The sequence below is a fragment of the Pseudomonas sp. LBUM1663 genome (assembly GCF_059695905.1).
Window position 1 is genome coordinate 2,400,145 of the sequence record NZ_CP166792.1, and the last position, 57,671, is coordinate 2,457,815.

The window sequence follows — 57,671 nt, forward strand, 5'->3', positions numbered from 1 at the left end:
AGTGACGGGCGAGTGGCGTTCAAGCCTGATGTGTATGGTTACGATGCGCCGGTGTTGCGGGCGCTGAATCGGCCGTCGCCGGTGCCAGTGCTGGATTTGCATTCGGCGGTGGGATCGGTGGTGGCGGCGGGGCCGGCGCGGCAGTAGGGGAGTGGGATTGATTTAATAAGTCCATCCCCTTTCCGGTATTCAAGCCCTCTAAAGCCCCAGCCCCTCTTGCACCACCGCCAACAAGTTGTGCTCAGTCAACGCAACCGCATCCAGTTGCTCTCCGGCCCGCTCAATCGCCTGCAACCACCAATGCGTCTCGCCATGCTCGTCCACCGTGCGCAGCAGCGCGAGTTCTTTGCCTTTCGAGTGAATCTCGACACGCCCCGCGCCATCTTCGGTGAAGCGCGCAACCGGGTCGAAGGTGATGCAGTGCTCATTACCTTCGATCAATAGCTGGTCAATCGCGTAATCAAAAGTCGCACCCTCTGAATCGCACTCGAAGACATGCGTAGGATTGCGCCGCAGGGCCAACCCTACCTCGGTCACTGGCAGCAGCCATGCCTCGATTTGCTCATACAACTCGTAGACTTGGCCGGGCCAACTGTCGATCATCTGATCCGTGCTGGTAGGCCGGGTCTGTTTCAGCTTCGCCGCGAGTTCGTCTGCCTTACTCATTTCGATTCCCTGTCGTGATGTAAGAGTAATCGTAGCTCCTTCAATGCCATCCGGGCTTTGCGCTGCGTCATGTCAGCGACACAAGCGTGACAAATCATTTCTACGCGATATTCAATTGCCGAAGACCGTCAACTCTCCCCGCAAAAACTCCACCAGATCCCGCTGCAACCCGGTCAACGCGCCCTCCCGGCTGATCAACGCCAGCTCGGTCGGCGGCAACTCCGGCAGATCGGTGCACACGCTGTGCTCCGGCAACACCGCCGAAGCCGGCAGTACGGAAATCCCCAACCCCGAAGCCACCGCCGCCTGGATTCCGGTCAAGCTATGGCTGCCAAACGCAACACGCCAGGGGCGCTGTGCCACGTCCAGCAAGCGGATCGCCCGCTGCCGATAAATGCACCCTTGAGGAAATAACGCCAATGGCAACACGCCGTTGGCCGAGTCCACCCCCGCGCCTTTGACCCACACCAGCACTTCCGGCCACGCCGCCCAGCATGGTCCGCTGTCCGGTTCGCGTTTGACCAGGGCGATGTCGATCTCACCCGATGCCAGTTTCTGCTTCAGATCCGTGCTCATGCCGCTGATCGTTTCCAACCGGGCTTGCGGGCGGGCGCGATTGAAGCCGGCGAGGATCAGCGCCATACGCCGCGCATCAAAGTCCTCCGGAACGCCGATGCGCAGGATCTCCAGATCCAGGTCGCTGGCCAAGGCTTCAACCGCTTCAGAAGACAGAGCCAGCAAGCGTCGGGCGTAGTGAATCAGCAGTTCGCCATGCTCGGTGACGGTGACGTTCTGCCCGGTGCGGTCACGCAGGAGCAAGGGGTGGCCGACCAATTCTTCCAGTTTGCGAACCTGTTGGCTCACAGTGGATTGGGTTCGATGGACACGTTCGGCGGCGCGGGTGAAGCTGCCTTCATCGACCACGCAGACGAAGGTCTTGAGCAATTCAAGATCGAGCATGGCGATCTCCTTGATATTTGATTTTCAACTGACTAGTCGATATTAATTTAATTTCACACTATCACCAACGGCTCGTAATCTGAAGATCACCCTTCAGAGGATACAAACATGACACTCAAAAACACCCCACGCCCCGAATGGCTGACCTTCGATTGTTACGGCACGTTGATCCAGTGGGATGAAGGCCTCAAGGCCGTGGTCGCCGACATCCTGCACGACAAGGGCGACCACAGCGTTGAAGCCGATCGCCTCATCGAGGTCTACGACCGGCATGAACATCGGCTGGAGCAGATCCCGCCGCATCGCTCTTTTCGCCAACTGAGCACGCTCGGGTTGCAGCTCGCCCTGGAGGAGTTGGGGTTGGCGAGCCTGCCCGAAGACAGTCAGCGGTTGGCCGGGGCGATTCCGCTAATGCCGCCGTTCTCTGAGGTGATCGAGACCCTCGCGAAACTCAAGGCGATGGGCTTCAAGCTGTGCATCGTCTCCAACACCGACGACGACATCATCGCCGGCAACGTCGCGCAACTCGGCGGGCATATCGATCGGGTCATCACTGCGCAACAGGCCGGGGCCTACAAGCCGAATCCGCGACTGTTTGACTACGCTCACGAGCAGCTTGGTGTCAGCCGGGATCAAGTGGTCCACATCTGCGCCAGCCCGACACTGGATCACGCCGCTGCCAGAGACATGCACTTTCGCTGTGTGTGGATTGACCGCGGCACGGGTCGGCAATTGCTGCCGGACTACCGACCCGATGCGATATTGAGCACGCTGGATCAGGTCGTGCCCTTGTTCACATCCCTCGGCTGGTAACACAACACGGAGACCTCGTCATGGCACACACCCTTGCAGGCGGTTCGCGTTCCGCGCGTTATGCCGATCTCAACCTGGATTCACAAGCCGTCATCACCGCCCGCACCGAGTTGGCCGCGTGTTTTCAACTGGCCGCGCTGCATGACCTGGAGGAGGGCATTTGTAACCATTTTTCGGCGATGGTGCCGGGCCGGGATGATCTGTTTTTTGTGAACCCCTACGGGTACGCATTCGCCGAGGTGACGGCGCAGAATCTGCTGGTGTGCGACTTCCACGGCAATGTTGTGGACGGGGAAGGGCAGCCTGAGGCGACCGCGTTTTACATCCATGCCCGACTGCACAAACAGCTGCCGAGGGTGAAAGTGGCGTTCCACACTCACATGCCTCACGCCACGGCGTTGTGCTTGCTGCAAGGTCCGCCGCTGCTGTGGCTGGGCCAGACGGCGCTGAAATTTTACGGCCGCACGGCGGTGGACGAGGATTACAACGGCCTGGCCCTCGATGAATCCGAAGGCGACCGGATCGCCAGTGTCATGGGCAATGCCGACATCCTGTTCCTCAAGAACCACGGGGTGATTATCGCCGGGCCGACCATCGCCGAGGCCTGGGATGATTTGTACTACCTGGAGCGTGCCGCGCAAGTGCAACTGATGGCCATGGCGACCCAGCGCGAACTCAAACCGGTGCCCCACGACATTGCCCAGCAGGCCTACGAGCAAATGCGCCTGGGCGATGCCGAAAGTGCGCGGGCGCATTTGCACAGTGCAATGCGGCGGCTGGCCAAAGGACAATTGCCCCTCACCCCCGCGTAGACTAAGCTCACAAAAATTAAGGGCTTTGGGCCTTTGCCCATGCCTTGCCCTTAAAGGAAGAGCTTTTGCCTATCCTCAGTCAAGACCCGCAACAAACTCCGGGTGGCGCTTTGAAACGGTTATCTCTGCTCAAGGCAGCGGTGCTGTTTATCGCGGCGGTGTGCCTCTGTCTCTGTGGTCTGCTTTATCTGCAACTGGAGCAATCGCGGCGCCACGCGCTGGATGTGGCGCAAGTCGCGTCTTCGAACCTGGCTCGCGCCATGGCACAGCAGGCCGAAGACACCTTCATGAAGGCCGACCTGGTGTTGACCAGTCTGGTGGACTGGATTCAGATCGATGGCTACGGCGCGGCACAAAAGCCACGTTTGCAGAAAATCTTCGCCCGGCGGGTGCAGGCGCTCGACCAATTGCACGGGATTTTTCTGTTCGACAAGCTAGGGCAGTGGGTCGTGACTTCGTTCGATGATTTGACCCGCGGTCCGGGCGTGTCGGATAGAGAGTACTTCACGTTCCACCAGCAGAACGCATCGACCCTCGCGCACATCGGGCCAGCACTTCGCAGTCGGGAGAATGGCGAGTGGGTCATTCCGGTGTCCAAACGGGTGAACGACAAGAACGGCAACTTCCAGGGCGTGGTGTTGGCCGGAATCAAAATGGCCTATTTCGATCAGTTCTTCAAAAGCTTCAGCATCGATGACAATGGCTCGATGTTTTTGGCGCTGACCGACGGCACGCTGCTGGCGCGAAGGCCGTTTGTGGAATCGCAGATCGGCACATCCCTGGCCAAGGGCGAAATCTTTCAGAAACTTTTGCCCAACGCGCCCGCCGGCAACGCGATGATCAGTTCGGTGGTCGATGGCGTTGTGCGTTTGTATGGCTATCGTCAGCTCGATGCCTATCCGGTAGTGGTCTCGGCGGCATCGTCCAGGGATTCGATTCTCAAGGATTGGTACGGCACCGCGTTTCAGTCCTGCGTCATCGTTGCCCTGGTGGTGTTGGGTGTGGGCCTGTTCGGTTGGGTGTTCGTTCGCCAGGTGCGCGTTGGCGTGCAGGTCGAGGCCGATTTGCGCAAGGCCAAGGAAGCACTAAAGCTGATCGCGACTCACGACAGCCTGACGAGCTTGGCCAATCGCCGACTCTTCGAGCAGGCGCTGGACATCGAGTTTGGGCGCGGTGCCCGGCAGTCGAGTTCGCTAAGCCTGATCATGCTCGATATCGATTACTTCAAACGCTACAACGATGCTTACGGCCACGTGGCAGGAGACCACTGTCTGGCGGAAGTGGCACGGGCAATCAAGAGTTGCTGTCACCGCAAAGCCGATCTGGCGGTGCGTTATGGCGGTGAAGAGTTTGCGGTGCTGCTGCCTGACACCGACCTTCACGGTGCGTTGGTGATTGCCGAACAGATCCGCCGCAGCGTCATGGACAAGAACATCACTCACAGCGGTTCACCCACCGGTTTCGTGACGGTCAGCCTTGGCTGTTACGCGTTTGTGCCGACCGGGCGCGACAGCATCGAAGTGTTCATCGAGCGAGCGGATGCGGCGTTGTATCAGGCCAAGCATTCCGGTCGAAACCGTGCAGCCGTGTTGTCGCTGGAGGGCGGCGTGGAGGCGTTGATGCGCTCAGATCGTTGAGACGTTTTGTGCCGTTGTTTCATCCGTGCAACAGTCGCTTGTCCGTCTGTCTACCTGTCAGATCCGTCTGTTTTGATCGTCTAGAGTTCCGGTAGCCCTGCCGAACCCGACAGGGCTCCCCACAGCACGGACGATCGCCAGAATGTTGATACCTCAAGCATTGACAGCCGTTGCTCTAACCCTCGCAGTTTCCATTGTTTTGCCGCAGGCCAGCCAGGCTCAATCGAAAGTCACGCCGCAAGAAGCCAACGCCTTTGTGACTGTGCCGCAGTACCCCTCCGAAGATTTCAAAGACGTGGTGCAGTCGAACGTCGACACGTTGTATTCCATTGCCTGGCTCGATTTGACCAAGGAGCCGCTGGTGATTACCGCGCCGGACACCGCCGGACGTTTATACGTGCTGTCGATGCTCGACATGTGGAGCGATGTGTTCGCCTCGCCGGGTGGGTATGCGACGGGCACACAGGCCGGTGAGTTTCTGGTGACACCACCGGGATGGACCGGAACGGTGCCGGCGGGCTTGAGTCAATTGCCGGCGCCTACGTCCTTCGTCTGGATCATTGGCAGGACCGAGGTCAGCGGGGCCGTGGACTACGCGGCGGTGAACAGGATTCAGGCGGGCTACACGGTGATGCCGTTGTCGCAGATCGGTAAAAAAGCCGAGCCGGTCGCGATCCATGCTCCTGTGGTCACGGCGGGTCGATGAGCGCCGATACCATCGGCGTTCAGGGCAGTTACGGTAAGTGACTCAATAGAAAGCTGCCGACGATTTCACCTCATTGGCTGCGTCTACGTGTCCAGCTGCCCGTCCCGCCTCCCGCACCGCCGGTCCCACCACCAGCAGCTCCCGTGCCGCCGCCTGCACCCGAGCCGCTGGCACCGGCATTTCCACCATTGCCCTCTCTAGACGATCCGTATCCGCCGTTGCCGCGGTCAGGGGTATATCGATCAGAGGGTTGGTCCGGATAGTTATCGGGTGCCATGATTGAGCAGCCGCGATACCAGGATCCGGTCTCCGTCGCGTCGGTGTTATCGCCGGAGGCTGCGTAAGTGGCGCCTGTTGCTGCCAGCAAACCGGTCAACAACAGAGTGGTGATTTTGATGTTCATCAGTCCACGTCTCCAAAGATGAGTCGTTACCGCTGATGGTGTGACGTGCCGAGTGGTGGGTGTTGACGGGATGACGAATGGTCGATGGTGCGTTGCTTTTCGGGTTCGGAGCAGGCTCACTCCCACAGTGACTAAAAGTGTTAACGAGGGCTGTATTCAGCCAGTTTCTTCTCAAGATGCTCCCGCACCAACGGCCATTCCTCATCAATGATGCTGAACCGTACCGAGTTGCGTTTTCGGCCATCCGGCATGATCCGTTCGTGGCGCACGATGCCTTCCTGTTGCGCGCCGAGTCGCAAGATCGCATTGCGCGATTTCTGGTTGTTTTCATCAGTAGTGAATTGCACCCGCACGCAGTCCAGCACATCGAAGGCGTAACGCAACATCAGGTATTTTGCCTCGGTGTTGACGAACGTTTTCTGCCAGCGCGCAGAGATCCAGCTGCTGCCGATCTCGAGCTTGCGGTTGAGGCGGTCGATTTTCCAGAAGCGTGTCGAACCAATGACCTCGCCCGTGTCCTTGAGCACGATAACGAAGGGCAGGACCGTTCCCGCCTCGCGCCCGTCGAGGGCTTTCTTCAAGTAGCTGTCGACGGTGGTCGGGGAGGGCACGACGGTGACCGTCAGGTTCCATAATTCGCCATCCCGTGCGGCGTTGACCAGCGCATCGGCATCGCCGGGTTGCAGGGCGCGCAGGGTGATTCGTTGACCGTCCAGGGTGTCCATGAGCGAGAGGTTCTCGGGATAAGGTCCGCGGGTGATGCGCGCCATTACAGGGTAGCGGCTGTCGATTGGCAATAGTCGTGGCGCGATGTTGGACCCTGGCTGCTATGGTCAATGGACGCAGGCAATCGATTGACAGGATCCCATGCATGGAATTCACCGCCACGACCGCCGCCGCCCCCGCGCGCCATACGCCGATCACACGGAACCTGGTCTGGTCCGTCGGGCTGGTATTTGTATTGGGGGTGCTGATTGCCCTGGTTGCCTTGTTCAACATTGCCGGCCGGCTCGATGCCCAGGACCTGGCCAAGACCACGTTCTACACCCAGCGTGCGCTGGAAAACCGCATCTCAGCCTCGAAAAACTACGTCGCCAGTTATGCAACCTGGACCACCGCCTACGATCATTTGAATGGCGAAGTCGATGCACAGTGGGCTTACGTTGAGCAGAACATGGGTAAAACCCTGTTCACCATGGATCATTACGACGGCGTTTTTGTGGTCGACCATCAGCGAACCAAATACGCCGTGGTACGCGGCCTTCAGGTCCAGGACGACGCGGCGGCCCGGCTGTCGATAGCGATGGCGGCACTGATCAAGGAAGTGCAGGGCCAGGAAAGCCTGCTTGTCCCCATCAGCCGGTTCACGCTCTTCGAGGGAAAGCCCGCGCTGTTGACGGCGGCGGCGATCGTGCCCAATGACGAAAGGCCGGCGGTCGATCCCCAAAGCACGTCGGTGCTGGTGTTCGTCGATCAATTGAGTCCTGAAAAGCTCAGCGCCTTGAGTGCCGACTATGGTTTGCATGACTTGAGCCTCGCACCTGACAACACCCTTGCTCCCGGTCAGCCCGCGGTGGCACTCACGGGCACCGGTTATAGCCTGGTGTCGCGGCTCGAGCAGCCAGGCCATCAGTTGCTTTGGTCACTGCTACCGCCACTGGGCGGCGCACTGTTGATTCTCGGGTTGTTGACGACTTACTTCTTTCGTTATGTGTTGCGCACGTCCGGGCACGTGGATGCCAGTTACATCAACCTCGATTTGTCGAACCAGGCGCTGGAGGCCAGTGAAGAGCGTTTTCGGGCAGTGGCCGAGGCCGCTTCCGACTGGATCTGGGAAATCGATGACCAGCATCGGATCACGTACCTGTCGGGGCGTTTCGGCGCCGTCACCGGTTTTTCCGATCAGCAATGGCTGGGGCAGGACATCGAGCAGTTGCTGTATTGCGATACCACGCCGTTGTCACTGTGGCTGAACAAACTCAACGAAGAGCACAGCGTCAGTCATCTGCGCTGTTCCTATCGCGATCAGTCGGGGCAGCAACGTGTCAGTCGGGTGTCGGCGCGACCGATCCACAGCAAAGGCGCAGTGCTGGGTTACCGCGGCACGGCCAGCGACATCACCGATGAAGTCGCTGCCCATGCGCAGATCCAGCATCTGTCGTTGCACGATGCGCTGACCGGCCTGCCCAATCGCAACAAACTCGCGCGTTACCTCGAAGACGCTTTGGTGCTGAAGGAGCATTCGGCGCCGCTGACGTTGTTGATGATCGACTTGGACAACTTCAAGCCGATCAATGACTCTCTTGGTCACCCGGCCGGCGATGCGGTGTTGCTGGAGGTGGCCACCCGCTTGCGTGAATGCACGCGCGACATTGACCTGGTCGCACGACTGGGCGGCGACGAGTTTGTGCTGGTGCTCAATGGCATGGACATCCACACGGAAATCGACCGGATCTGCGAACGTATCCTCGAAAGCTTGCACCAGCCGATCCACTATGACCATCACACGCTGCACATCGGTGCGAGCATCGGCATCGCCTTGAGCAGGCGCCAGGGGCACATGCCGGAGGAGTTGATTCGATGTGCCGACATCGCGCTGTATCAGGCCAAATCCGACGGTAAGAAAACCTGGTGCTACTTTGCGCCGCACATGAACGATCAGATCCAGCATCGCCGCAAACTCGAAAACGACCTGCGCCAGGCGATCAAAAACAACGAGTTCGTGATGCACTATCAGCCGCGCTATCACGTCGATGGCAAGCAGATCGTCTCGGTTGAAGCGTTGCTGCGCTGGCAGCATCCGGTGCAGGGGTTGCTGAGCCCCGACTCGTTTATTCCGCTGGCCGAGCAAACGGATCTGATCGTGCCCTTGGGGCGTTGGGTTTTACGTGAAGCGTGCGAGACGGCGCTGACCTGGCCGGGTGAGCTGATGGTGTCGGTCAACCTGTCGCCCGTGCAGTTTGTTCGCAGTGACGTAGTGGAGGATGTCAGGGAGGCGTTGATCCAGAGCCGTTTGCCGGCCAGTCGACTGGAGCTGGAGATCACCGAAAACGTGATGCTCAACGATGTCGACGGTGCGCTCGCGACCATGAACGCGCTGAAGGAATTGGGTGTGCGTCTGAACATGGACGACTTCGGCACCGGTTATTCGTCGCTGGGTTACCTGCGCACGTATCCGTTCGACGGGATCAAGATCGACAAGCGCTTTATCTCGTCCATGAGCGGCGCCGGTAACGACCGTGCGGTGGTGCAGGCGATCATCAACCTGGGCAAGGCCATGGGTCTGACAGTGACCGCAGAGGGCGTCGAGACCCTGGAGCAACTGGACTTCCTGATCTCGGACCAGTGCCATGAAGTGCAGGGTTTCTACCTCAGCCGGCCGATGGAAAACCAGGCGCTGCTGCCATTGCTCAAGGCATCGCGTGATGAGCATCCGTTGTAAGGGGGGAACCTTTAGTCGCCTGTGTCGGTTGTCGTCGCAACTGCCATGGCGCCCTCCGGTCACAACTGGATATCGTTCATCCGTTGCGAGCCCCGGCCTATGAAAAACCTGAAAATCGCCACTTTCAATGTCAACGGCATGCGTGCCCGGCTGCCGAATCTGCTGGCCTGGCTTGAGCGAGAAAAACCGGACATTGCCTGTTTGCAGGAGCTCAAGTCGGTCGATAGCGCATTCCCGGCCACCGAGCTTGAGGCCATTGGCTATGGCTCCATCTGGCAAGGCCAGTCGTCGTGGAACGGGGTGGCGATTCTGGCCCGTGATGCGCAACCTTTGGAGAGCCGGCGCGGCCTGCCGGGAGATGACGCCGACACGCACAGTCGCTACCTGGAAGCTGCGGTGCACGGGGTTCTGGTGGGCTGCCTGTATTTGCCCAATGGTAATCCGCAACCCGGGCCGAAGTTCGACTACAAACTGGCGTGGTTCGAACGGCTGATCGCCTATGCCAAGGACCTGCAAAGCAGCGAGCATCCGGTGGTGCTGGCCGGCGAATACAACGTGGTGCCCACCGACCTGGACATCTACAACCCGCGCTCGTGGCTCAAAGACGCCTTGCTGCAACCGGAGAGTCGCGAGTGTTACCAGCGCTTGCTGGATCAGGGCTGGACCGATTCCCTGCGTCGTCTGTACCCCGAGGATCGGCTCTACACCTTCTGGGATTATTTCCGGCAGCACTGGCAGAAGAACTCGGGGTTGCGCATCGATCACCTGCTACTCAACCCGGCGCTGAGCCCCTATCTGCACGAGGCCGGGGTCGACGCCTGGGTGCGCAACGAACCGCACGCCAGCGATCACGCGCCGACGTGGATTCGCTTGAGTTCGCGCAAACGGCGTTGATGTTCAGCGGGTGGGCGATTGGCTAAATCAATTGTCAGTCGAACCGCTTTATCCCTTATACATGGCGCCCATCGGCGGAGAGATCCGCGGCCCCCTGCAGAAGGACCGAGCAATGAGCGAGCCACGCCTGACTAACCGTGCGTTATACCTGCAACGCCTGGGGTTCGACGCGCCCCCGGCGCCGACCCTGGACACCTTGCGCCAACTTCAGCTGCGCCACACCGGGGCCTTCCCGTTTGAAAACCTCACCACGCTGGCCGGCGAGCCGGTACGTATCGACCTGCCATCCATCGAGCAGAAAATTCTGCAAGAAGGGCGCGGCGGTTATTGCTACGAGCTCAACTACGCGTTTCTAGCCTTGCTGCAGGAATTGGGTTTTGACGCATGCGGCATTACCGGCAGAGTGGTCATGGGCCAGCCCGAAGGCGCCTGGACTGCCCGCACGCACCGCTTCAGCCTGGTCACGCTGGACGGCGTGCGCTACATCACCGACGTCGGCTTCGGCGGCATGGTGCCCACCGCTCCGCTGATGCTCGACACCGATGTCGCACAGCACACTCCTCACGAGCCGTATCGCATCGAGCGCCATGCAGACGGCTACACCCTGCGTGCCAACGTCAGCGGTGAGTGGCGGCCGATGTATATCTTCGACTTGCAACGCCAGGAAGACATCGATTACGCCGTCGGCAACTGGTACGTCTCGACCTACCCCGAGTCATCGTTTGCCAAGCAACTGATGGTCGCGCGCACCGGGGATGGCTGGAGGCGCACGTTGAACAACGGCAGTTTTGCGATTCATCGGGTGGGCGCCGAGAGCGAACGGCAGCAGGTGACGGAGGTGGAGGAGTTGATTGTGTTGCTGACGCGTGAGTTCGGGATTCGGGTGCCGGAGCATGCGGGGTTGAGGCAGGTGCTTAAGCAGTTGATTCAGACGGCATAGCCGTCGCAGCGAAAGGGCAGAGTCAATATGTCTGCCTTTTTCCTTTGAGCTGATATCAGCATTTCATGCACTCAGGGAGCCGGCATGGGGATTGAACCGGAACACATTCAAGGCTCCATCACACGATGGATTTCGCTCAACACCTCTGACAGTTTTTTCTCCAGGCTCTTCAGTTCAGAAGCTGTTACTCCTTGTTTGAAATGTCCGGCATTCGCTACCGCCGTGTACTGATCAGACTCGGCAGGTTTTTCCCTGTTGTTGAGCAACGCCTGGCGCAGGGTGTTGTTGATCACCGTCTGGTAGCCATAGCCCTCGCGCTCAGCCGTGGCACGTGCCGCTTCGATGACGACATCATCGAGCATGATGGTTATTCGGGTTTTGCCTTTGCTGGAGGCAACCGCTCCACGCTTGGCATTGCTGAAATCGTATTCATCTTTCATCGGTCAATTCTCCATATAGCGGCGACGCTCGTTTTTGCTGGCGAGGCGCGCGGAAATGATTCGAACGAAATTCGGATCGCGGTAGGTATACGCAACGACCAGCAAGCGAGACTTGGCATCCATTCCCATGATGATCCAGCGCTGTTCATCGTGATGGTTGTCCTGAATCGTCAGTGCTCGTTCGTCATAAAACACCGGTTCTGTTTCAGCGAGGCTGATGCCGCGATGCTTTAATTTGTTGGCCGCGTTTTTTGCCTTGTGATACTGAATTTCGAATGACTTCATTATGCATACTTTATATGTATAAGCGAGAGGCGTCCGTGCCGGCGGTCGCTTGGAATGCAAAAGACTAGCGGGCAGGGGAGCAGGCAGATGAAGGGGAGGGGAAAGGCGCGCAGCTAAGGGGCGACATGGACATATGTCCATTATCTGACTGATTAGTTGTATACAACTCTATAGACATTTGTCCTAAGTCTTGCATACAGTGTGCGCATAACAAAAACCAGGGAACCCCCCAACCATGAAAACGCCCCATGTTTCACACCAACGGCCTGAGGACGAAAACCTCGGGGTCGGCGCGAATATGGCTTACGGCCTGCAACATGTTCTGACCATGTACGGCGGCATCGTCGCGGTGCCTTTGATCATCGGCCAGGCGGCCGGACTCTCGCCGGCGGACATCGGTTTGTTGATTGCTGCTTCATTGTTTGCGGGGGGCTTGGCGACATTACTGCAGACCCTCGGTTTACCGTTCTTCGGGTGTCAGTTGCCGCTGGTGCAGGGCGTGTCTTTCTCCGGCGTTGCGACGATGGTGGCGATTGTCAGCAGCGGCGGGGAGGGCGGATTTCAGTCGATTCTCGGGGCGGTGATTGCCGCATCGTTGATCGGTTTGCTGATCACGCCGGTGTTCTCGCGAATCACCAAGTTCTTCCCGCCGTTGGTAACTGGCATCGTGATCACCACCATTGGCCTGACGCTGATGCCAGTGGCCGCGCGCTGGGCCATGGGCGGCAACAGCCACGCCCCGGACTTCGGCAGCATGGCCAACATCGGTCTGGCCGCGGTGACACTGGTGCTGGTGCTGCTGCTGAGCAAGATCGGCAGCGCGACCATCTCCCGGTTGTCGATCCTGTTGGCGATGGTCATCGGCACGATCATCGCGGTGTTCCTCGGCATGGCGGACTTCTCGTCAGTCACGCAAGGCCCGATGTTCGGCTTCCCGACGCCGTTCCACTTCGGCATGCCGACGTTCCACTTTGCCGCGATCCTGTCGATGTGCATCGTGGTCATGGTGACCCTGGTGGAAACCTCGGCGGACATCCTCGCCGTCGGTGAAATCATCGACACCAAGGTCGACTCCAAACGCTTGGGCAACGGCCTGCGCGCCGACATGCTGTCGAGCATGATCGCGCCGATCTTCGGCTCCTTCACCCAAAGCGCCTTCGCCCAGAACGTCGGGCTGGTGGCCGTGACCGGCATCAAGAGTCGTTTCGTGGTCGCCACCGGCGGCTTGTTCCTGGTGATACTCGGTTTGCTGCCGTTCATGGGCCGGGTCATCGCCGCGGTACCTACCTCCGTATTGGGTGGCGCCGGCATCGTGCTGTTTGGCACCGTGGCAGCCAGCGGCATCCGCACGCTGTCCAAGGTTGATTACCGCAACAACGTCAACCTGATCATCGTCGCTACCTCCATCGGTTTCGGCATGATCCCGATCGCTGCACCGAACTTCTACGACCACTTCCCCAGCTGGTTTGCGACCATCTTCCACTCGGGCATCAGCTCCTCGGCGATCATGGCCATCGTGCTCAACCTGGCCTTCAACCACCTCACCGCCGGTAACTCGGATCAACAATCGGTGTTTGCGGCCGGTACCGAGCGGGTTCTGCGTTACCAGGATCTGGCGGCCTTGCGTGAAGGGGATTACTTCAGCGAAGGCAAGCTGCGTGACTGCGACGGGAACGAGATTCCGGTGGTGGAAGCGGCGCATGAGTCGAGCGAGCATCGAGCGGCTCACACCAAAAGCAGTGAGCATGTTTAACGGCATCACCTGCTAAAAAAGGCCGATCTGTTGAGTAGACAGATCGGCCTTTTGCTTTTCCAACACCCACAAAAAAGCCCCTGAACCTTTCGATTCAGGGGCTTTTCGATATTACTGTCTGGCTCCACGACCTGGACTCGAACCAGGGACCCAGTGATTAACAGTCACTTGCTCTACCAACTGAGCTATCGCGGAATGGCGTGTATGTTACTGATTCAAAAAGAGAAGTCAAGCATCTGTTAGCAACTTGATGGATTCATGGAGACGGACGGTGGTTTATCGACCCCGGGCGGTTACCAGAATCGCCTCAGAGGTCTACCATGGCCGCCCGGAAGTGGTTACACGCGCTGCCGGCCATTCGCCGAAAAGGTACGTGCCATGAATCACCCAGTCCTCACCTCTCCAAACAACGGGGTGTTCGCATGAGCATCGCTCAGATCAGCTTGCCCAAAGGTGTCGGCCCGCACGCCGAGAAGCTGTTTGACGCAATCACTCAGGCCAGCACCGCTGATGATTTGAACCGTGCGGGCGGCAAGGCTGAAGGCTTCGTCCTCGGTCTGGAAAGCGCCAAAGCGATCAAGAGTCAGGTCGCCGAATCGCTCTACGTCGCCTATGACGATGCCGCCAGTCAGCGTGCCACCGAACTGGCTTAACCGCCGAAGGTGACCGTGGCGAGCATCAGCTTGGCGTACAGCATCGTGGCGGCCAGTTGCACCAGCCACAAGGCCAGGCCACCGAGAAATACGCCAGCGGCCACTTGCAGCACCAGGTTGTTACCGCGTTTGGCCGGGGTGCGAGGGACGAAATGGTCCAGCTCGTCACGGTCGGCGCGTAGGTCATCGTTTTTCATGTGGGCTCTCTTCAGAATTCAGGGTGTACACAAAACCTGTAGGAGCGAGCGGTGCGGCGATCCTACAGGTGCATCGTTGTGTGGAGTTTAGAGGGCGCCGATAGCGCTTTGACACTTATCTGCGACGAATAAAAAACGGGAAGCCCCAAGGCTTCCCGTTTTTCGTATCACGCAACGGCTCAGATTACCGCAACGATGGCCTTGGTCACTGCATCAATGTTGCTCTGGTTCAACGCCGCCACACAGATGCGGCCGGTGTCCAGGGCGTAGATGCCGAACTCGCTGCGCAGACGGGTAACTTGCTCAACCGTCAGGCCGGAGTAGGAGAACATGCCGCGCTGACGACCGACGAAGCTGAAATCACGCTGGGGCGCGTTTTTCGCCAGCAGGTCGACCATCTGGGTGCGCATGCCACGAATCCGCAGGCGCATTTCCGCCAGTTCTTCTTCCCACTGGGCGCGCAGTTCCGGGCTGTTCAGCACAGCAGCGACGATGCTTGCACCGTGGGTGGGCGGGTTGGAGTAATTGGTGCGGATCACGCGTTTGACTTGCGACAGCACGCGCGCGCTTTCTTCTTTCGATTCGCTGACGATCGACAGGGCGCCTACGCGCTCACCGTAGAGCGAGAAGGATTTGGAGAACGAGCTGGAGACGAAGAAGGTCAGGCCCGATTCAGCAAACAGGCGCACGGCAGCAGCGTCTTCGTCGATGCCATCGCCAAAACCCTGGTAGGCCATGTCGAGGAACGGCACGTGACCTTTGGCTTTGACCACGTCCAGGACGTTGTTCCAGTCTGCCGGGCTCAGGTCGACGCCGGTCGGGTTGTGGCAGCAGGCGTGCAGTACAACGATGGAGCCGGACGGCAGGGCGTTCAGGTCTTCAAGCAGGCCGGCACGGTTAACGTCATGGGTCGCGGCATCGTAGTAGCGGTAGTTCTGCACCGGGAAACCGGCGGTTTCGAACAGAGCGCGGTGGTTTTCCCAGCTCGGGTCGCTGATCGCCACGACGGCGTTCGGCAGCAGTTGCTTGAGAAAGTCGGCGCCGATTTTCAGGGCGCCTGTGCCGCCAACGGCCTGGGTGGTGAGGACGCGGCCAGCGGCGATCAGTGGCGAGTCATTGCCGAACAGCAGTTTCTGCACAGCCTGGTCGTAAGCGGCAATGCCGTCGATTGGCAAGTAGCCACGGGACGCGTGTTGAGCGACGCGAATCGTCTCGGCTTCGACAACGGCGCGCAGGAGTGGAATTCGCCCCTCCTCGTTGCAGTAAACACCGACCCCCAGGTTGACCTTGGTGGTACGTGGATCGGCGTTGAATGCTTCGTTGAGGCCCAGGATTGGATCGCGTGGTGCCATTTCGACAGCGGAGAACAGGCTCATTTTTGCGGCGGCTCTGAATGGAGTGTGGAGGGACGTGTCGCGCTCCAGCCGAATGCACTAGAGCGGTGCACAAACGGGGAGCTAGTATAGAGGCCATCTGCGATTGAAGGCGACAGACGATTCGGCTTTTAGGTTAAGTTTTTTCGATTATTTTTCGACCGTTAGTCGAATGCCGGCATCAAAGACTTCAAGGGATGTAGGACGTTTGCCTTGAAAGCGCAGGCAATCGACACCACATTGAGCACAATCCTGTTTTTTTCCTCGGGCGACGTGAGTCGTTTGCGGCCTATCTCGTTGCTGCCGGTTTGACCGCGCTGGCGCGATACCAGAGGTATACATGTCTGAATTCCAGCTAGTCACCCGCTTCGAGCCCGCCGGCGATCAGCCGGAAGCCATCCGCCTGATGGTCGAGGGCATCGAAGCCGGGCTGGCGCACCAGACGTTGCTCGGTGTGACCGGCTCGGGCAAGACCTTCAGCATCGCCAACGTGATCGCCCAGGTGCAGCGTCCGACCCTGGTGCTGGCACCGAACAAGACCCTGGCCGCGCAGTTGTATGGTGAGTTCAAGGCGTTCTTCCCGAACAACGCCGTCGAGTACTTCGTTTCGTACTACGACTACTACCAGCCCGAAGCCTATGTGCCGTCATCGGATACGTTCATCGAGAAAGACGCCTCGATCAACGACCACATCGAGCAGATGCGGCTGTCCGCGACCAAGGCGCTGCTGGAGCGCAAGGACGCGATCATCGTTACCACGGTGTCGTGCATCTACGGTTTGGGCAGTCCGGAAACCTATTTGAAGATGGTTCTGCACGTGGATCGCGGCGACAAGCTCGATCAGCGCGCGTTGCTGCGCCGCCTGGCGGACTTGCAATACACCCGCAACGACATGGATTTTGCCCGGGCGACCTTCCGGGTGCGCGGCGATGTGATCGATATCCATCCGGCGGAATCCGACTTCGAAGCGATCCGCATCGAGCTGTTCGATGACGAAGTCGAGAGCCTGTCGGCCTTCGATCCGCTGACCGGCGAAGTGATCCGCAAGCTGCCGCGGTTCACCTTCTATCCGAAAAGCCACTACGTGACCCCGCGAGAAACCCTGCTGGGCGCCGTCGAAGGGATCAAGGTCGAATTGCAGGAGCGCCTGGATTACCTGCGAACCAACAACAAACTGGTGGAAGCCCAGCGCCTGGAGCAGCGCACCCGTTTCGACCTGGAGATGATCCTCGAACTGGGTTACTGCAACGGCATCGAAAACTACTCGCGCTACCTGTCGGGCCGTGAATCCGGCCAGGCGCCGCCGACCTTGTTCGACTACCTGCCGGCCGACGCCTTGCTGGTGATCGACGAATCCCACGTCAGCGTGCCGCAGGTCGGTGCCATGTATAAGGGCGACCGTTCCCGTAAAGAGACGCTGGTGGAATACGGCTTCCGCTTGCCGTCAGCGCTGGATAACCGGCCGATGCGCTTCGACGAGTTCGAAAACATCAGTCCGCAGACGATCTTTGTCTCGGCCACGCCGGGCAATTACGAGGCGGAACATGCCGGTCGCGTGGTCGAGCAACTGGTCCGTCCAACCGGCCTGGTGGACCCGCAGATCGAAATCCGCCCGGCACTGACCCAGGTCGACGATTTGCTCTCGGAAATTGGTAAGCGTGTGGCGCTGGAAGAGCGGGTGCTGGTCACCACACTGACCAAGCGCATGTCCGAAGACTTGACCGATTATCTGGCCGACCACGGCGTGCGGGTGCGTTACTTGCACTCGGACATCGACACCGTGGAGCGGGTAGAAATCATCCGCGATCTGCGCCTGGGCACCTTCGATGTGCTGGTGGGGATCAACCTGCTGCGCGAAGGTCTGGACATGCCGGAAGTGTCGCTGGTGGCGATTCTCGATGCGGACAAGGAAGGTTTCCTGCGTTCCGAGCGTTCGCTGATCCAGACCATTGGCCGGGCGGCACGTAACCTCAATGGCCGGGCGATTCTGTATGCGGATCGCATCACCGGCTCCATGGAGCGGGCGATCGGCGAGACCGAGCGTCGTCGCGACAAGCAGATCGCCTTCAACCTGGCCAATGGCATCACGCCGAAGGGTGTGTTCAAGGACGTGGCCGACATCATGGAAGGCGCCACCGTGCCGGGTTCGCGCAGCAAGAAGCGCAAAGGCATGGCCAAGGCCGCCGAGGAAAGCGCCAAGTACGAAGCCGAACTGCGCTCGCCGGGCGAGATCGCCAAGCGCATTAAAGCCCTGGAAGAGAAGATGTACGCACTGGCGCGGGATCTGGAGTTTGAAGCGGCGGCGCAGATGCGCGATGAGATTGGCAAGTTGCGGGATCGGTTGATTACGGTTTGATGGCGAAACGCTGTACCTGTGGCGAGGGGGCTTGCCCCCGTTGGGCTGCGCAGCGGCCCTAAAACCTGACGCCGTGATGTGTCAGGTTTATATCGCTAGCGTTTTTTACGACTGCTTCGCAGCCGAGCGGGGGCAAGCCCCCTCGCCACAGGTTCGTGTATGTCGAAATCAATGCGCCTCGCCAGCCTTGAGCCCAGCCGGCAATGCCTTGGTCAACAACACCGCAATCATGCTGATCCCCAGCGCAATCCCGACAAAGTGAAACGCATCGTTGTACGCCATGATCGACGCCTGCTGATGCGCAATCTCGCTCAGCTTGCCCAGCGCCGCCGTCTCACTGCCAAACCGGTCCGTCATCAACGCCATTCGCTCCGCCACCTGCGGATTGCTCGGCACGATGGATTCACGCAAATAATCAAAGTAGGTCTTGGTCCGCGCATCCAGCAAGGTCGCGAGGAGGGCGATGCCGATCGCGCCGCCGAGGTTGCGCAGGATGTTGAACAGGCTCGACGCCGACCCCGCGTCCTGCGGCAGGATGTACGCGGTGGCGATCAGTGAGATGGTCACCATGATCAGCGGCTGGCCCAGTGCCCGGATGATCTGGATCTGATTGAACTGCGGCCCGGCAAAGTCCGGATTCAACACTCCCGACGAAAAACTCGCCAACCCGAACAGTCCGAAGCCCAGCGTGCACAGCCATTTCGGCGACACGTATTTCATCAGCTTCGGCACCAGCGGAATCAGAAACAACTGCGGCACGCCCATCCACATGATCACTTCACCGATCTGCAGGGCGTTGTAGTTCTGGATCTGCGCCAGATACAGCGGCAACAGGAAGATCGAGCCGTACAAACCGACGCCCATCCCGAGGCTGGAAATACTGGATAAACCGAAGTTGCGATTACCCAGGATGCTGAGGTTGATCAGCGGATTGGGCTTGGAAAACTGCACGATCACAAAGGTGATCAGGCTGACCAGCGCGATGCTGCCCAGGGTCACGATCAGGTTCGACTCGAGCCAGTCCTTGCGGTGACCTTCTTCCAGAAACACCTGCAAACAACCGAGGCCGACGCCGAGCGTGAGGATGCCCATGTAGTCGGTACTTTTGAGCAGTTCCCAGTGCGCTTCTTTCTTCTCCAGGCCGTACATCAGGCCGGCGATCATGATCAGGCCGGGCGGTATGTTGATGTAGAAGATGTATTCCCAGCCCCAGTTTTCCGTCAGCCAGCCGCCCAGCGTCGGGCCGATGGAGGGCGCGAACGTCGCGGTCATGGCAAACATGGCCATGCCTTTGGCGCGGTGGTGTTCCGGGAGTTTGATCAGCGTGAGGGTGAACGCCAACGGAATCAGTGCGCCGCCGGTGAAGCCCTGCAGCGCGCGAAAGATGATCATGCTCTCCAGGCTCCAGGCCATGGAGCAGAGCAGGGAGGCGGCGAGAAATCCAAGCGAGACCCAGACCGCCAGGCGTCGCGCCGACAGCAGCTGCACCAGCCACGCGGTCAGCGGGATCATGATGATTTCCGCGACCAGGTAGGAGGTGGAAATCCACGAGCCTTCTTCCAGGGTCGCCGACAATGCGCCCTGAATGTCCTTGAGCGACGAGTTGGTGATCTGGATATCCAGCACGGCCATGAAGGCGCCGAGCATCACACTCATCACCGCAATCCAGTCCCGCCGGGTCGGTTCGCCGACCGGGCGGATCAGTTGATCACCGGCCATCGTCAGGGGCGTCTTTGATGTTCACTTTGGCGGTGACCGACATCCCCGGGCGAATTTTGCCGTGCAGGGGGTTGTCCGCGGCGAACGTCAGTTTGACTGGAATCCGTTGTACGACTTTGGTGAAGTTGCCCGTGGCATTGTCCGGCGGCAACAGGCTGAACTGCGCGCCCGAGGCAGCGAACAGGCTGTCGACCCGAGCATCGATCGGTGTGTCGCTGTAGGCGTCGAAGGTCAGCGTGGCGTTCTGGCCGGGCTGCATGTGGCCGATCTGGGTTTCCTTGAAGTTGGCCTGAATCCAGATGTCCTGGTCCGGGACGATCGACAGCAGATAAGCGCCGGCCTGCACGTATTGGCCTTGGCGAGCCGCGCGTTGGCCGATCAGGCCGCTGATCGGCGCGTGGATTTCGCTGCGGGTCAGGTTCAGTTCGGCCTGGGCGAGGTCGGTTTTGGCATTGGCGATCATCGCGTCGAGGCGCTTGATCTCGGCGCTCAGGGAGTTGACTTGCTGGCGCTGACTTTGTGCGTCGGCCTGGGCCTTGGTCACTTGCGAGCGGGCAATGTGGTTGTCGGCGGAGAGGGTGGTCACCCGTTCCTCCGAGACGTAGCCGGGTTTACGCAGGGTTTGCGCGCGGGACAAGTCGATCTGCGAACGCCCAAGGCTGGCCTGGCTGGAGGCGACTTGCGCCTCGCTGGCGGCGATCAGGCTGGCTTGCTGGGTCAGTTTGCTTTGCGCCTGCAAACGTTCGGCTTGTCGGGTAGCGAGGGTGGCATTGGCGCGGTCGACGGCGAGGTGGAAGTCATCGCCTTCGAGCTTGATCAGCAACTGGCCTTTCTCGACGTGCTGATTGTCCTGCACCAGCACCTGTTCGATGCGCGCGCCCAATTGGCTCGAGACACGGGTGATCTCGCCCTGGACATAGGCGTTGTCGGTGCTTTCATAAAACCGCCCCTTGAAGAACCATTGGGCGAAGAAGCCCCCGGCAATCAGCAGGACGATCAGCAGGAAAATAAACAGGCGTCGCTTGAGTTGGGCAGGCATGGGGCAGACTGTAGTCGAGAAATTGTAAGGAAAGTTATCAGCAGGTGAATCTGGCATACAGTCGATAGTGGGTAAATGCCATCGGCTGATAATCGATCATTCATCGCGGCTCAGGCCCGTTGTAGACGCAACCTTGGCTTAAATGCCCTGCTCACTGGAGCCGGGCGGGTATCGCCTGTTACCATTCGCCCTTTGTTTTATCTTCATTTCGAGACTTGCCATGACCACCGTCCGCACGCGCATCGCGCCATCGCCTACCGGGGACCCCCACGTAGGTACCGCTTACATCGCTTTGTTCAACTACTGCTTTGCCAAGCAGCATGGCGGCGAGTTCATCCTGCGGATCGAAGACACCGACCAGTTGCGCTCGACCCGGGAGTCCGAACAGCAGATTTTCGACGCCTTGCGCTGGTTGGGTATCAACTGGAGCGAAGGTCCGGACGTTGGCGGCCCGCACGGTCCGTATCGTCAAAGCGAACGCGGCGACATCTATCAGAAGTACTGCCAACAGCTGGTCGAGATGGGCCACGCCTTCCCGTGCTTCTGCACCGCCGAAGAGCTGGACCAGATGCGCGCCGAGCAAATGGCGCGTGGCGAAACCCCGCGTTACGACGGCCGTGCGCTGTTGCTTTCGAAAGAAGAAGTCGCCCGCCGCCTGGCCGCTGGCGAGCCTCATGTGATCCGCATGAAAGTGCCGAGCGAAGGCGTTTGCGTGGTGCCGGACATGCTGCGTGGCGACGTCGAGATCCCGTGGGATCGCATGGACATGCAAGTGTTGATGAAGACCGACGGCCTGCCGACGTACTTCCTGGCCAACGTGGTCGACGACCACTTGATGGGCATCACCCACGTTCTGCGCGGTGAAGAGTGGCTGCCATCGGCGCCGAAGCTGATCCTGCTTTATGAATACTTCGGTTGGGAACAACCGGAGCTGTGCTACATGCCGCTGCTGCGTAACCCGGACAAGAGCAAGCTGTCCAAGCGCAAGAACCCGACCTCGGTGACGTTCTACGAGCGCATGGGCTTCATGCCGGAAGCGATGCTCAACTACCTCGGCCGCATGGGCTGGTCGATGCCGGACGAGCGCGAGAAGTTCTCGCTGCAGGAAATGGTCGACAACTTCGACCTGAGTCGCGTGTCCCTCGGCGGGCCGATTTTCGACATCGAGAAACTGTCGTGGCTCAACGGCCAATGGCTGCGTGATTTGCCGGTGGAAGAGTTCGCTTCGCGCCTGCAAACCTGGGCCCTCAACCCTGAATACATGATGAAGATTGCGCCGCATGTGCAGGGTCGCGTCGAGACCTTCAGCCAGGTTGCACCGCTGGCCGGTTTCTTCTTTGCCGGTGGCGTGAACCCGGATGCCAAGCTGTTCGAATCGAAGAAGCTCTCGGGCGATCAGGTGCGTCAGTTGATGCAGCTGATCCTGTGGAAGCTGGAAAGCCTGCGTCAGTGGGAGAAAGACAGCATCACTGCGACGATTCAGGCGGTGGTCGAATCCCTGGAACTGAAGCTGCGTGACGCCATGCCGCTGATGTTCGCCGCGATCACTGGCCAAGCCAGTTCCGTGTCGGTGCTCGATGCGATGGAAATCCTCGGCCCGGACCTGACGCGTTTCCGTCTGCGCCAGGCGATTGACTTGCTGGGCGGCGTGTCGAAGAAGGAAAACAAGGAGTGGGAAAAACTCCTGGGCAACATCGCCTGAGGACGTTTGACCCTATAGGCACCGCCGGAGGTTGCGATCATTTGATCGTGATCTTCGGTGCCACCCCCGTTTTTCCGGGGGGAGGGCGGTAAGTGATTGTTATGTCGGCAAAAAACTTTGAAATATTTTAAAAATAAGTTTGACAGCTTTCCGAAGCGCCATTAAGATTCGCCCCGTCCTCAGCGATGAGGGGCTATAGCTCAGCTGGGAGAGCGCTTGCATGGCATGCAAGAGGTCGACGGTTCGATCCCGTCTAGCTCCACCAATTTACACTTCAAGGCCTGGCCACACCGGCCTTGAAGCGATCAACACTCAGCGTTGATCTGTTGTATAGAAGGGTTTGCGTCCCCTTCGTCTAGTGGCCTAGGACACCGCCCTTTCACGGCGGTAACAGGGGTTCGAGTCCCCTAGGGGACGCCAGTTTTACAGAAGCGATGTTGCAAGATGTCGCTCCGCCGCGAGGCGAAAAATCCGGGGCTATAGCTCAGCTGGGAGAGCGCCTGCATGGCATGCAGGAGGTCAGCGGTTCGATCCCGCTTAGCTCCACCAATTTTACAGTTCAAGGTCTGGCCACACCGGCCTTGAATCGATCAGCTCTCAGCACTGATCAGTTGTATAGAAGGTTTTGCGTCCCCTTCGTCTAGTGGCCTAGGACACCGCCCTTTCACGGCGGTAACAGGGGTTCGAGTCCCCTAGGGGACGCCACGATTACCCGCTCTGCGGGATTTTATAAGGGTCATTCAATTATTGAATGGCCCTTTTGTTTGTCTGGCGTTTGGCCAAATCCCCCCATTTCTTTCAAACTGTTCTTCAGACCAGCGGTCACATCCACGACTTGCGGAAAATTATTATGAGAATAATATTCTAGTCGTAATATTCGGAGGCAACGATGAACGATAAAAAAGCTCAAACCCGCGAACGCATTCTCAAGGCCGCCAGCGCAGCGCTGATTCAGCGCGGCCCGGCCGAACCGAGCGTGGGCGAAGTGATGGGCGCAGCCGGCCTGACGGTTGGCGGCTTCTATGCGCACTTCGAAAGCAAGGACGCCATGATGCTTGAAGCGTTCAAGCAACTGCTCGGTCACCGCCGTGGCTTGATCGCCGACATGGACGCCGAATTGACCGGCGAAGAACGTCGCGCGTTGGTGGCTGCGTTTTACCTGTCACGCAAACACCGTGATTCCTCGGATTCAGCGTGCCCGATCCCGGCGTCTGTCGGTGAGTTGGGGCGCCTGCCGGACGCGTTTCGCGTGGCGCTCAATGAGCATGTGGAAATGATGGTCGCGCAGTTGGCGGCCAGCCCGGAAGACACCGACAAAGCCCTGGCCGACATGGCCTTGATGGTCGGTGGTCTGGCTCTGGCACGGGCGCTGGGGCCAGGAGAGTTGTCCGATCGATTGCTGCGCGCCGCCAAGTCGGCGGTGCTATGACCTGAAGGCATTGGCCTGAGGAGTGAGAGCGATGAGCACGTTGAAGTGGGTTCGTGGCGTTAATGGCACCTTGGGCTGGTTCGCACCGAAACTGGTCGCGAGCAAAATGCGACTGGCGTTCATGACGCCGCGAGAGCTGCCACCGCGTGACTGGGAATTGCCGCTCCTGGCCAAATCCGAACGAATCACCTTGCGCTTCGGCCTCTCGGCGCTGCGTTGGGGGCAAGGTCCGGCCGTGTTGTTGATGCACGGTTGGGAAGGGCGGCCGACGCAGTTTGCGGGCCTCATCACGGCGCTGGTCGATGCCGGCTACACGGTTGTTGCTCTAGATGGTCCGGCGCATGGTCGCTCACCGGGCAGCGAAGCGAATGTCGTGCTGTTTGCCAGGGCCATGCTCGAAGCGGCTGCCGAGTTGCCGCCACTGCAAGCGGTCATCGGTCACTCCATGGGCGGCGCCAGTGCGATGCTCGCCGTACAGCTGGGCTTGCGCACCGAAACTCTGGTCACCATCGCGGCACCGGCGCGAATTCTCGGCGTGTTGCGCGGTTTCGCCCGCTATGTGCGACTGCCGCCGAAAGCGCGTTCGGCGTTCATCCGTCAGGTCGAGAAAGACGTCGGCATGCGCGCTGCAACGCTGGATGTTGCGCACTACCAGCTCGACATGCCCGGCCTGATCGTCCACGCCGAAGATGACAACTTCGTCTCGGTCAAGGAATCCCTGTTGATCCACGAGGCCTGGTTCGACAGTCGGCTGTTACGCCTGGAAGAGGGCGGTCATCAGCGGGTGCTGGCGGATCCTCGGGTGATTGATGGCGTGCTATCACTGCTGGCCGGTCGCAGCCTGCAATCGCGCCAATCGGCCTAAGCATCCGTTACACTGCCCCGGTCGACATCATCTGACCGGGAGTGGGGCATGGGCTGGGATCGGGCAACGCCATTTATCATTGATCTGGAAGTCGGCGCCGAGGACATCGACGGGCTGGGGCACGCGAACAACGCGGTGTACGTGACCTGGCTCGAACGCTGTGCCTGGCGCCACTCGCAGCGGCTGGGTCTGGACCTGGTCGAGTATCGTCGGCTGGATCGGGCGATGGCGGTGGTGCGGCACGAGATCGATTACCTGGCCTCCGCCTATGAAGGCGATGAATTGCAATTGGCGACCTGGATTGTCGATTGGGATCAGCGCCTGAAAATGACCCGCCACTTCCAGTTGAAGCGCCCCAGCGACAACACCACGTTGCTGCGCGCGCAAACCACCTTCGTCTGCATCGAACTGTCCACCGGCAAGCCCAAGCGTATGCCCGCCGAGTTCATCGAAGGCTACGGCGCGGCGTTGCAAGTTCCAAGTTGACGCGAACCTGTGGCGAGGGAGCTTGCTCCCGCTGGAGCGCGAAGCGGTCCCTTGCAATGGAGAGTGCTTCGCACTCTAACGGGAGCAAGCTCCCTCGCCACAGAGGCAGATGCAAGTCTTTCGGCAGAGAATCCAGTAAACTGCCGCACGTTTTTCGTCGAGTGTGTTTTTCATGCAAATTGCTTTGGCGCCCATGGAGGGGTTGGTCGACAACATCCTGCGGGACGTGCTGACCCGTGTGGGCGGTATCGATTGGTGCGTGACCGAGTTCATTCGGATCAACGATCAACTGCTCACGCCTGCCTATTACCACAAATTCGGCCCGGAATTATTGACCGGCGCCCGCACCGCGTCCGGTGTGCCGCTGCGTGTGCAGTTGCTCGGTTCCGATCCGGTGTGTCTGGCTGAAAACGCCGCGCTGGCTTGCGAGCTGGGTTCCGAGGTCATCGACCTGAACTTCGGCTGCCCGGCCAAGACCGTCAACAAGTCCCGTGGCGGCGCCGTCCTGCTTAAAGAGCCTGAGCTGCTCAACGAAATCGTTGAACACGTCCGTCGCGCTGTACCTGCCCACATTCCGGTTACCGCAAAAATGCGCCTTGGTTTTGACAGCCCGGACGGTTCGCTGGTGTGCGCAACGGCCTTGGCCGAAGGCGGCGCGGCGCACATCGTGGTTCACGCGCGGACCAAAACCGACGGTTACAAGCCGCCTGCTCATTGGGAATGGATCCCCCGCGTGCAGGAAGTGGTCAAGGTCCCAGTGTTCGCCAATGGCGACATCTGGAGCGTTGAAGACTGGCGCCGTTGCCGCGAAATCAGCGGCGTGGAAGACATCATGCTCGGTCGCGGCCTGGTATCGCGCCCGGACCTGGCCCGGCAAATCGCAGCGGCGCGGGCCGGTGAAGCAGTGGTCGAGATGACCTGGGCAGAGTTGCTGCCGCTGATTCAGGATTTCTGGCTGCAGGCCAAGGCTCAGATGACAGCACGCCAATCGCCGGGTCGTTTGAAGCAATGGCTGGCGATGCTGACCCGCAATTATCCAGAGGCGGTGGAGCTGTTCACTGTCCTGCGCCGGGAAACCGAACTGGATCAAGTCTCGCGTTTGTTAGGGCTACAGGTGTCGGAAGCGGCCTGAGAAAAATCTGAAAATAATCTCTTGAAAAGCAATCGGCGATCCCTATCTAGGGATTACGCGATGCCGAATTCGGGTCGCGGAGACAAAACCTTGCTGATTGTTTTCAGGAGATTTGAACCATGACTACTGCATTTTCCCTGGCCCCACTGTTCCGTTCCTCGGTAGGCTTCGACCGTTTCAACGACCTCTTCGAAACCGCCCTGCGTAACGAGCCAGGCAGCACCTACCCACCCTACAACGTTGAAAAACACGGTGATGACCAATACCGCATCGTCGTGGCGGCAGCCGGTTTCCAGGAAGAAGACCTGGATCTGCAAGTCGAGAAGGGTGTGCTGACTATTAGTGGCGGCAAACGCGACGGGACTGAAGGCGTGACCTTCCTGCATCAAGGCATCGCCCAGCGTGCGTTCAAGCTGTCGTTCCGCCTGGCCGATCACATCGAGATCAAGGCCGCCGACCTGCGTAACGGTCTGTTGAGTATTGACCTGTTGCGCATCGTGCCGGAAGAGGCAAAAGCCAAACGCATCCCGATCAACGGGACGCAAAAACCAGCTCTGCAGTAATAGGCCAGAGCAATAAGAAGGGCGCCATTTGGCGCCCTTTTTTTTGTCAGTAATCATTCGCAGGATTTGTAGCAGCTACCGAGCAGCGCGAGGCTGCGTTCGGCTGCGAAGCAGTCGCAAAAATCAGGCACTGCGGTGTGTCAGGAAAACCTTAAGCACAGGATTCACGACTGCTTCGCAGCCTCGCGCTGCTCGGCAGCTGCTACAGATAGCCGCGTTATTTCAGGAGTTTCTGAAACTCCTCCACCGGCAGCGGCCGACTGTGCAAGTACCCCTGATAAAAATGGCACCCCAGCCCCTGCAAAAACTCCAGCTGCTCCGCCGTTTCCACCCCTTCGGCGATCACTTTCAATTCCAGGCTGCGGGCCATGGCGACGATGGCGCGGATGATTTCGGCGTCGTTGGGGTCGGTGGTGGCATCGCGGATGAACGACTGGTCGATTTTCAGCGTGTCGACCGGCAGTCGCTTGAGGTAGGTCAGCGAGGAGTAGCCGGTGCCGAAGTCGTCCATCGCAAAGCTCACGCCGAGTTTTTTCAGGCGACGCATTTTGTTGATGGTGTCTTCCAGGTTCTGGATGACGATGCCTTCAGTGATTTCCAGTTTCAGCAACGAGCAGGGCAGGCCGTGGCTGCTGAGGCTGTGTTCGATGCGTTCGACGAAGTCGTTTTGACGAAATTGCCTCGGGCTGATGTTGACGCACAGGCTGAAGCTGAGCGGGTTCACGAGGCCTTTGGCAACCAGCTTTTTGAAGGCCCCACAGGCTTCGTCGATGATCCAGGTGCCCACTTCCAGAATCAGCCCGCTGTCCTCCAGCACCTTGATGAACTCGCTGGGCGATTGCGGGCCGAGTTCCGGGTGGTCCCAGCGCACCAGCGCTTCGGCGCCGACAATGCGGTTGCCCCGGGCGTCGACCTGGGGTTGGTAATGCACATGAAACTCGCCGCGGGAAAGGGCCAGGCGCAGATCGGTTTCCATGCGCAGGCGTTCGCTGGCGGCCTTCTGCATGGTGTTGTGATACATCTGCGTGGTGTTGCGGCCCGAGTCCTTGGCGCGGTAAAGCGCAATGTCGGCGCGTTTGAGCAGGTCGGTCGGGGTTGAGCCATGGTCGGGAATCAGCGCGATGCCGATGCTCGGCGTCACCTGCAGGCGCTGGCCGTCGAGGAACATCGGCTCCGACAACAGTTCACGCAACGTGTCCGCCAACTCTCGAACCTGGGCGCTGACTTCGTTACGCGAGCCCTCAAGGCCACTGAGCAGCACCACAAATTCGTCGCCTCCCAGGCGCGCGACGGTGTCTTCCATGCGCACGCTGGCTTCAAGGCGAGCCGTGATGATTTTCAACACCGTGTCGCCCACCGGGTGACCGAGGGAATCGTTGATGTGCTTGAAATGATCGAGGTCCAGGAACAGCAGCGCACCGCGCAGGTTGTGGCGCTTGAGCAGGGCTATCTGCTGGCTCAGGCGATCCATCAACAGTGCGCGGTTCGGCAGGTTGGTCAGCGGGTCGTGGTAGGCCAGATGGCGGATCTGCGCTTCGGCATTTTTCAGCAGGCTGACGTCCCGGGCAGTCAGCAGCAAGCACGCGGTCTCGTTGAGGGTAATCGGTTCCACCGAGACTTCGACGGTCAGCAGTTCGCCGCGCTTATTGCGGCCAAGCATTTCCTGATGGTGCACCCGGCCCTTGAACTGCAGCTCGGCCAGCAGCGCCGAGCGTTGTTTTTCTTCAGCCCAGATGCCGACCTGATACACCGTGCGGCCCACCACTTCGTCGGCGCGATAGCCGGTCAGGCGGCAGAAACCATCGTTGACCTCCAGATAGCGCCCGGTGTCGCGCTCGGTGATGGTGATCGCGTCCGGGCTTGAGTGAAACGCCTTGGCAAACTTCTCTTCGCTGGCCTTGAGTGCCGCTTCGGAGCGTTGCTGCTGGGTAATGTCGCGCAGGGTCGTGACGATGCACGGCTGGTCGCCGACGCTGATCTGCCGGCTGGAAATCACGCAGGTCAGGGACTGCCCGTCTTTGTGCTGGGCGACGATCGCGACATTGTTCAGTCCCTGTTCGCGGATGACTTGTTCGATCCGTTGCAGGCTTTTCGCTGACGCGTCCCACAGGCCGATTTCGTCGGCGCGGCGGTCAATCACTTCGGCGGCGCTCCAGCCAAAGGTCTGGGTAAAGCTGGAATTGATCTCGATGAACTGGCCAGTGTCCTGGCGGGTCACGCAGATCGGGTCCGGGCTGACCTGGAACAGCGTGGCGAATTTCTCTTCGGAGGCCACCAGCCGTTGTTCGCGCTCCACTTGATCGGTGATGTCCAGCAAGGTGCCGGCCATGCGCAGCGGGGTGCCGTTTTCATCGCGGTAGAGGCGGGCGCGGCTTTCCAGGTAGCGTGAACTGCCGTCCGGTAGCTGCACGCGATAGGTCAGCTGATAATTGCCGGCCGGCCCTTCGCGCAGGCTGCGGTAAGCGTCGCGCATACTGCCGCGCTCTTCGTCGGGTACACCTTCGAAAAACGCGTCGAAGGACTCATGGAAGGGTTTGGCTTCCAGTCCGTGCAACTGCGCAGCCCGCGCCGAGCCGTACAACATGCCGCTGGGAATGTGCCAGTCCCAAGTGCCGAGTTGCGCCGAATCCAGCGCCAGGTCGAGGCGTTCCTGGCTGTCTTTCAGCGCGTGTTCGGCGGCTTTGCGTTCCGTGGTGTCGAGGAAAGTGCTCAGCAGGTACGGCTGGCCTTCGAGTTCGACCTTTTGTGCGCTGAGGATGCCGTCGTGGATCTGGCCATTGCTGGCGCGGAACTGCACCTCCATGCTGGTCAATTCGCCCTTGGCCTTGGTTGCCTTGACCAGCATGTCCCGTTGTTCAGGGTGCACCCAGAGGCCCAGTTCGACGGTGGTTCGGCCAATCGCGTCCTGCACCGGCCAGCCGAACAGGCTTTCGAAATACTGGTTGGCTTCGGTAATCAGGCCGTCTTCCTGGCGGGTCAGAAGCACCATGTTCGGGCACAGGTGAAACAGCGTGGCAAAGCGTTTTTCCGAGCTGCTCAGCGCCTGTTCGCGCTGGCGCTGGTGAGTGATTTCGCGGATCACGCCAATCATCCGTGGCCGGCCGTGTTTGTCCGGCAGCAGGCTGCCGTTGATCTCCAGCCAGTGCAGGCTGCCGTCCGGCCAGCGGATGCGGTGGTGCATCGCCTGCTCCAGCGGGGCGCCGGCGATCACGGCATGAAAGGCACGGATGGTTTTTGCCCGATCCTCCGGGGGCAGCAAGTCGAGGTATTCCAGATCGGCCGGCAACGGTTGCCGGGGATCGAAGCCGAACAGCGCCTGAGTGCCCCGCGACCAGCTGATCTGCCCGCGCTCGATGTCCCAATACCAGGCGCCCAGCCGCGCACCGTTGAGGGCAGCCAGCAACTGCGGCGCGCTTTCCCAGCTCTGCTCGGACCGTTTCGGGTCAAGCGCCTGTATACGTGGCATCGGCGGAATACGGTCAACAGATTTCGGCATTGGCAAGCCTTGGCTGAGTGAGGTGTCAGGTTCAGTGACTCGAGGCTCTATAGAAGTAGCACAGCTTAGCCGAGAGTCCCTGGCAGATCGATTTGCGCATCCAGCAAGGCCATGAAGGCCCGTGCCGCGTTCGACAGCGTCCGTTCGGTGTGCAGGATATAGCCTAGCTGGCGAGTCAGTTGTATGCCCGGCAAGGGTATTCGCGCAACTTGATCATCGAGCATCGTTCGCGGCAAAACGCTCCAGGCCAGGCCGATCGAGACCATCATCTTGATGGTTTCCAGATAATTCGTGCTCATGGCGATGTTCGGCGTCAGTCCCTGAGCCTCGAACAGGCGCTGAACGATGTGATGAGTAAATGTGTTGCCGCCGGGAAACACCGCCGGATGCAGGGCAATGTCAGCGAGGCTGACCGGGCCGTTGCTGATCAGCGAATGCTCCGGTGCGACCACGAAATCCAGGGGGTCGTCCCACACCGGCGTGGCTTTGACCAAGGTATGGGGTTCCGGGGCGAGGGTGATCACCGCCAGTTCCGCGCGGCCATGGAGGATTTCCTCGTAGGCCACTTCCGAATCGAGAAACTGAATATCCAGCGCCACCTGTGGATAGCGTCGGGTGAACTCCCTTAATAAGGGCGGTAAACGGTGCAGGCCAATGTGGTGACTGGTGGCCAGCGTCAGGCGTCCGGTCACTTCGCCGGTCAGGTTGGTCAAGGCGCGGCGAGTATCGTCCAGCACATTGAGAATCTGATAAGCCCGCGGTAACAGGGCGCGACCGGCCTCGGTGAGGCCGACTTCACGGCCCAGGCGATCGAACAACCGCACCTTCAATTGCTGCTCCAGTCCGGCGATGCGCTTGCTGATCGCCGGTTGTGTCAGGTGCAGCCGTTCTCCCGCGCCGGAGAAGCTTCCGGTCTCGGCAATGGCGATGAAAGCATTGAGATTGGCCAGGTCCATTGCGGTATTCCAGTTGGTTATCCAAAGCATGAAAAATATGAATTTGAGTTATTTAATGTAACCCCCTAGGATCGACCTCACAAGCCAAAGGGTTATGCAAACAGCCCGGGGCATAGAAACAAGCTGATGAGGAAACCGTCTGATGGCCGGCAAAACGCTCTACGACAAGCTCTGGGATTCGCACTTGGTCAAACAGCGCGACGATGGCTCCGCGCTGATTTACATCGATCGTCACATCATTCACGAAGTGACCTCGCCGCAAGCCTTTGAAGGCCTGCGTCTGGCCGGGCGCAAGCCTTGGCGCATCGATGCCAACATCGCGACCCCGGACCACAACGTACCGACCACCCCGGAGCGCAAGGGCGGCATCGAAGCCATTGCCGACCAGGTCTCGCGTTTGCAGGTCCAGACCCTCGACGACAACTGTGACGAATACGGCATCGTCGAGTTCAAGATGAACGACGTGCGCCAAGGCATCGTCCACGTCATTGGCCCGGAGCAGGGCGCCACCTTGCCGGGCATGACCGTGGTCTGCGGCGACTCCCACACCTCGACCCACGGCGCGTTTGGCGCGTTGGCTCACGGTATCGGCACGTCCGAGGTCGAGCACGTGCTCGCCACGCAGTGCCTGGTCGCCAAGAAAATGAAGAATATGCGGGTGTCGGTCGAAGGCAAATTGCCGTTCGGCGTGACCGCCAAGGACATCGTCCTGGCCGTGATCGGCAAGATCGGCACTGCTGGCGGTAACGGCCATGCCATCGAGTTCGCCGGCAGCGCGATTCGTGATCTGTCGGTCGAAGGCCGCATGACCATTTGCAACATGTCCATCGAGGCTGGCGCTCGCGTAGGCCTGGTGGCCGCTGACGAAAAAACCGTGGCCTATGTGAAGGGCCGTCCATTCGCTCCGAAAGGCGCGGAATGGGATTTGGCCGTCGAAGCGTGGAAAGACCTGGTGACTGATGAAGACGCCACGTTCGACACCGTTGTCGAACTCGACGCGACCCAGATCAAACCACAAGTCAGCTGGGGCACTTCGCCCGAGATGGTCTTGGCCGTGGATCAGAACGTGCCGGACCCTGCGAAGGAAATGGACCTGGTCAAGCGTGGCTCGATCGAACGCGCCTTGAAATACATGGGTTTGACCGCCAATCAGGCGATCACCGATATCCAGCTGGATCGCGTGTTCATCGGTTCCTGCACCAACTCGCGGATCGAAGATTTGCGTGCTGCCGCCGTGATCGCCAAAGGTCGCAAAGTGGCTTCGACGATCAAGCAGGCCATCGTGGTGCCGGGCTCGGGTCTGGTGAAGGCCCAGGCGGAATCGGAAGGCTTGGACAAGATCTTCCTCGACGCCGGTTTCGAATGGCGTGAACCGGGTTGCTCGATGTGCCTGGCGATGAACCCGGACCGTTTGGAGTCGGGCGAGCATTGCGCCTCGACCTCCAACCGCAACTTCGAAGGCCGTCAGGGCGCCGGTGGCCGTACCCACCTCGTGAGCCCGGCCATGGCCGCAGCGGCAGCTGTAAACGGTCGCTTCGTCGACGTCCGTGAATTGATCTAAGGAGCGCAGCATGAAAGCTTTTACCCAGCACACTGGTCTTGTCGCGCCTCTGGATCGTGCCAACGTCGACACCGACCAGATCATCCCGAAGCAGTTCTTGAAGTCGATCAAGCGCACCGGTTTCGGCCCGAACCTGTTCGATGAGTGGCGCTACCTGGATGTCGGGCAGCCGTATCAGGACAACTCCAAGCGACCGTTGAACAAGGACTTCGTGCTCAACGCCGAGCGTTATCAAGGCGCCAGCGTATTGCTGGCCCGTGAGAACTTCGGTTGCGGTTCCAGCCGCGAACACGCGCCGTGGGCGCTGGAAGAATACGGTTTCCGCAGCATTATCGCGCCGAGCTACGCCGACATTTTCTTCAACAACAGCTTTAAGAACGGTTTGCTGCCGATCATCTTGAGCGACGCTGAAGTGGATGAGCTGTTCCAGCAGGTCGAAGCGACCCCGGGTTATCAGTTGCAGGTTGATCTGCAAGCCCAGACCGTGACCCGTCCGGATGGCAAGGTGTTGAGCTTTGAAATCGACGCCTTCCGTAAGCATTGCCTGCTCAACGGTCTGGACGATATCGGCCTGACGTTGATGGACCATGAGGCGATTGCGACGTTTGAAGCCAAGCATCGGGCAAGCCAGCCGTGGTTGTTTCGCGACGCGTGATTTTGCGTAAGTCGTAATGACGCCATCGCCAGCAGGCTGGCTCCCACATTGGATTTGCGGCGTTCACAAAACCCTGTGGGAGCGAGCCTGCTCGCGATGAGGCCATTGAAGGCAACACAAGACTCCACCCCAAAAAAGGAAGTCCCCATGACCCGCACCGCCCAGCACAGCCAGGTCGTCCAAAAGCAATTCGGTGAACAGGCCTCGGCCTATCTGAGCAGCGCCGTACATGCTCAAGGCACCGAATTCGCGCTGCTACAGGCCGAACTGGCCGGGCAGGGCACTGCTCGGGTGCTGGACCTGGGTTGCGGCGCCGGTCACGTCAGTTTTCACGTGGCGTCGCTGGTCAAGGAAGTGGTGGCCTATGACCTGTCCCAGCAGATGCTCGACGTGGTCACCGCCGCCGCTGTCGACCGTGGCTTGAGCAATGTAACCACGGTTAACGGTGCCGCCGAGCGCCTGCCGTTCGCCGACGGCGAATTCGATTTCGTCTTCAGCCGTTATTCGGCGCACCATTGGAGCGATCTCGGCCTGGCCTTGCGCGAAGTTCGCCGGGTACTGAAACCGGGCGGGGTGGCGGCGTTCATTGACGTGATGTCTCCGGGCAGTCCGTTGTTTGACACTTACCTGCAAAGCGTCGAAGTGCTGCGAGATACCAGTCACGTGCGCGATTATTCCGCCGGCGAGTGGTTGCGTCAGGTCAGCGAAGCGGGGTTGCATACCCGTAGCACCACCCGTCAACGTTTGCGGCTGGAGTACAACTCCTGGGTCGAGCGCATGCGCACGCCGGAAGTGATGCGCGCGGCGATCCGTGAGTTGCAGCAATCGATGGGTAATGAAGTACGCGAATATTTTGAGATTGAGGCCGATGGTTCGTTCAGTACCGATGTGCTGGTGCTGATTGCAGAACGATAGGCTCCGGACGATAGAATTTTTCCGGGTGCGCCCTTGGGCGCACCGACTGATGACATGAGGAAAGCATGAGCAAGCAGATTCTGATTCTCCCAGGTGACGGTATTGGCCCGGAAATCATGGCCGAAGCCGTCAAGGTTCTGGAACTGGCCAACGACAAGTACAGCCTGGGCTTCGAGCTGAGCCACGACGTGATCGGCGGCGCCGCCATCGACAAGCACGGCGTGCCACTGGCCGACGAAACCCTTGACCGTGCGCGCGCAGCCGACGCTGTGCTGCTGGGCGCCGTGGGCGGCCCGAAATGGGACACCATCGAGCGTGACATCCGCCCTGAGCGCGGCCTGCTGAAGATTCGTGCGCAACTGGGCCTGTTCGGCAACCTGCGCCCGGCGATCCTCTACCCGCAACTGGCCGAGGCGTCGAGCCTGAAGCCGGAAATCGTTTCGGGCCTGGACATCCTGATCGTCCGTGAGCTGACCGGCGGCATCTATTTCGGTACACCACGCGGCACCCGCACCCTGGAAAACGGCGAGCGTCAGGCCTACGACACGCTGCCATACAGCGAAAGCGAAATCCGCCGCATCGCCCGTGTCGGTTTCGACATGGCCATGGTGCGCAGCAAGAAGCTGTGCTCGGTGGACAAGGCCAACGTCCTGGCGTCCAGCCAGCTGTGGCGCGAAATCGTCGAGCAAGTGGCCAAGGATTACCCTGAAGTCGAACTGAGCCACATGTACGTCGACAACGCGGCCATGCAGCTGGTGCGTGCGCCGAAGCAATTCGACGTGATCGTTACCGACAACCTGTTCGGCGACATCCTGTCTGACCAGGCATCGATGCTCACCGGTTCCATCGGCATGCTGCCGTCGGCGTCACTGGACACCAACAACAAGGGCATGTACGAGCCTTGCCACGGTTCGGCGCCAGACATCGCTGGCAAAGGCATTGCCAACCCGTTGGCGACCATTCTTTCGGTGTCGATGATGCTGCGTTACAGCTTCAACCTGCAGGACGCGGCCGATGCCATCGAGAAAGCCGTCAGTCTGGTATTGGACCAGGGCCTGCGCACGGGCGACATCTGGTCGGCCGGTTGCACTAAAGTCGGAACGCAGGAAATGGGCGACGCAGTAGTCGCCGCGCTGCGGAATCTGTAATCTCTCGGGCCCGCTGCAACTTTCACTCTTGAAAGCAGCGGCCCACTTTTTAAAGAAGGTGTAGTTGCGATGAAACGTGTAGGTCTGATCGGTTGGCGCGGTATGGTCGGTTCCGTGCTCATGCAGCGGATGCTGGAGGAGCAGGATTTCGATCTTATTGAGCCGGTGTTTTTCACCACTTCCAATGTCGGTGGCCAAGGCCCGTCCGTGGGCAAGGACATTGCTCCACTCAAGGACGCTTACAGCATTGAAGAGCTGAAAACCCTCGACGTGATTCTGACCTGCCAGGGTGGCGACTACACCAGCGAAGTCTTCCCGAAACTGCGCGAAGCCGGCTGGCAGGGTTACTGGATCGACGCCGCTTCCAGCCTGCGCATGCAGGATGACGCGGTGATCGTGCTGGACCCGGTGAACCGCAAGGTCATCGACCAGCAGCTGGACGCGGGCACCAAGAACTACATCGGCGGCAACTGCACCGTCAGCCTGATGCTGATGGGCCTGGGCGGTCTGTTCGAAGCCGGTCTGGTCGAGTGGATGAGCGCCATGACTTATCAGGCGGCCTCCGGTGCCGGCGCGCAGAACATGCGTGAACTGATCAAGCAAATGGGCGCGACCCACGCGGCTGTCGCCGATCAACTGGCCGACCCGGCCAGCGCGATCCTCGACATCGACCGCCGTGTGGCCGAAGCCATGCGCAGCGACGCGTACCCGACTGAAAACTTCGGCGTTCCGCTCGCCGGCAGCCTGATCCCGTGGATCGACAAGGAACTGCCGAACGGTCAGAGCCGCGAAGAATGGAAGGCCCAGGCCGAGACCAACAAGATCCTCGGTCGCTTCAAGAGCCCGATCCCGGTCGATGGCATCTGCGTGCGCATCGGCGCCATGCGCTGCCACAGCCAGGCGCTGACCATCAAGCTGAACAAAGACGTGCCGATTGCCGACATCGAAGGGCTTATCAGCCAGCACAACCCTTGGGTCAAGCTGGTGCCGAACAACCGCGAAGCCAGCATTCAGGAACTGAGCCCGACGAAAGTCACCGGCACCCTGAACGTACCGGTTGGCCGTCTGCGCAAGCTGAACATGGGCACGCAGTACGTCGGCGCGTTCACCGTCGGCGACCAACTGCTGTGGGGCGCGGCCGAACCGCTTCGTCGCATGCTGCGGATCCTGCTTGAGCGTTGATCGATTGAAGTAACCAAAGAGCCCGCGCCTTGAAAGAGGTGCGGGTTTTTTTATGCCCGGCAGGCTGATGTTGATCGGTTGCCTGTTCTGGCCCCTTCGCGGGCTTGCCCGCGAAGGGGCCAGATCAGCCACCGCAAATCCCCGGCAGAAATTGCCTGCACGCCACCCACCCGGTAAAGTGCCGCTCCCCCGTTTCGCCAGAGGTAGAACCATGAGCCAGTCCTTTGATATTGCCGTGATCGGCGCCACCGGTACTGTCGGCGAAACGCTCGTGCAGATTCTCGAAGAACGCGACTTCCCGGTCGGTAACCTGCACCTGCTGGCCAGCAGCGAATCCGCCGGGCATTCGGTGCCGTTTCGCGGCAAGAACGTGCGGGTGCGTGAAGTCGATGAATTCGATTTCAGCAAGGTTCAGTTGGTGTTTTTCGCTGCCGGTCCGGCGGTGACCCTGAGTTTCGCCTCGCGTGCGACCGCCGCCGGTTGCTCGCTGATCGACCTGTCCGGCGCGTTGCCGGCCGATCAGGCGCCCCAAGTAGTGCCGGAAGCCAACGCCGACGTTTTGTCCAGTTTGAAAAAACCATTCCAGGTCAGCAGCCCAAGCCCGTCAGCCACCACACTGGCCGTGGTATTGGCGCCGTTGCTCGGTTTGCTCGACCTGCAACGCATCAACCTGACCGCCAGCCTGGCGGTCTCTGCCCAGGGCCGAGAAGCCGTGACCGAGTTGGCCCGACAAACCGCCGAGCTGCTCAACGTGCGTCCGCTGGAGCCGACCTTCTTCGATCGGCAGATGGCCTTCAACCTGTTGGCTCAGGTCGGCAAGCCTGATGAACAGGGTCATACGCTGCTGGAAAAACGCCTGGTGCGTGAGCTGCGTCAGGTCATGGCGCTGCCTTTATTAAAGATTTCCGTCACTTGCATTCAAGCCCCGGTGTTTTTTGGCGATAGCTTTAGCGTGACCTTGCAGTCAGCGAGCGCTGTGGACCTGGCGAAAGTCAACGCGGCGCTGGAAGACGCACCGGGTATCGAACTGGTGGAAGCCGGCGATTACCCGACGGCGGTAGGCGATGCGGTAGGGCAGGACGTGGTCTACGTTGGTCGGGTTCGCGCCGGAATCGACGACCCGTCGGAACTTAATTTGTGGCTGACGTCAGATAACGTGCGTAAAGGCGCCGCGCTCAATGCTGTGCAGGTGGCTGAATTGTTGATAAAAGACCTGCTGTAAAAGATACTTGGCAACAATTTTTCGAATGAGTCCGGTCGAGCGCTATGCTTGGCCGGATTGCTGATGGCGAGCACCCTTCGGGGCTTTCCGGGGCATGAATGAAATGATCGCGCGTGACGGCCCTTCGTCGCCGCGCGCAATGCCTTACGGCAGCGGCTATCAACACCTTCTCGCTGGCCGAGGAATGTTCAAACAAAGGATGAGGCTATGGTTCAAGTTCGCAAACTGGTGTTAGCAATAGCGGCCGCCTCGGCGCTGTCCTCCGGTATGGCGCATGCCCTCGGGCTCGGGGAATTGACCCTGAAGTCGACGCTGAACCAACCTCTGGTGGCGGAAATCGAGCTGCTCGACGTCAAGGACCTCACCGCCGCAGAAGTGGTGCCGAGCCTGGCTTCGCCCGAAGATTTCGCCAAGGCCGGTGTCGATCGCCAGGCGTTTCTCAACGACCTGACCTTCACGCCCGTGCTCAATGCCAGCGGCAAAAGCATCCTGCGTGTAACGTCCAGCAAACCACTGTCCGAACCCATGGTGAAATTCCTGGTTCAGGTGATGTGGCCAAACGGTCGTCTGCTGCGCGATTACAGCGTGCTGCTCGATCCGTCCAAATTCTCCCCGCAGACCGCTGAAGCGGCTGCGCAGCCTGCACCGACCCAAACGGTCACTGCGCCGGTGACCGGTGCCACCAAGCCGTCCCAATACACCACCACGCCGCGCGATACCCTGTGGGAAATCGCCGAGAAGGCGCGTAATGGCGGGTCGGTCCAGCAAACCATGCTGGCTATCCAGGCGCTGAACCCGGATGCCTTCATCGACGGCAACATCAACCGGCTGAAAACCGGCCAGGTGCTGCGCCTGCCGGATCAGGCGCAGAGCACCGGCCTGCCGCAACCCAAGGCAATCGCTGAAGTCGCCGCACAGAACACCGCATGGCGCCAGGGTCGTCGTTATGTGGCGAAGCCCGGCACCGGACAGCAGCAACTCGATGCCACCAAGCGTGGCCGCGCTGACGCAGCCCCGTCGCAAGCGGCAAAAGACAACCTGAGCCTGGTCTCTGCCGAAACCGGCAAGGGCAAAGGCAAAGGCGCTGCAGGTGATGCCAAAGCCTTGAACAACAAACTGGCGGTGACCCAGGAAAGCCTCGACACGACCCGTCGTGACAACGCCGAACTGAAAAGCCGCATGACCGATCTGCAAAGTCAGCTGGATAAGCTGCAGCGCCTGATCGAGCTGAAGAACAATCAACTGGCCAAATTGCAGGCTGAAGGCGCAGCGGGAGCACCGGCTTCGACTCCAGCGCCGGCCGCTCCGGCCATCTCTGCTGAACTGGCGGCCAACCCTGCGGCGGCACCGACTGAAGTGGCTCCTGCTCCGGTAGCGCCTGCGCCCGAGGCGGCGGCACCTGAAGCCGCTCCGGCTCTCGTGCCTGCCGAGCCTCCGGTCGAGCCGACCCCAGTCGCCTCTGACGACCAGAAATTCAATGAGCTGCTGACCAATCCGGTCCTGCTGGGGCTGGTAGGCGGTGGTGCGGTGGTTCTGCTGCTCTTGCTGCTGTTGCTGGCACGTCGCCGCAAGGCCCAGCAAGAAGCCGAGAAACACCTGCGCATGGCGCGTGCCCTGGAAGAAGAGAAGGAATTCTCCGCCGAGCAGGACCTGCCGGAAAGCAGCTTCGAAGGTTTGGAAGTTCCGCCGCCGAGCGTGATACTCGCTACTGCTCCAGCTCCAGCTCCAGCTCCAGCTCCAGCTCCAGCTCCAGCTCCTGCGCCGACACCCGCGCCAGCGCCAGCCCCGGATGTAATGACAACGCCGATCGCCGCGCCGCTGGTATCGCCAGCTGCCGAGCGCGATGACGATGTACTGACCAAGGCTCAGTCGCACATAACCGCCGGTCGTCTGAACCAGGCGGCTGCGTTGCTCGAAGACGGCATCAAGCAAGAGCCACAGCGCAGCGACCTGCGTCTGAAACTGATGGAAGTCTACGGTCAGCAGGGCGACCGCGATGCATTTGTTGCCCAAGAGCGTCAGTTGGTCGCCAACGGTGACAACTTCGCCCAGGTCGAGCAGCTTAAAAGCCGCTTCCCTGCAATGGCTATCGCGGCTGCCGGTGGTCTTGCTGCTGCCGCCATCGCTGCCGAGCTGGACGCGCAGTACGTCAAGGACTTGCTGCTGGACGAGCCGCAAGCACCGGTTGATGACTTGGACAGTGCCTTCGACCTGAGCCTGGATGATCTGGAAGCCGCTTCTCCGGCGGTGGTTGAACCAGAGCCGGAATCGGTCGCTGACCTTGAAGAGTTCCCGCTGGACGACGACCTGAGCTTTGAATCTGTATTGAAGGAACAGACCGAAATCAAGGAAAACCTCGACGACTTGTCGGACTTCGACCTGGACATGGATCTGGGCGGCGACCCGTCTCCGGCGATCCTCGCTGAAGATGACTTCCTGCTGGATCTGGATGAAGGCGTGAAGGACTTGCCTGTTGAGCCAGTGAAACCTGAAATTCCGCAGGACGACCTGGAGTTGCCCGCCGATTTTGACTTGTCGCTGGCCGATGAAATGGATGCCACCCCGGCCGAGCCTGAGGTCAAGGACGCCTTTGCCGCTGAGCTGGATGACGTCAACGCCGAGCTGGATCGTCTCTCCCAGAGCATGAGTGAGCCGACCTTTACCGCAGAAGACGCGTTGGCTTCTGCAGCGGACGAGCCGGACTTCGACTTCCTCTCCGGCACTGATGAAGTCGCCACCAAACTCGATCTGGCCCAAGCCTACATCGACATGGGTGACAACGACGGCGCTCGGGACATCCTCAATGAGGTGGTCAGTGAAGGAGATGCTGGCCAGAAGAGCGAAGCCAAGGAGATGCTTTCGCGTCTGGCTTGAGTGGTCGGCAGGCAATAAACAGAACGGCAGCCCATTGAGGCTGCCGTTTTTGTTTCACTGATGAGTTGGCGGCGTTGCATCTGTCGCCATCGCGAGCAGGCTCGCTCACACAGGGATCGTGGTGCCGCAATATTTGTGACTGGCATCAATCCCTTGTGGGAGCGAGCTTGCTCGCGATGGGGCCCTAACATTCAACGCAGTCTCGACTGTTGCACTGGCGTCCCGGTGCCGCAGCCTTATAATGCCCGCCTTTGCGCACATCAGCAGGCTGTGACTCCTTGGCAAATATAGATAACCCGGCTGCCGAAATGGCGGCCGACGGCTTTTTCCGGATCGCGTTGGGCGTGGAATACAAAGGCTCGCGATATCACGGTTGGCAGCGCCAGGCCTCCGGCGTGCTCACCGTGCAGGAGACCCTCGAAAAGGCCTTGTCCAAAGTCGCTGACTCACCTGTGTCGCTGCTCTGCGCCGGGCGTACTGACGCGGGCGTGCATGCATGCGGCCAAGTGGTGCATTTCGATACGCAGGTCGAGCGTTCGATGAAGGCCTGGGTCATGGGCGCCAATATCAACTTGCCCCACGACGTCAGTGTCAGCTGGGCCAAGGTCATGCCGGCGCATTTTCATGCGCGTTTCAAGGCCATCGCCCGCCGTTATCGCTACGTGATCTACAACGATCAGATCCGCCCGGCGCACCTCAACGAAGAAATTACCTGGAACCACCGTCCGCTCGACGTCGAGCGCATGGCCGAGGCCGCCCAGTACCTGGTTGGTACCCATGATTTCAGCGCATTCCGCGCCGGTCAGTGTCAGGCCAAGTCGCCGATCAAGGAATTGCATCACCTGCGTGTCTCGCGCCACGGCAAGATGATTGTCCTGGATATCCGCGCCAGCGCCTTCCTGCACCACATGGTGCGCAACATCGCCGGTGTCTTGATGACCATCGGTGCCGGCGAGCGGCCGGTAGAGTGGATGAAGGAAGTGCTGGAGAGCCGGATCCGTCGTTCTGGCGGAGTGACGGCGCATCCATTCGGCCTGTATCTGGTGCAGGTCGAGTATCGCGACGAGTTTCAATTGCCTGAGCGTTACATCGGCCCACACTTCCTCACCGGCTTCTCTGAACTTGACGGCTGACGCCCTCGAACGCATTTGTTACCATCCGGGACTTTCTCGGATTTGCCCTGGGGTTTTATCGACATGTCAGCCGTTCGCAGCAAGATTTGTGGGATTACCCGCATAGAAGATGCGATGGCGGCGGTCGAGGCCGGGGCGGATGCCATCGGGTTTGTGTTTTACGCCAAGAGTCCCCGGGCGGTTACGTTCCAGCAAGCGCGCGACATTATCAAGTTGCTGCCGCCGTTCGTGACCACCGTGGGGTTGTTCGTCAACAGCAGCCGCTGCGAGTTGGGCGAACTGCTCGACGCCGTGCCGCTGGACCTGTTGCAGTTCCATGGCGACGAAACCGTAGCCGAATGTGAAGGCTGGCACCGCCCGTACATCAAGGCGTTGCGGGTCAAGGCCGGCGACGACATCGCGGCGGCCTGCGATGCGTTTCCAAGTGCCAGCGGTATCCTGCTCGATGCCTATGTCGAAGGTGTTCCCGGTGGAACCGGTGAGGCGTTCGACTGGTCTCTGATACCGCAGGGCTTGAGCAAGCCGATCATCCTCGCCGGTGGCCTGACGCCGGATAACGTGGCTGAGGCAATCGCCCGGGTCCGGCCTTACGCGGTGGACGTCAGCGGTGGGGTAGAGGCGAGCAAGGGCATCAAGGATCACGCAAAGATTCAGGCATTCATCAAGGCGGTACGGAGTAGCACGTAGTTGATGTGACGGCTGGCAGACTGCCGCCGTCCCAAAATGCACTGCGCTGCACAAAGCAGGCACGGCTGAGGATTGATGGGTTGTACGCAGGTCACGTTTCGCTGACCCGGCCATCCACCGATCATCGCCACACACATGAATTTAGCTCAAGGGCATACGCGGGGCTGCGAACCAGAGCGTTCGGGCCGCCGGTACTGGAGAAAGAAAGCATGAGCAACTGGTTAGTAGACAAACTGATCCCTTCGATCATGCGTTCCGAGGTCAAGAAGAGCTCGGTGCCTGAAGGTCTGTGGCACAAATGCCCGTCTTGCGAGGCTGTGCTGTATCGTCCGGAGCTGGAAAAGACCCTGGACGTTTGCCCTAAGTGCAACCACCACATGCGTATCGGTGCCCGCGCGCGCATCGACATCTTCCTCGACGCCGAAGGCCGTGCCGAACTGGGCGCGGACCTGGAGCCGGTTGACCGTCTGAAATTCCGCGACGGCAAGAAGTACAAGGACCGCCTGACCGCTGCACAAAAAGCGACCGGCGAAAAAGACGCACTGATCTCCATGAGCGGCACCCTGCTGGGTATGCCGGTGGTGGTCTCGGCGTTTGAGTTCTCCTTCATGGGCGGTTCGATGGGCGCCATCGTGGGTGAGCGTTTTGTCCGCGCCGCCAACTACGCACTGGAAAACCGTTGCCCGATGATCTGCTTCGCCGCCTCCGGTGGTGCGCGGATGCAGGAAGCCCTGATCTCCCTGATGCAAATGGCCAAGACCTCCGCGGTGCTGGCGCGTCTGCGTGAAGAAGGCATTCCGTTCATCTCCGTGTTGACCGATCCGGTCTACGGCGGCGTTTCCGCCAGTCTGGCGATGCTGGGCGACGTGATCGTCGGCGAGCCGAAAGCCCTGATCGGCTTCGCCGGTCCGCGCGTGATCGAACAAACCGTTCGCGAAAAACTGCCGGAAGGCTTCCAGCGCAGCGAGTTCCTACTGGAGCACGGTGCAATCGACATGATCATTCACCGTCAGGAACTGCGTCCGCGCCTGGGCAACCTGCTGGCACAAATGATGGGCCTGCCGACGCCGAAATTCGTTGCCGCACCTATCGAACCGATCGTGGTTCCACCGGTACCTGCCAACCTATGACCGAACGTACCCTTGGCGAGTGGCTCGCCTACCTTGAGCAGTTGCACCCTTCGGCCATCGACATGGGCCTGGAGCGCTCGCAGCAGGTAGCGTCCCGCATGGGACTGGGCAAGCCGGCGCCTCGGGTGATCACGGTCACCGGCACCAACGGCAAGGGTTCTACCTGTGCATTCGTGGCCTCGTTGCTGCGGGCGCAGGGCCTGAGCGTTGGTGTCTACAATTCTCCGCACCTGCTGCGTTACAACGAGCGGGTGCAGGTCAACGGCGTCGAAGCGACTGATGCCGAGTTGTGCGAAGCCTTTGCTGCGGTCGAGGCGGGCCGTGGCGACACTTCCCTGACGTACTTCGAAATGGGCACCTTGGCGGCGTTCTGGCTGTTTCAACAGGCAGGGCTTGATGCTGTGGTGCTGGAAGTTGGCTTGGGCGGGCGTCTGGACACGGTCAACGTGGTCGATGCTGACATGGCGCTGGTCACCAGTATTGGCGTCGATCACGCCGATTACCTGGGCGATACCCGCGAATCCGTGGCCTTTGAGAAAGCCGGCATCTTCCGCCAGGGCGCGCCCGCACTCTGTGGTGACCTGAACCCTCCGCAACCTCTGCTGGATAAAGCCCGCGAGCTCAATTGCCCGTTTTTCCTGCGTGGGCGCGATTTTGACCTCGGTGTAACCGATCACAATTGGCAATGGCGCGGTCTTGACGCTCAAGGGCGTGTGGTCGAGCTGCACGATTTGCCGTTGCTCGATCTGCCGATGGAAAACGCCGCATTGGCTTTGCAGGCCTATCTGTTGCTAGGTTTGCCGTGGGTGGATGCGCAAATTATTGATGCCCTGACGTCGACGCGGGTGGTCGGTCGTCTTGATCGCCGTCAATTCGACTGGCAGGGAAAGCGTCTGAACCTTTTGCTGGACGTGGGGCATAACCCTCATGCGGCCGAGTATCTGGCACGCCGTCTGGCCAGCCGTCCGCCGGTCGGCAAGCGTCTGGCAGTGTTTGGATTGTTGGCGGACAAGGATCTGGATGGTGTTGTCAGTGAATTGAATGCTAGTGTCCAGCAATGGGCTGTCGCGCCGCTGGATTCACCGCGTGCGCGCCCGGTGGCCGATTTGCGGGCGGCGTTGCAGAACCTTGGCGCCTCGGTAACGTCCTATGACAGCGTGGCCGCCGCCCTGGAAGGGCAGTGCGCACTGGCGACGAGCGACGACGAGATTCTGTTGTTCGGATCATTTTATTGTGTTGCCGAGGCCCTTGAATGGCTGGCCCGGCGCTCCACGGAGGAAGCGGCAAATGGCATTGCTGGATAAGGCATACAAACAGCGCATGGTTGGCGCCCTGGTTCTGGTGGCGCTGGCGGTTATTTTTCTGCCAATGTTGTTTTCCCGTCAGGATGAGCAGCGTCAGGTGACGGTCGAAGCCCCGGCTGCGCCGCAAGCGCCCTCGGTGCCGCCAGTGCAGGTCGAGCCCGTGGTGGTGCCCGAGCCACAAGCGCTGCCTCAGGAACCTGTGCCGAGTGATGATGAAATCGCTCAGCAAGATGCCGCGCCGTCCACGCCGATTGCACCGAGTGCCCCAGTGGTGCCGGTGCCTGCCGCCAAGCCGGTCGCTCCCGCACCTGTCGCCAAGCCTGCCACACCGACTACGCCGCCTGCCCAGCCGATTACGGCTGCACCGGGCAAACCGGACACGACTCAGAGTCGCGTCGATGCAAACGGTCTGTCGGTCAGCTGGTCGGTGCAACTGGCCAGCCTGTCGAGCCGTGCAAGTGCCGAAAGTCTGCAAAAAGACCTGCGCAGTCAGGGCTATAACGCCTACATCCGTACTGCCGATGGCAAGAATCGGGTGTTTGTCGGGCCGCTGATCGAACGCGCCGAAGCCGATCGCCTGCGCGACTTGTTGGGCCGCCAGAAGAACCTCAAGGGGTTCGTGGTGCGTTTCCAGCCTGAGCGTGGCTAAAAACTATCGCCCCGATTTGAAATGCACTGACAATCGCAGCTTACCGATAGCCATGCGCTCTGCTAAAATGCGCCGCCTTATCCGTCTGTAGGCTGCACTGTGCCATTTACCTGGGTTGACTGGGCGATCGTTGCAATCGTCGCCATCTCCGCATTGATCAGTCTGAGCCGCGGCTTCGTCAAAGAAGCATTATCGCTGGTGACCTGGATCATCGCAGGAGTCGTCGCCTGGATGTTCGGTGGTTCATTGTCCGAGTACCTCGCCGGATACATCGAAACGCCATCGGCTCGTGTGATCACGGGCTGTGCCATCATGTTTGTCGCCACGTTAATCGTAGGCGCAATGATCAATTATCTTATCGGCGAGTTGGTTCGCGTTACCGGGTTGTCCGGGACCGATCGATTCCTCGGCATGGCCTTCGGCGCCGCGCGTGGCGTGCTGCTGGTGGTCGTGGCGGTCGGGCTGTTGAGCCTGGGGCCGGTACAGCAGGACGGGTGGTGGCAACAGTCACAGCTCGTGCCAAAATTTCTATTGGTCGCAGACTGGTCCAAAAACCTGATCCTCGGGTGGAGCAGTCAGTGGCTTGCCAGCGGTATCAGCGTACCCGCTGAAATACCGTTCAAGGAGCACCTCTTGCCGACGGCCAAAACGCCCCAGTGAGTTGTGTTCAGTTCAGATCCATTAAGTAGGGGTTGCGTCGCATGTGTGGCATCGTCGGTATCGTCGGTAAGTCGAACGTCAATCAGGCGCTGTATGACGCGCTAACCGTCCTCCAGCACCGCGGCCAGGACGCTGCCGGTATCGTGACCAGCCATGATGGCCGGTTATTCCTGCGCAAGGACAATGGCCTGGTGCGTGACGTGTTCCATCAGCGTCACATGCAGCGCCTGGTCGGCCACATGGGTATTGGCCATGTGCGTTACCCGACCGCGGGCAGCTCGACCTCGGCCGAAGCTCAACCGTTTTACGTCAACTCGCCTTACGGCATCACTCTGGCGCACAACGGTAACCTGACCAACGTTGAACAGCTGGCCAAGGAGATTTACGAATCTGACCTGCGCCACGTCAACACCAATTCCGATTCGGAAGTGCTGCTCAACGTGTTCGCGCACGAACTGGCCCAGCGCGGCAAGTTGCAGCCAACCGAAGAAGACGTGTTCGCCGCGGTCACTGACGTGCACAACCGTTGCGTCGGTGGTTACGCGGTCGTGGCGATGGTGACCGGTTACGGCATCGTCGGTTTCCGCGACCCGCACGGCATCCGCCCGATCGTTTTCGGCCAGCGTCACACCGACGAAGGCGTCGAGTACATGATCGCCTCCGAAAGCGTCTCCCTGGACGTGCTCGGTTTCACCCTGATTCGCGACTTGGCACCGGGCGAAGCGGTCTACATCACTGAAGACGGCAAGCTGCACACCCGTCAGTGCGCGACCAACCCGTCCCTGACCCCGTGCATCTTCGAGCACGTCTACCTGGCGCGTCCGGACTCGATCATCGACGGCGTGTCGGTCTACAAGGCCCGTCTGCGCATGGGCGAGAAACTCGCCGAGAAGATCCTGCGCGAGCGTCCGGAGCACGACATCGACGTGGTTATCCCCATCCCGGACACCAGCCGCACCGCGGCCCTGGAGCTGGCGAATCACTTGGGCGTCAAGTTCCGCGAAGGCTTTGTGAAGAACCGCTACATCGGCCGGACCTTCATCATGCCGGGCCAGGCGGCGCGGAAAAAATCCGTGCGCCAGAAGCTCAACGCCATCGAACTGGAATTCCGCGGCAAGAACGTGATGCTGGTGGACGACTCGATCGTTCGCGGCACCACCTGCAAGCAGATCATCCAGATGGCCCGTGAAGCCGGCGCGAAAAACGTCTACTTCTGCTCCGCAGCCCCGGCCGTTCGCTACCCGAACGTCTACGGCATCGACATGCCGAGCGCTCACGAGCTGATCGCCCACAACCGTTCGACCCAGGACGTTGCCGACCTGATCGGCGCCGATTGGCTGATCTATCAGGACCTCCCTGACTTGATCGAAGCGGTCGGTGGCGGCAAGATCAAGATCGAGAAGTTCGATTGCGCGGTGTTCGATGGCCAGTACGTCACCGGCGATGTCGACGAGGCCTACCTGAACAAGATCGAGCAGGCCCGTAACGATGCCTCCAAGGTCAAGACGCAGGCAGTCAGCGCGATCATTGATCTGTATAACAACTGAGTAACTACCGGCCCTGAGGGGCCGGTTTTGTATCTACCAAAAGAGCAAGGCAAGGAGTGACAGCATGAGTCAGGATTGGGATGCCGGTCGGCTGGACAGCGACCTCGAAGGCGTAGCGTTCGATACCCTGGCCGTTCGCGCCGGTCAGCACCGCACGCCGGAAGGCGAACACGGTGATCCGATGTTCTTCACTTCCAGCTATGTATTCCGTACCGCCGCCGATGCGGCCGCACGCTTTGCCGGTGAAGTGCCGGGCAACGTTTACTCGCGCTACACCAACCCGACCGTGCGCGCATTCGAAGAGCGCATTGCCGCGCTGGAAAGCGCTGAACAAGCGGTGGCTACGGCCACCGGCATGGCGGCGATCATGGCAGTGGTCATGAGCCTGTGCAGCGCCGGCGACCACGTGTTGGTGTCGCGCAGCGTGTTCGGCTCGACCATCAGCCTGTTCGAAAAATACTTCAAACGCTTCGGCATCGAAGTCGATTACGTGCCTCTGGCGGACTTGTCCGGCTGGGACGCGGCGATCAAGGCCAACACCAAATTGCTGTTCGTCGAGTCGCCGTCCAATCCATTGGCAGAGCTGGTGGACATCGCCGAACTGGCGAAAATCGCTCATGCCAAAAGCGCGATGCTGGTGGTCGACAACTGCTTCTGCACCCCTGCGTTGCAACAACCGCTGAAGATGGGCGCGGACATCGTCGTGCACTCGGCGACCAAGTTTATCGACGGCCAGGGCCGTTGCATGGGCGGCGTTGTCGCCGGTCGCAGCGAGCAGATGAAAGAAGTGGTGGGTTTCCTGCGTACCGCCGGGCCGACCCTGAGCCCATTCAACGCCTGGATCTTCCTCAAAGGTCTGGAAACACTGAGCCTGCGCATGAAGGCGCATTGCGCCAACGCCCAGCAACTGGCCGAGTGGCTGGAGCAGCAGGACGGCATCGAGAAAGTCCATTACGCTGGCCTCAAGAGCCATCCGCAGCACGAACTGGCCCTGCGCCAGCAGAAAGGTTTCGGCGCCGTGGTGAGTTTCGAGGTCAAGGGCGGCAAAGAGGGCGCCTGGCGCTTCATCGATGCGACCCGTCTGATTTCGATCACCGCCAACCTGGGCGACAGCAAAACCACGATCACGCACCCGAGCACCACCTCCCACGGCCGTCTGGCGCCGCAAGAGCGTGAAGCGGCGGGCATTCGTGACAGCCTGATCCGCATCGCGGTCGGTCTGGAAGATGTCGCTGACCTGCAAGCCGATCTGGCACGCGGGTTGGCGGCCTTGTGATCGAGTTGGCGACGCCGGGTACCGGCACCCATGGCCGCGTTGCACTGGTCACCGGTGCCGCACGCGGCATCGGGTTGGGGATCGCGGCCTGGCTGATCAGCGAAGGCTGGCAGGTGGTGCTGACCGACCTTGATCGAGAGCGTGGTTCGAAAGTGACTAAAGTGCTGGGCGCAAACGCCTGGTTCATCGCCATGGACGTCTCGAACGAGGGGCAAGTGGCGCTGGGCGTCGCCGAGGTGCTGGGGCAATTCGGGCGCCTGGATGCGCTGGTGTGCAACGCGGCGGTGGCCGACCCGCACAACATGACCCTGGAAAGCCTCGACCTGGCTTACTGGAATCGGGTGCTGGCGGTCAATCTCAGTGGGCCGATGCTGTTGGCCAAACACTGTGCGCCGTATCTGCGCGCTCACAGCGGTGCGATCGTTAATCTGGCCTCGACCCGTGCCGGGCAATCAGAGCCTGATACAGAGGCTTACGCGGCGAGCAAGGGCGGCCTGTTGGCCCTGACTCATGCGTTGGCCATCAGCCTCGGGCCGGAAATTCGCGTCAACGCGGTCAGCCCGGGCTGGATCGATGCGCGGGACCCGGCGGCACGGCGTGCCGATCCCCTGACCGATGCCGATCATGCCCAGCATCCGGCGGGCAGGGTAGGGACTGTCGAAGACGTCGCGGCGATGGTGGCGTGGCTGCTGTCGAAGAATGCCGGGTTCGTCACGGGCCAGGAGTTTGTGGTCGATGGCGGCATGACCAAGAAGATGATTTACAGCGAGTAACAGGGCAGGGGGGCTGTCTTCAGCATTGAGGTTGAATTGCCACCGCCTTCGCGAGCAGGCTCGCTCCCACAGTGGACCGTGTTTCGTCAGGCAACAGGCTTTCTAAATGTGGGAGCGAGCCAGCTCGCGAAAGCGGTCTGACGGTTTGCGACTATGAAGCGGAATGACACGATTCTGTCTTTTTCAGAAAAACTTCAATCCTGCTATTGACTTAGGTTCGCTACCTGCGTAAATTTCGCGGCCTCGGAGATGCAAACGGGTGATTAGCTCAGCTGGGAGAGCGTCTGCCTTACAAGCAGAATGTCGGCGGTTCGATCCCGTCATCACCCACCAAATCCGAGAGTCTTGCGAAAGCAAGATGGAAGCCTTTAAAAGCCTCCACCGACGCGCAGCGGTAGTTCAGTCGGTTAGAATACCGGCCTGTCACGCCGGGGGTCGCGGGTTCGAGTCCCGTCCGCTGCGCCATATTTTCCGAGTCAGGCTTGCCCTGGTTCGAGATTGAAAGAGAGATTGAAACGTCTCGGAGCTTTCAGTCAGACGAGTTACTTGGACGCAAGTCCAAAGCGATACGCAGCGGTAGTTCAGTCGGTTAGAATACCGGCCTGTCACGCCGGGGGTCGCGGGTTCGAGTCCCGTCCGCTGCGCCATATCTGCCTCAAGGCCCACTGAACGCCTTGGAGCTACGAAGAAAGCCTCTGGCAATCTTCGAGTCGATAGCAAAGACCCTGGTCGAAAGACCGGGGTTTTTTGTGTCTGCGATTTGGCTTTTCCTCTCCTCAATACCCTCCCAAATGAACCTTTCTGCTCAGTCGATGCATAAAGGGCTTCCTTCACACGCCTGACATTAATTAGAATCACTCTCATTTACGATAACTCCTCGGCACAGGGCTTCTTGAAATGAGCGATGCAGCGATGCCGGAGGAGCAAACCTTCCATGACTTGTACCGCGACCATCGCGGCTGGCTCGAAAGCTGGTTGAGACGGCGCATGAGCAATGGTCATGATGCGGCGGACCTGAGCCAGGATACGTTCGTGCGCGTGCTCGCCAGCTCCCAGCACATTGCTGACCTGCAAGAGCCCCGCGCCTACTTGGCGACCGTGGGCAAACGACTGCTGACCAACTTCTACAAGCGCCGCAGCCTCGAACAGGCTTACCTCAATGCACTGGCGTTGCTGCCTGAAGACTGCGTGCCATCCCCCGAGCAGCGCTGGATCCTGCTGGAAACCCTGCAGGCCCTCGACGAATTGCTCGATGGGTTGCCGACCCCGGTACGACGAGCGTTTCTCTGGTGCCAACTGGAAGGCCTGGGTTACCAGGAAATCGCCGAGCGCCTGCAAGTCTCCGAACGCACGATCAAGCGCTACATGGCCCAAGCCTACGAACACTGCTTGCTGGTGGACCTGTGATCGGTTCAGCCCCTTCGGCAGACGCCCGACAAGTCATGCGGGCTGCCGCGCAGTGGCTGGCGCTCATGGAGTCGGGCACCGCCAATGAGCGGGACCGAGCCGAGTTGCAGGGCTGGCGCGACAGCCATTCCAGCCACGAGCAGGCCTGGCAGAAAGCGCAACTCTTGCGTCAACGTTTTGCTGACGTGCCGTCAGCCTTGGCGATGGCCAGTCTGGATCGGCCGCAGCCGAGCCGGCGTGCGGTGCTCAAGCGCGCCATGGGAGCGGTGGCGTTGGTGCCGACCGCTTGGCTGATCAGTCGGCAGTTGCCTCTGGATGTCTGGGGCGCGGACCTCAGGACGGCGACCGGGGAGGGCAAGAAAGTCCGGTTGGCCGATGGCAGCTCGCTGCAATTGAACACCGCGAGCGCCGTCGATATCGATCTGAATGATCGGCTATTGAAGCTCGTGGAGGGCGAGGTAGCCTTGAAAGTCCCCGGTTTGTCGCCGCTGACGATCCAGACCCACTTCGGCCAGGTAGTCATCAGTCAAAGCGAAGTGTGTGTTCGCCAGTGGCAGACGGGTTGCCGGGTGTCGGTGCTCAACGGCGCGGTGCAGTTGCAGCCTTTGCACGGGCCGGTGTTTTCATTGCGCGCCGGCCAGCAAGTCAGCCTTCAGGCCGCGGGTGCCGGCGCTGTAGAGCCCTTCGACGTGCTCGCCCCAGGTTGGCGAGACGGTGTGTTGATGGCACAGAACCAACCGCTGGGGGATTTTTTACGCGAACTCAGCACCTATCGCCCGGGCGTGCTGCGCTGGGAGCCGGAACTGGAATCCCTGCGTGTCACCGGCAGTTTTCGCCTGGAAGACACTGATCGTATCCTCGCGCTGCTGGCGGCCAGCTTGCCGCTGGAGGTGCATTCGCGTACTCGTTATTGGGTCAAGCTGCTGCCGCGCAAAAATAGTGTTTGAAGTGTGTCCCCTTTTTTCGCGTCGCTTGTCATTCAAGGCAAGTGAACGAATCAAGAGAGCTTCTTCAATGCCCGCAGTGTTCCCGTCGAGTCCGCGTTTGGCTTCATCCCGCCTGCGCCCGTTAATGCACTTGAGCCTGTTGCTGAGCCTCAGTGCCTGTCCTTTGTTTATCACCGCCGGTTGGGCCGAAGACGCGCCTCGACGTAGTTATCAGGTGCCGGCAGGCAGCCTCAGTGCAGCACTGACCCGTTTTGCCGGGCTGGCGGGCGTCAACCTCTCGGTTGACCCGGCGCTGGTGAGCGGTCGCAACAGTTCCGGTCTGTCCGGCGAGTTCGCCGTGGAGGAGGGCTTTGCCCGGCTTTTGCAGGGTTCCGGCCTGCAATTGCAACCGGTGGGGGAGCAGGCCTACATCCTGACCCCGGCACCCGAAGGCAGCGGCCTGCAACTCGGCGCGACCTCGATTCTAGGGTCCATCGACCCGGTGGACGGTGATCCGTATGCTGGCGGCCAAGTCGCGCGTCGCGGTTCGCAAGGCTTGCTGGGCTCCAAAGATTTCATGGAAACGCCGTTCAGCATGACCACCTACACCAGCGAGGTGGTCAAGAACCAGCAGGCGCGGACCTTGGGCGACCTGATCGCCAACGATCCGTCGGTTCGCGCCACCAACCCGGCGGGAGGGCGTTATGAGCAGTTCACCATTCGCGGGCTCAGCCTGTTCAACAGTGATGTCGCCTACAACGGTCTCTACGGCGTCCTGCCGACCTACTCGATCGACATGGAAATGGCCGATCGTGTCGATGTCCTAAAAGGTCCGAGCCAACTGATTAACGGCATCTCGCCGCGGGGTAGCGTGGGTGGCGGGATCAACGTGGTGTCCAAGCGCGCCACCGACAAGCCCATCACTTCGTTTACCGGTATGTACGCTTCCGACAGCCAGGTCGGCGGTGCCGTGGATGTTGGCCGGCGCTTTGGTGAAGACAACAAACTCGGTATTCGCTTCAACGGCGTCAAGCAGTCCGGCGACACCGATTGGGATCAGCAGAATGTCGACCGCGAGATGGCCGTTCTGGGCCTGGATTTTCGCGGTGAGCGCCTACGTCTCTCGACGGACATCGGGCGTACCGAGCGTGACACCGACGCGCCGCAGGAGCGCGTGCAGGTCAACGCCAACGCGCAGGTTCCACATGCCAGCGATGTGCGTCACAACTATGCGCAACCCTGGAGCAAGGCGAGTACCAACGACACCTTCGGCACGGTGAACGCCGAATTCGACGTCAACGATTCCGTCATGCTGTACGGCGGTGTGGGCGCGCGCAAAAGCAATCATGACTTCCTCCGGCATGCCGTGGCGGTCACCAACGACAAGGGCGATTTCAGCGTTCAACCCCGTGATTTCACCCGCGACGAAAACGTCCGGACGGCCACGGCTGGGGTGCGCAACTGGTTTCATACCGGCCCGGTGAGCCACGAGGTCAACCTGGCCGCCAGCTACTTCTACATGGACTTCGAGAATGGCGGCGCACGTTACGCGGCGGCGCCAAGCAATCTCTACAATCCGGTGGAAACCCCCACGCCGGCCAGACCGACGCGACAGGATCCGAAGGTCTATACCGAGAACCGCTTCAGCGGCATGGCGTTGTCCGACACCCTGGGCTTCTTCGATGACCGGCTGCTGCTGACCCTCGGCGCGCGCTGGCAGCGGGTGAAGGTTGACGACTGGTCGGATAACGTCAAAGGCGACACCGCCTACGACGAGGAAAAGGTTTCGCCGTCGGGCGGCATTCTGTTCAAGGCCACCGATAAGCTGTCGCTGTACGCCAACTACATGGAAGGCCTGAGCCAGGGCAAGATCGCGCCGTCGACCTCAATCAACGAAGACGAGATTTTCCCGCCGTTCATCAGCCGCCAGGTCGAGGTCGGCGCCAAGTATGACGCTGGCGCGTTTGCCCTGACCGCTGCGGTGTTCCGGATCAAGCAGCCGGCCTATGAGACCAACGCCACAACGCGGGTCTTTGGCCCGAACGGCAAGCGTGAAAACACGGGTGTGGAACTGAGTGTGTTCGGTGAACCGCTCGAGGGTTTCCGCCTGCTTGGCGGCGTCATGTACATTGACAGTGAGTTGACCAACACCGCCAATGGCACCTTCGACGGCAACCGGGCGCCGGCCACGCCGAAATATAACGTCAACCTGGGCGCCGAGTGGGACGTGCCGACTGTGCAGGGCCTGACCCTCACCAGCCGCGGCATCTATTCCAGTTCGCAGTATCTGGACCAGTCCAACAACAAGGAGATCGACTCGTGGGAGCGTTTCGACGTGGGCGCGCGCTACGCGTTCAAGGTCGAGGAAAAGAACATCACACTGCGCGCCAATATCGAGAACGTGGCGGACAAGCGCTACTGGAGTTCGGCCGGCGCGTCGGATGACAGTGAGCCGGGGTTGACGCTCTCGACGCCGCGAACTTACCTGCTTTCGGCGACCGTGGATTTCTGATCGATCCAACTATAAGGCCACATTCACCCGTAGCAGCTGTCGAGCCCCAGCGAGGCTGCGTTCGGCTGCGAAGCAGTCGTGAAATCAGGCGATGCGGTCCTTCAGGAACACCGCGTACTCAGGTTTTACGACTGCTTCGCAGCCGAACGCAGCCTCGCTGGGGCTCGACAGCTGCTACGGGTGAATGTGGCGGCTGAGGATTCAGCCTTGCAAGTAAACCGCGTGCGTATGGGTGTACTCGTAAAGCCCATGCTTGCCATCCGCCCCTCCAATCCCGGATTTACGCACCCCGGCATGGAAGCCCTGCATAGCCTCGAAGTTCTCCCGGTTGACGTAAGTCTCGCCAAAATCCAGCTCACGCATCGCGTGCATGGTTTTACTCAGGTCACGGGTGTAGATCGACGAGGTCAGGCCATAGTCGCAGTCGTTGGCCAGGGCGATGGCTTCGTCGAGGTCGTCGATAATCTGGATCGGCAGCACCGGTCCGAAAATCTCTTCGCGCATGATTTCCATGTCGGCGCTGCACCCGGCCAATACCGTGGGCTGGAAGTGAAAGCCGTTCGGCAGATCGGCAATCTGCCCGCCGCTGACCAGACTCGCGCCCTGGCTCAACGCCGTGCGCACTTTGCGGTTGACGCTGTCCAGGCCCTGACGGTTGATCAGCGGGCCCATTTCCACCTCAGGCTGAGCAATCGGATCGCCATAACGGGTCGCGCTCATTGCCGCTGCGATGCGTTCGATAAACGGGTCGGCGACCTTGCGTTCGACGTACACCCGCTCGGCGCAATTGCACACCTGGCCGCTGTTGATGATCCGCGAATCGCGAATGGCTTTGACTGCCAGATCGAGGTCGGCATCCGCCAGCACAATGGCCGGCGCCTTGCCGCCCAGTTCCAGGTTGAGCTTGGTGATGTTCGGTGCGGCGGCGGCCATGATTCGTGAACCGGTGTCGACGCTGCCGGTGAAGCTGATCATGTCCACGCGCTTATGCGCACTCAGCGCCGCGCCCACTCGACCATCGCCGCAGACCACGTTGAACACGCCAGGCGGCAGGTCGGTTTCGGCCACCAGCCGGGCGAATTCGAAGCAATTGTTCGGGGTTTCTTCACTGGGTTTGATCACGATGGTATTGCCGGTCAGCAGGGCCGGCGCCATCTTGCGGGCGATCAGGAAGAACGGGAAATTCCACGGCAGAATCCCGGCGACCACGCCCAGAGGTTTGCGAAACAGAAAGATGTTTTCGTTCTGCCGGTCGCTGGTGATGATTTCGCCTTCGATGCGCCGGGCCCACTCGGCCATGTAGTCGAGGTAGTCAGCGGTGAAGTTGACCTCGACCTCCGCCAAACCGCTGACCTTGCCTTGTTCCAGGGTGATGGTGCGCGCCAAGTGCTGGACGTTCTCCCGCAGCTTGGCGGCGATCCGGCGCAGATGCCCGGCGCGTTCAATCGCCGGTTTGCGCGACCAGTCTTTTTGCGCGGCGCGCGCGGCGGCAAGGGCGCGGTCGACGTCTTCGGCCATCGAGGCCGGAACCTTGGACAGCACGACACCGGTGGCCGGGTTGATCACATCGAGATGGGCAGCGCTGGCCACAAACTGGCCGTTGATGAAGTTTTCGTACACAGGCACGGACGGCATTTGGGCGACTCCTTGGCTGATCAATAAGTGCGCGACGGCGCGTGTTCGGTGGCCGGTGCGCGGTAACGGGCGAGGGTGGTCATGGCGCTTTGGCGCAGCAAACTGATGTCGATGGCCACCGCAATGAACTGGCAGCCCCAGCTTTGATAGCGGCGCGCGTCTTCCTCGTTTGGCGCGAGGATGCCGCAGGCCTTGCCGGCGGCGAGCGTCGCTTTTACCGCGTGCTGGATGCGTTCCTGAACTTCAGGATGGCCAGGGTTGCCGGCATGACCGAGGCCGATGGACAAATCCGCCGGACCGATAAACACAGCGTCGACGCCTTCGACGGCGGCGATCGCTTCGACGTTTCCCACGCCAGTCCGCGATTCCACCTGAACGATCAGGCACAACTGCTCATGGGCGGTGTTGAGGTAGTCGGGCACGCCGTCCCAGCGCGTGGCGCGGGTCAAGCCGCCGCCGACGCCGCGAATGCCGTGGGGCGGGTAACGCATGGCGCGCACCAGGGCGGCCGCTTGTTCGGCGGTTTCGACCATCGGGATCATCAGCGTTTGCGCGCCAATATCCAGCAGTTGCTTGATCAGGTTGGCATCGCCTGTCACCGCACGCACGATAGGTGCAGTGGCGTAGGGCGCCACCGCCTGCAATTGCGCGAGTACGCCGGGCACGGTGTTCGGCGCGTGTTCACCGTCGATCAGCATCCAGTCGTAACCGGTGGTGGCGACGATTTCGGCGGCGTAGCCGGTGGCGAAACCGGCCCA

The 57,671-nt window shown here is 60.3% G+C and carries 49 protein-coding genes and 8 tRNA genes (2 of these 57 only partly in view); 43 read left to right on the forward strand and 14 right to left on the reverse strand.

Translation table 11 applies throughout. The features are described from left to right. Positions 1-147: the 3' portion of a L,D-transpeptidase family protein gene (locus tag ACA075_RS10835; RefSeq protein ID WP_497298446.1), read on the forward strand. 1,605 nt of this gene lie to the left of the window's left edge; the window shows 147 of its 1,752 coding nt (coding positions 1,606-1,752); the start codon falls outside the window, past its left edge; it ends in the stop codon at positions 145-147. Positions 148-198: 51 nt separating this feature from the next. Here the strand turns inward: ACA075_RS10835 and ACA075_RS10840 are convergent, their stop codons facing one another. Both ACA075_RS10840 and ACA075_RS10845 read right to left on the reverse strand, forming a co-directional pair. Then, a complete protein-coding gene (locus ACA075_RS10840) occupies positions 199-666 on the reverse strand; it encodes a hypothetical protein (RefSeq protein ID WP_497298447.1) in 468 nt (155 codons plus the stop codon). 111 nt (positions 667-777) lie between these two features. After that, positions 778-1,626 (reverse strand): LysR substrate-binding domain-containing protein, encoded by an 849-nt coding sequence (locus tag ACA075_RS10845; protein ID WP_497298448.1) that lies wholly within the window; start codon positions 1,624-1,626, stop codon positions 778-780. A 108-nt stretch (positions 1,627-1,734) separates the two neighbouring features. Here ACA075_RS10845 and ACA075_RS10850 point away from each other — a divergent pair, with 108 nt between their 5' ends. The 4 genes from ACA075_RS10850 to ACA075_RS10865 all read left to right on the forward strand — a co-directional run bounded on the left by ACA075_RS10850 (position 1,735) and on the right by ACA075_RS10865 (position 5,594). Next, positions 1,735-2,439, forward strand: coding sequence for a haloacid dehalogenase type II (locus tag ACA075_RS10850; protein ID WP_497298449.1), 705 nt, complete (start codon positions 1,735-1,737; stop codon positions 2,437-2,439). Positions 2,440-2,459: 20 nt separating this feature from the next. Then, positions 2,460-3,251, forward strand: a complete 792-nt coding sequence (locus ACA075_RS10855) for an aldolase (RefSeq protein ID WP_497298450.1) — start codon at positions 2,460-2,462, stop codon at positions 3,249-3,251. Positions 3,252-3,316: 65 nt separating this feature from the next. After that, positions 3,317-4,888, forward strand: coding sequence for a sensor domain-containing diguanylate cyclase (locus tag ACA075_RS10860; protein ID WP_497298451.1), 1,572 nt, complete (start codon positions 3,317-3,319; stop codon positions 4,886-4,888). A 142-nt stretch (positions 4,889-5,030) separates the two neighbouring features. Continuing rightward, positions 5,031-5,594 carry a DUF1254 domain-containing protein gene (locus ACA075_RS10865; protein WP_497298452.1) on the forward strand — a complete coding sequence of 188 codons (564 nt, stop codon included), beginning with the start codon at positions 5,031-5,033 and terminating at the stop codon, positions 5,592-5,594. Positions 5,595-6,137: 543 nt separating this feature from the next. On the opposite strand, the gene ACA075_RS10870 is transcribed toward ACA075_RS10865, so the two are convergent. Further along, the gene (locus tag ACA075_RS10870) at positions 6,138-6,722 is read right to left on the reverse strand and encodes a GNAT family N-acetyltransferase (RefSeq protein WP_497299231.1); all 585 of its coding nucleotides are present in this window, start codon (positions 6,720-6,722) and stop codon (positions 6,138-6,140) included. Positions 6,723-6,868: 146 nt separating this feature from the next. On the opposite strand from ACA075_RS10870, the gene ACA075_RS10875 reads away from it, so the two are divergent. The 3 genes from ACA075_RS10875 to ACA075_RS10885 all read left to right on the forward strand — a co-directional run bounded on the left by ACA075_RS10875 (position 6,869) and on the right by ACA075_RS10885 (position 11,273). Then, positions 6,869-9,439, forward strand: a complete 2,571-nt coding sequence (locus ACA075_RS10875; RefSeq protein WP_497298453.1) for a bifunctional diguanylate cyclase/phosphodiesterase — start codon at positions 6,869-6,871, stop codon at positions 9,437-9,439. A 99-nt stretch (positions 9,440-9,538) separates the two neighbouring features. Continuing rightward, positions 9,539-10,333, forward strand: coding sequence for an exodeoxyribonuclease III (xth, locus tag ACA075_RS10880; RefSeq protein ID WP_497298454.1), 795 nt, complete (start codon positions 9,539-9,541; stop codon positions 10,331-10,333). A gap of 112 nt (positions 10,334-10,445) precedes the next feature. After that, entirely contained in the window at positions 10,446-11,273 is an 828-nt protein-coding gene (locus tag ACA075_RS10885) for an arylamine N-acetyltransferase family protein (protein WP_497298455.1), read from the forward strand. Between the two features lie 107 nt (positions 11,274-11,380). Here ACA075_RS10885 and ACA075_RS10890 read toward each other — a convergent pair whose 3' ends face one another. Further along, the gene (locus ACA075_RS10890; RefSeq protein WP_497298456.1) at positions 11,381-11,713 is read right to left on the reverse strand and encodes a BrnA antitoxin family protein; all 333 of its coding nucleotides are present in this window, start codon (positions 11,711-11,713) and stop codon (positions 11,381-11,383) included. Positions 11,714-11,716: 3 nt separating this feature from the next. Further along, positions 11,717-11,998 carry a BrnT family toxin gene (locus ACA075_RS10895; protein WP_497298457.1) on the reverse strand — a complete coding sequence of 94 codons (282 nt, stop codon included), beginning with the start codon at positions 11,996-11,998 and terminating at the stop codon, positions 11,717-11,719. Positions 11,999-12,233: 235 nt separating this feature from the next. On the opposite strand from ACA075_RS10895, the gene ACA075_RS10900 reads away from it, so the two are divergent. Further along, the gene (locus tag ACA075_RS10900) at positions 12,234-13,751 is read left to right on the forward strand and encodes a nucleobase:cation symporter-2 family protein (protein ID WP_497298458.1); all 1,518 of its coding nucleotides are present in this window, start codon (positions 12,234-12,236) and stop codon (positions 13,749-13,751) included. A gap of 119 nt (positions 13,752-13,870) precedes the next feature. Here the strand turns inward: ACA075_RS10900 and ACA075_RS10905 are convergent. Then, positions 13,871-13,946, reverse strand: a tRNA-Asn gene (locus tag ACA075_RS10905). A 227-nt stretch (positions 13,947-14,173) separates the two neighbouring features. Between ACA075_RS10905 and ACA075_RS10910 the strand changes: the two genes are divergently transcribed. Beyond that, complete coding sequence (locus ACA075_RS10910) at positions 14,174-14,404, forward strand: hypothetical protein (protein ID WP_010456061.1); 231 nt, start codon at positions 14,174-14,176, stop codon at positions 14,402-14,404. Here ACA075_RS10910 and ACA075_RS10915 read toward each other — a convergent pair. Both ACA075_RS10915 and ACA075_RS10920 read right to left on the reverse strand, forming a co-directional pair. After that, positions 14,401-14,601: a hypothetical protein gene (locus ACA075_RS10915; RefSeq protein ID WP_010456060.1), complete on the reverse strand. Its 201-nt coding sequence runs from the start codon at positions 14,599-14,601 to the stop codon at positions 14,401-14,403. The two genes, ACA075_RS10910 and ACA075_RS10915, sit on opposite strands and share 4 nt — an antisense overlap. A gap of 179 nt (positions 14,602-14,780) precedes the next feature. Then, entirely contained in the window at positions 14,781-15,977 is a 1,197-nt protein-coding gene (locus ACA075_RS10920) for an amino acid aminotransferase (RefSeq protein WP_497298459.1), read from the reverse strand. Between the two features lie 337 nt (positions 15,978-16,314). Between ACA075_RS10920 and uvrB the strand changes: the two genes are divergently transcribed. Beyond that, positions 16,315-18,330, forward strand: a complete 2,016-nt coding sequence (gene uvrB / locus ACA075_RS10925) for an excinuclease ABC subunit UvrB (protein ID WP_497298460.1) — start codon at positions 16,315-16,317, stop codon at positions 18,328-18,330. A gap of 168 nt (positions 18,331-18,498) precedes the next feature. Here the strand turns inward: uvrB and ACA075_RS10930 are convergent, their stop codons facing one another. Together ACA075_RS10930 and ACA075_RS10935 are read right to left on the reverse strand one after the other, a co-directional pair. After that, entirely contained in the window at positions 18,499-20,049 is a 1,551-nt protein-coding gene (locus ACA075_RS10930; protein ID WP_497298461.1) for an MDR family MFS transporter, read from the reverse strand. Then, positions 20,039-21,088: an HlyD family secretion protein gene (locus ACA075_RS10935; protein ID WP_497298462.1), complete on the reverse strand. Its 1,050-nt coding sequence runs from the start codon at positions 21,086-21,088 to the stop codon at positions 20,039-20,041. The genes ACA075_RS10930 and ACA075_RS10935 overlap by 11 nt, the downstream gene beginning before the upstream one ends. A 220-nt stretch (positions 21,089-21,308) precedes the next feature. On the opposite strand from ACA075_RS10935, the gene gltX reads away from it, so the two are divergent. The 10 genes from gltX (at position 21,309) to ACA075_RS10985 (ending at position 27,265) form a co-directional block, all read left to right on the forward strand. Then, positions 21,309-22,790 (forward strand): glutamate--tRNA ligase, encoded by a 1,482-nt coding sequence (gltX, locus tag ACA075_RS10940; protein ID WP_403138774.1) that lies wholly within the window; start codon positions 21,309-21,311, stop codon positions 22,788-22,790. A gap of 189 nt (positions 22,791-22,979) precedes the next feature. After that, positions 22,980-23,055 (forward strand) — tRNA-Ala (locus ACA075_RS10945). 79 nt (positions 23,056-23,134) lie between these two features. Beyond that, positions 23,135-23,210: transfer RNA gene (locus ACA075_RS10950), tRNA-Glu, on the forward strand. Positions 23,211-23,263: 53 nt separating this feature from the next. Then, positions 23,264-23,339: transfer RNA gene (locus ACA075_RS10955), tRNA-Ala, on the forward strand. Positions 23,340-23,419: 80 nt separating this feature from the next. Continuing rightward, positions 23,420-23,495: transfer RNA gene (locus ACA075_RS10960), tRNA-Glu, on the forward strand. Between the two features lie 184 nt (positions 23,496-23,679). Then, positions 23,680-24,219: a TetR/AcrR family transcriptional regulator gene (locus tag ACA075_RS10965; protein ID WP_008151286.1), complete on the forward strand. Its 540-nt coding sequence runs from the start codon at positions 23,680-23,682 to the stop codon at positions 24,217-24,219. A gap of 31 nt (positions 24,220-24,250) precedes the next feature. Continuing rightward, positions 24,251-25,084, forward strand: a complete 834-nt coding sequence (locus ACA075_RS10970; protein ID WP_497298463.1) for an alpha/beta fold hydrolase — start codon at positions 24,251-24,253, stop codon at positions 25,082-25,084. 48 nt (positions 25,085-25,132) lie between these two features. Further along, positions 25,133-25,570, forward strand: a complete 438-nt coding sequence (locus tag ACA075_RS10975) for an acyl-CoA thioesterase (protein ID WP_497298464.1) — start codon at positions 25,133-25,135, stop codon at positions 25,568-25,570. Between the two features lie 172 nt (positions 25,571-25,742). Continuing rightward, positions 25,743-26,702, forward strand: a complete 960-nt coding sequence (locus ACA075_RS10980) for a tRNA dihydrouridine synthase (protein ID WP_219095870.1) — start codon at positions 25,743-25,745, stop codon at positions 26,700-26,702. A 119-nt stretch (positions 26,703-26,821) separates the two neighbouring features. Beyond that, the gene (locus tag ACA075_RS10985) at positions 26,822-27,265 is read left to right on the forward strand and encodes an Hsp20 family protein (RefSeq protein ID WP_497298466.1); all 444 of its coding nucleotides are present in this window, start codon (positions 26,822-26,824) and stop codon (positions 27,263-27,265) included. A 217-nt stretch (positions 27,266-27,482) separates the two neighbouring features. Here the strand turns inward: ACA075_RS10985 and ACA075_RS10990 are convergent, their stop codons facing one another. Together ACA075_RS10990 and ACA075_RS10995 are read right to left on the reverse strand one after the other, a co-directional pair. Beyond that, positions 27,483-30,761 (reverse strand): PAS domain S-box protein, encoded by a 3,279-nt coding sequence (locus ACA075_RS10990; RefSeq protein WP_497298467.1) that lies wholly within the window; start codon positions 30,759-30,761, stop codon positions 27,483-27,485. A gap of 65 nt (positions 30,762-30,826) precedes the next feature. Further along, positions 30,827-31,717: a LysR family transcriptional regulator gene (locus ACA075_RS10995; protein WP_219095871.1), complete on the reverse strand. Its 891-nt coding sequence runs from the start codon at positions 31,715-31,717 to the stop codon at positions 30,827-30,829. Between the two features lie 142 nt (positions 31,718-31,859). Between ACA075_RS10995 and leuC the strand changes: the two genes are divergently transcribed. From leuC to ACA075_RS11105, 22 genes are all read left to right on the forward strand, one after another. After that, positions 31,860-33,278 (forward strand): 3-isopropylmalate dehydratase large subunit, encoded by a 1,419-nt coding sequence (leuC, locus tag ACA075_RS11000; RefSeq protein ID WP_010456043.1) that lies wholly within the window; start codon positions 31,860-31,862, stop codon positions 33,276-33,278. Positions 33,279-33,288: 10 nt separating this feature from the next. Continuing rightward, positions 33,289-33,933: a 3-isopropylmalate dehydratase small subunit gene (gene leuD, locus ACA075_RS11005; protein WP_219095872.1), complete on the forward strand. Its 645-nt coding sequence runs from the start codon at positions 33,289-33,291 to the stop codon at positions 33,931-33,933. A gap of 147 nt (positions 33,934-34,080) precedes the next feature. Continuing rightward, a complete protein-coding gene (locus ACA075_RS11010; protein WP_497298468.1) occupies positions 34,081-34,848 on the forward strand; it encodes a class I SAM-dependent methyltransferase in 768 nt (255 codons plus the stop codon). A gap of 65 nt (positions 34,849-34,913) precedes the next feature. Then, positions 34,914-35,996 carry a 3-isopropylmalate dehydrogenase gene (gene leuB, locus ACA075_RS11015; protein ID WP_497298469.1) on the forward strand — a complete coding sequence of 361 codons (1,083 nt, stop codon included), beginning with the start codon at positions 34,914-34,916 and terminating at the stop codon, positions 35,994-35,996. Between the two features lie 69 nt (positions 35,997-36,065). Next, positions 36,066-37,178, forward strand: a complete 1,113-nt coding sequence (gene asd, locus ACA075_RS11020) for an aspartate-semialdehyde dehydrogenase (protein ID WP_054052925.1) — start codon at positions 36,066-36,068, stop codon at positions 37,176-37,178. A 211-nt stretch (positions 37,179-37,389) separates the two neighbouring features. Next, positions 37,390-38,400 carry an aspartate-semialdehyde dehydrogenase gene (locus ACA075_RS11025; RefSeq protein ID WP_497298470.1) on the forward strand — a complete coding sequence of 337 codons (1,011 nt, stop codon included), beginning with the start codon at positions 37,390-37,392 and terminating at the stop codon, positions 38,398-38,400. Between the two features lie 207 nt (positions 38,401-38,607). After that, the gene (locus ACA075_RS11030; RefSeq protein ID WP_497298471.1) at positions 38,608-41,274 is read left to right on the forward strand and encodes a FimV/HubP family polar landmark protein; all 2,667 of its coding nucleotides are present in this window, start codon (positions 38,608-38,610) and stop codon (positions 41,272-41,274) included. Positions 41,275-41,582: 308 nt separating this feature from the next. Next, positions 41,583-42,407: a tRNA pseudouridine(38-40) synthase TruA gene (gene truA / locus ACA075_RS11035; protein WP_497299232.1), complete on the forward strand. Its 825-nt coding sequence runs from the start codon at positions 41,583-41,585 to the stop codon at positions 42,405-42,407. Between the two features lie 63 nt (positions 42,408-42,470). Continuing rightward, complete coding sequence (locus ACA075_RS11040; RefSeq protein WP_497298472.1) at positions 42,471-43,094, forward strand: phosphoribosylanthranilate isomerase; 624 nt, start codon at positions 42,471-42,473, stop codon at positions 43,092-43,094. A 209-nt stretch (positions 43,095-43,303) separates the two neighbouring features. Continuing rightward, positions 43,304-44,224 (forward strand): acetyl-CoA carboxylase, carboxyltransferase subunit beta, encoded by a 921-nt coding sequence (gene accD / locus ACA075_RS11045; protein WP_219095878.1) that lies wholly within the window; start codon positions 43,304-43,306, stop codon positions 44,222-44,224. Next, positions 44,221-45,528, forward strand: coding sequence for a bifunctional tetrahydrofolate synthase/dihydrofolate synthase (gene folC / locus ACA075_RS11050; RefSeq protein WP_497298473.1), 1,308 nt, complete (start codon positions 44,221-44,223; stop codon positions 45,526-45,528). The genes accD and folC overlap by 4 nt, the downstream gene beginning before the upstream one ends. Next, complete coding sequence (locus ACA075_RS11055) at positions 45,512-46,177, forward strand: SPOR domain-containing protein (protein WP_497298474.1); 666 nt, start codon at positions 45,512-45,514, stop codon at positions 46,175-46,177. The genes folC and ACA075_RS11055 overlap by 17 nt, the downstream gene beginning before the upstream one ends. A 99-nt stretch (positions 46,178-46,276) precedes the next feature. Further along, positions 46,277-46,837, forward strand: coding sequence for a CvpA family protein (locus tag ACA075_RS11060; RefSeq protein WP_219095883.1), 561 nt, complete (start codon positions 46,277-46,279; stop codon positions 46,835-46,837). A 41-nt stretch (positions 46,838-46,878) separates the two neighbouring features. After that, positions 46,879-48,384: an amidophosphoribosyltransferase gene (gene purF / locus ACA075_RS11065; RefSeq protein WP_010456022.1), complete on the forward strand. Its 1,506-nt coding sequence runs from the start codon at positions 46,879-46,881 to the stop codon at positions 48,382-48,384. A 64-nt stretch (positions 48,385-48,448) separates the two neighbouring features. Beyond that, the gene (locus tag ACA075_RS11070; protein ID WP_497298475.1) at positions 48,449-49,660 is read left to right on the forward strand and encodes an O-succinylhomoserine sulfhydrylase; all 1,212 of its coding nucleotides are present in this window, start codon (positions 48,449-48,451) and stop codon (positions 49,658-49,660) included. After that, a complete protein-coding gene (locus ACA075_RS11075) occupies positions 49,657-50,433 on the forward strand; it encodes an SDR family oxidoreductase (RefSeq protein ID WP_497298476.1) in 777 nt (258 codons plus the stop codon). The genes ACA075_RS11070 and ACA075_RS11075 overlap by 4 nt, the downstream gene beginning before the upstream one ends. Before the next feature lie 257 nt (positions 50,434-50,690). Then, positions 50,691-50,766 (forward strand) — tRNA-Val (locus ACA075_RS11080). 55 nt (positions 50,767-50,821) lie between these two features. Continuing rightward, positions 50,822-50,898 (forward strand) — tRNA-Asp (locus ACA075_RS11085). A 105-nt stretch (positions 50,899-51,003) separates the two neighbouring features. Next, positions 51,004-51,080 (forward strand) — tRNA-Asp (locus ACA075_RS11090). A 250-nt stretch (positions 51,081-51,330) separates the two neighbouring features. Next, complete coding sequence (locus ACA075_RS11095) at positions 51,331-51,840, forward strand: sigma-70 family RNA polymerase sigma factor (protein ID WP_497298478.1); 510 nt, start codon at positions 51,331-51,333, stop codon at positions 51,838-51,840. Beyond that, positions 51,837-52,787: a FecR domain-containing protein gene (locus tag ACA075_RS11100; protein ID WP_497298479.1), complete on the forward strand. Its 951-nt coding sequence runs from the start codon at positions 51,837-51,839 to the stop codon at positions 52,785-52,787. Before ACA075_RS11095 ends, ACA075_RS11100 begins: the two co-directional genes overlap by 4 nt. 67 nt (positions 52,788-52,854) lie before the next feature. Beyond that, complete coding sequence (locus tag ACA075_RS11105; protein ID WP_497298480.1) at positions 52,855-55,278, forward strand: TonB-dependent siderophore receptor; 2,424 nt, start codon at positions 52,855-52,857, stop codon at positions 55,276-55,278. 201 nt (positions 55,279-55,479) lie between these two features. Here the strand turns inward: ACA075_RS11105 and aldA are convergent, their stop codons facing one another. Further along, complete coding sequence (gene aldA, locus ACA075_RS11110) at positions 55,480-56,913, reverse strand: aldehyde dehydrogenase (protein WP_497298481.1); 1,434 nt, start codon at positions 56,911-56,913, stop codon at positions 55,480-55,482. A 20-nt stretch (positions 56,914-56,933) separates the two neighbouring features. Then, positions 56,934-57,671 carry the 3' portion of an aldolase/citrate lyase family protein gene (locus ACA075_RS11115; RefSeq protein WP_497298482.1) on the reverse strand. The gene runs 63 nt beyond the window's last position, so the window shows 738 of its 801 coding nt (coding positions 64-801); its start codon lies beyond the right edge, outside the window; its stop codon occupies positions 56,934-56,936.

Coding starts and splice junctions, on each gene's coding strand:
- ACA075_RS10895 (WP_497298457.1), bottom strand. CDS start 11,998: ATGAAGTCATTCGAAATTCAGTATCACAAGGCAAAAAACGCGGCCAAC.
- ACA075_RS10965 (WP_008151286.1), top strand. CDS start 23,680: ATGAACGATAAAAAAGCTCAAACCCGCGAACGCATTCTCAAGGCCGCC.
- ACA075_RS11105 (WP_497298480.1), top strand. CDS start 52,855: ATGCCCGCAGTGTTCCCGTCGAGTCCGCGTTTGGCTTCATCCCGCCTG.
- ACA075_RS10900 (WP_497298458.1), top strand. CDS start 12,234: ATGAAAACGCCCCATGTTTCACACCAACGGCCTGAGGACGAAAACCTC.
- ACA075_RS10875 (WP_497298453.1), top strand. CDS start 6,869: ATGGAATTCACCGCCACGACCGCCGCCGCCCCCGCGCGCCATACGCCG.
- ACA075_RS10990 (WP_497298467.1), bottom strand. CDS start 30,761: ATGCCGAAATCTGTTGACCGTATTCCGCCGATGCCACGTATACAGGCG.
- ACA075_RS10845 (WP_497298448.1), bottom strand. CDS start 1,626: ATGCTCGATCTTGAATTGCTCAAGACCTTCGTCTGCGTGGTCGATGAA.
- ACA075_RS11030 (WP_497298471.1), top strand. CDS start 38,608: ATGGTTCAAGTTCGCAAACTGGTGTTAGCAATAGCGGCCGCCTCGGCG.
- ACA075_RS10865 (WP_497298452.1), top strand. CDS start 5,031: ATGTTGATACCTCAAGCATTGACAGCCGTTGCTCTAACCCTCGCAGTT.
- ACA075_RS10995 (WP_219095871.1), bottom strand. CDS start 31,717: ATGGACCTGGCCAATCTCAATGCTTTCATCGCCATTGCCGAGACCGGA.
- ACA075_RS10915 (WP_010456060.1), bottom strand. CDS start 14,601: ATGAAAAACGATGACCTACGCGCCGACCGTGACGAGCTGGACCATTTC.
- ACA075_RS10970 (WP_497298463.1), top strand. CDS start 24,251: ATGAGCACGTTGAAGTGGGTTCGTGGCGTTAATGGCACCTTGGGCTGG.
- ACA075_RS10855 (WP_497298450.1), top strand. CDS start 2,460: ATGGCACACACCCTTGCAGGCGGTTCGCGTTCCGCGCGTTATGCCGAT.
- aldA (WP_497298481.1), bottom strand. CDS start 56,913: ATGCCGTCCGTGCCTGTGTACGAAAACTTCATCAACGGCCAGTTTGTG.
- ACA075_RS10840 (WP_497298447.1), bottom strand. CDS start 666: ATGAGTAAGGCAGACGAACTCGCGGCGAAGCTGAAACAGACCCGGCCT.
- ACA075_RS11055 (WP_497298474.1), top strand. CDS start 45,512: ATGGCATTGCTGGATAAGGCATACAAACAGCGCATGGTTGGCGCCCTG.
- ACA075_RS11095 (WP_497298478.1), top strand. CDS start 51,331: ATGAGCGATGCAGCGATGCCGGAGGAGCAAACCTTCCATGACTTGTAC.
- leuB (WP_497298469.1), top strand. CDS start 34,914: ATGAGCAAGCAGATTCTGATTCTCCCAGGTGACGGTATTGGCCCGGAA.
- purF (WP_010456022.1), top strand. CDS start 46,879: ATGTGTGGCATCGTCGGTATCGTCGGTAAGTCGAACGTCAATCAGGCG.
- ACA075_RS10935 (WP_497298462.1), bottom strand. CDS start 21,088: ATGCCTGCCCAACTCAAGCGACGCCTGTTTATTTTCCTGCTGATCGTC.
- xth (WP_497298454.1), top strand. CDS start 9,539: ATGAAAAACCTGAAAATCGCCACTTTCAATGTCAACGGCATGCGTGCC.
- ACA075_RS10975 (WP_497298464.1), top strand. CDS start 25,133: ATGGGCTGGGATCGGGCAACGCCATTTATCATTGATCTGGAAGTCGGC.
- ACA075_RS11040 (WP_497298472.1), top strand. CDS start 42,471: ATGTCAGCCGTTCGCAGCAAGATTTGTGGGATTACCCGCATAGAAGAT.
- ACA075_RS10850 (WP_497298449.1), top strand. CDS start 1,735: ATGACACTCAAAAACACCCCACGCCCCGAATGGCTGACCTTCGATTGT.
- ACA075_RS11025 (WP_497298470.1), top strand. CDS start 37,390: ATGAGCCAGTCCTTTGATATTGCCGTGATCGGCGCCACCGGTACTGTC.
- folC (WP_497298473.1), top strand. CDS start 44,221: ATGACCGAACGTACCCTTGGCGAGTGGCTCGCCTACCTTGAGCAGTTG.
- ACA075_RS10885 (WP_497298455.1), top strand. CDS start 10,446: ATGAGCGAGCCACGCCTGACTAACCGTGCGTTATACCTGCAACGCCTG.
- uvrB (WP_497298460.1), top strand. CDS start 16,315: ATGTCTGAATTCCAGCTAGTCACCCGCTTCGAGCCCGCCGGCGATCAG.
- truA (WP_497299232.1), top strand. CDS start 41,583: ATGGCGGCCGACGGCTTTTTCCGGATCGCGTTGGGCGTGGAATACAAA.
- accD (WP_219095878.1), top strand. CDS start 43,304: ATGAGCAACTGGTTAGTAGACAAACTGATCCCTTCGATCATGCGTTCC.
- ACA075_RS10920 (WP_497298459.1), bottom strand. CDS start 15,977: ATGAGCCTGTTCTCCGCTGTCGAAATGGCACCACGCGATCCAATCCTG.
- gltX (WP_403138774.1), top strand. CDS start 21,309: ATGACCACCGTCCGCACGCGCATCGCGCCATCGCCTACCGGGGACCCC.
- ACA075_RS10910 (WP_010456061.1), top strand. CDS start 14,174: ATGAGCATCGCTCAGATCAGCTTGCCCAAAGGTGTCGGCCCGCACGCC.
- leuD (WP_219095872.1), top strand. CDS start 33,289: ATGAAAGCTTTTACCCAGCACACTGGTCTTGTCGCGCCTCTGGATCGT.
- ACA075_RS10890 (WP_497298456.1), bottom strand. CDS start 11,713: ATGAAAGATGAATACGATTTCAGCAATGCCAAGCGTGGAGCGGTTGCC.
- ACA075_RS11070 (WP_497298475.1), top strand. CDS start 48,449: ATGAGTCAGGATTGGGATGCCGGTCGGCTGGACAGCGACCTCGAAGGC.
- leuC (WP_010456043.1), top strand. CDS start 31,860: ATGGCCGGCAAAACGCTCTACGACAAGCTCTGGGATTCGCACTTGGTC.
- ACA075_RS10980 (WP_219095870.1), top strand. CDS start 25,743: ATGCAAATTGCTTTGGCGCCCATGGAGGGGTTGGTCGACAACATCCTG.
- ACA075_RS10870 (WP_497299231.1), bottom strand. CDS start 6,722: ATGGACACCCTGGACGGTCAACGAATCACCCTGCGCGCCCTGCAACCC.
- asd (WP_054052925.1), top strand. CDS start 36,066: ATGAAACGTGTAGGTCTGATCGGTTGGCGCGGTATGGTCGGTTCCGTG.
- ACA075_RS10930 (WP_497298461.1), bottom strand. CDS start 20,049: ATGGCCGGTGATCAACTGATCCGCCCGGTCGGCGAACCGACCCGGCGG.
- ACA075_RS11010 (WP_497298468.1), top strand. CDS start 34,081: ATGACCCGCACCGCCCAGCACAGCCAGGTCGTCCAAAAGCAATTCGGT.
- ACA075_RS10985 (WP_497298466.1), top strand. CDS start 26,822: ATGACTACTGCATTTTCCCTGGCCCCACTGTTCCGTTCCTCGGTAGGC.